General features: G+C 70.5%; 49 protein-coding genes, 1 tRNA gene and 1 pseudogene. 24 read left to right on the forward strand and 27 right to left on the reverse strand.

All coding sequences use genetic code 11. The annotated features are described in order from the left end of the window. Positions 1–157 precede the first annotated feature (157 nt). Positions 158–1,078 (forward strand): alpha/beta fold hydrolase, encoded by a 921-nt coding sequence (locus O2L52_RS20010; protein WP_270117743.1) that lies wholly within the window; start codon positions 158–160, stop codon positions 1,076–1,078. A 293-nt stretch (positions 1,079–1,371) separates the two neighbouring features. Beyond that, a complete protein-coding gene (locus tag O2L52_RS20015) occupies positions 1,372–2,511 on the forward strand; it encodes an amidohydrolase (RefSeq protein WP_270117744.1) in 1,140 nt (379 codons plus the stop codon). 36 nt (positions 2,512–2,547) lie between these two features. Here O2L52_RS20015 and O2L52_RS20020 read toward each other — a convergent pair whose 3' ends face one another. Further along, positions 2,548–2,907 carry a hypothetical protein gene (locus O2L52_RS20020; protein WP_270117745.1) on the reverse strand — a complete coding sequence of 120 codons (360 nt, stop codon included), beginning with the start codon at positions 2,905–2,907 and terminating at the stop codon, positions 2,548–2,550. A 446-nt stretch (positions 2,908–3,353) separates the two neighbouring features. Here O2L52_RS20020 and O2L52_RS20025 point away from each other — a divergent pair, with 446 nt between their 5' ends. Both O2L52_RS20025 and O2L52_RS20030 read left to right on the forward strand, forming a co-directional pair. Then, complete coding sequence (locus O2L52_RS20025; protein WP_270117746.1) at positions 3,354–3,584, forward strand: hypothetical protein; 231 nt, start codon at positions 3,354–3,356, stop codon at positions 3,582–3,584. A gap of 434 nt (positions 3,585–4,018) precedes the next feature. Continuing rightward, complete coding sequence (locus O2L52_RS20030; RefSeq protein ID WP_270117747.1) at positions 4,019–4,282, forward strand: GlsB/YeaQ/YmgE family stress response membrane protein; 264 nt, start codon at positions 4,019–4,021, stop codon at positions 4,280–4,282. Positions 4,283–4,408: 126 nt separating this feature from the next. On the opposite strand, the gene O2L52_RS20035 is transcribed toward O2L52_RS20030, so the two are convergent. Next, positions 4,409–4,484: transfer RNA gene (locus O2L52_RS20035), tRNA-Lys, on the reverse strand. A 475-nt stretch (positions 4,485–4,959) separates the two neighbouring features. Between O2L52_RS20035 and O2L52_RS20040 the strand changes: the two genes are divergently transcribed. Beyond that, the gene (locus tag O2L52_RS20040) at positions 4,960–5,703 is read left to right on the forward strand and encodes a YaaA family protein (protein WP_270117748.1); all 744 of its coding nucleotides are present in this window, start codon (positions 4,960–4,962) and stop codon (positions 5,701–5,703) included. A 243-nt stretch (positions 5,704–5,946) separates the two neighbouring features. Here O2L52_RS20040 and O2L52_RS20045 read toward each other — a convergent pair whose 3' ends face one another. Then, positions 5,947–6,444 carry an inorganic diphosphatase gene (locus O2L52_RS20045; RefSeq protein WP_270117749.1) on the reverse strand — a complete coding sequence of 166 codons (498 nt, stop codon included), beginning with the start codon at positions 6,442–6,444 and terminating at the stop codon, positions 5,947–5,949. 55 nt (positions 6,445–6,499) lie between these two features. Between O2L52_RS20045 and dacB the strand changes: the two genes are divergently transcribed. After that, positions 6,500–7,939: a D-alanyl-D-alanine carboxypeptidase/D-alanyl-D-alanine endopeptidase gene (dacB, locus tag O2L52_RS20050; RefSeq protein ID WP_270117751.1), complete on the forward strand. Its 1,440-nt coding sequence runs from the start codon at positions 6,500–6,502 to the stop codon at positions 7,937–7,939. Positions 7,940–8,240: 301 nt separating this feature from the next. Here dacB and O2L52_RS20055 read toward each other — a convergent pair whose 3' ends face one another. Beyond that, entirely contained in the window at positions 8,241–10,037 is a 1,797-nt protein-coding gene (locus tag O2L52_RS20055; RefSeq protein WP_270117752.1) for a carbohydrate-binding module family 20 domain-containing protein, read from the reverse strand. 329 nt (positions 10,038–10,366) lie between these two features. Here O2L52_RS20055 and O2L52_RS20060 point away from each other — a divergent pair, with 329 nt between their 5' ends. After that, positions 10,367–11,461, forward strand: coding sequence for a zinc-dependent metalloprotease (locus tag O2L52_RS20060; RefSeq protein ID WP_270117753.1), 1,095 nt, complete (start codon positions 10,367–10,369; stop codon positions 11,459–11,461). A gap of 5 nt (positions 11,462–11,466) precedes the next feature. Then, on the forward strand, positions 11,467–12,543 hold the full coding sequence (gene tilS, locus O2L52_RS20065; protein WP_270117754.1) for a tRNA lysidine(34) synthetase TilS: 1,077 nt from the start codon (positions 11,467–11,469) through the stop codon (positions 12,541–12,543). A 507-nt stretch (positions 12,544–13,050) separates the two neighbouring features. On the opposite strand, the gene hpt is transcribed toward tilS, so the two are convergent. Further along, positions 13,051–13,629 carry a hypoxanthine phosphoribosyltransferase gene (hpt, locus tag O2L52_RS20070; protein ID WP_270117756.1) on the reverse strand — a complete coding sequence of 193 codons (579 nt, stop codon included), beginning with the start codon at positions 13,627–13,629 and terminating at the stop codon, positions 13,051–13,053. 337 nt (positions 13,630–13,966) lie between these two features. Between hpt and ftsH the strand changes: the two genes are divergently transcribed. Further along, positions 13,967–15,961, forward strand: coding sequence for an ATP-dependent zinc metalloprotease FtsH (gene ftsH, locus O2L52_RS20075; protein ID WP_270117757.1), 1,995 nt, complete (start codon positions 13,967–13,969; stop codon positions 15,959–15,961). A gap of 121 nt (positions 15,962–16,082) precedes the next feature. Continuing rightward, a complete protein-coding gene (gene folE / locus O2L52_RS20080; RefSeq protein ID WP_270117758.1) occupies positions 16,083–16,721 on the forward strand; it encodes a GTP cyclohydrolase I FolE in 639 nt (212 codons plus the stop codon). A gap of 117 nt (positions 16,722–16,838) precedes the next feature. On the opposite strand, the gene O2L52_RS20085 is transcribed toward folE, so the two are convergent. Further along, positions 16,839–17,504, reverse strand: a complete 666-nt coding sequence (locus O2L52_RS20085) for a hypothetical protein (protein WP_270117759.1) — start codon at positions 17,502–17,504, stop codon at positions 16,839–16,841. Positions 17,505–17,664: 160 nt separating this feature from the next. Between O2L52_RS20085 and O2L52_RS20090 the strand changes: the two genes are divergently transcribed. Continuing rightward, on the forward strand, positions 17,665–18,237 hold the full coding sequence (locus O2L52_RS20090) for a hypothetical protein (protein ID WP_270117760.1): 573 nt from the start codon (positions 17,665–17,667) through the stop codon (positions 18,235–18,237). A 218-nt stretch (positions 18,238–18,455) separates the two neighbouring features. Here the strand turns inward: O2L52_RS20090 and O2L52_RS20095 are convergent, their stop codons facing one another. The 3 genes from O2L52_RS20095 to O2L52_RS20105 form a co-directional block, all read right to left on the reverse strand. Beyond that, complete coding sequence (locus O2L52_RS20095) at positions 18,456–19,619, reverse strand: DNA polymerase III subunit delta' (protein ID WP_270117761.1); 1,164 nt, start codon at positions 19,617–19,619, stop codon at positions 18,456–18,458. Continuing rightward, positions 19,616–21,868, reverse strand: coding sequence for a dTMP kinase (tmk, locus tag O2L52_RS20100; RefSeq protein WP_270117762.1), 2,253 nt, complete (start codon positions 21,866–21,868; stop codon positions 19,616–19,618). The genes O2L52_RS20095 and tmk overlap by 4 nt, the downstream gene beginning before the upstream one ends. 106 nt (positions 21,869–21,974) lie before the next feature. Further along, positions 21,975–22,598 (reverse strand): TetR/AcrR family transcriptional regulator, encoded by a 624-nt coding sequence (locus tag O2L52_RS20105; protein ID WP_270117763.1) that lies wholly within the window; start codon positions 22,596–22,598, stop codon positions 21,975–21,977. A 427-nt stretch (positions 22,599–23,025) separates the two neighbouring features. Between O2L52_RS20105 and mshA the strand changes: the two genes are divergently transcribed. Then, positions 23,026–24,261 (forward strand): D-inositol-3-phosphate glycosyltransferase, encoded by a 1,236-nt coding sequence (mshA, locus tag O2L52_RS20110; RefSeq protein ID WP_270117765.1) that lies wholly within the window; start codon positions 23,026–23,028, stop codon positions 24,259–24,261. Further along, a pseudogene (locus O2L52_RS20115) lies at positions 24,258–24,719 on the forward strand (type III secretion system chaperone family protein); the annotation flags it as partial. The gene mshA and the pseudogene O2L52_RS20115, both read left to right, overlap by 4 nt. 12 nt (positions 24,720–24,731) lie before the next feature. Here the strand turns inward: O2L52_RS20115 and O2L52_RS20120 are convergent. Both O2L52_RS20120 and O2L52_RS20125 read right to left on the reverse strand, forming a co-directional pair. Continuing rightward, positions 24,732–25,727 carry a hypothetical protein gene (locus O2L52_RS20120; RefSeq protein ID WP_270117766.1) on the reverse strand — a complete coding sequence of 332 codons (996 nt, stop codon included), beginning with the start codon at positions 25,725–25,727 and terminating at the stop codon, positions 24,732–24,734. After that, positions 25,720–26,076, reverse strand: coding sequence for a hypothetical protein (locus tag O2L52_RS20125; protein WP_270117768.1), 357 nt, complete (start codon positions 26,074–26,076; stop codon positions 25,720–25,722). The genes O2L52_RS20120 and O2L52_RS20125 overlap by 8 nt, the downstream gene beginning before the upstream one ends. Before the next feature lie 353 nt (positions 26,077–26,429). On the opposite strand from O2L52_RS20125, the gene O2L52_RS20130 reads away from it, so the two are divergent. The 4 genes from O2L52_RS20130 (at position 26,430) to mgrA (ending at position 30,333) form a co-directional block, all read left to right on the forward strand. Next, the gene (locus O2L52_RS20130; protein WP_270117769.1) at positions 26,430–27,182 is read left to right on the forward strand and encodes a phosphoglyceromutase; all 753 of its coding nucleotides are present in this window, start codon (positions 26,430–26,432) and stop codon (positions 27,180–27,182) included. A gap of 89 nt (positions 27,183–27,271) precedes the next feature. Further along, the gene (locus O2L52_RS20135) at positions 27,272–28,519 is read left to right on the forward strand and encodes a sensor histidine kinase (protein ID WP_270117770.1); all 1,248 of its coding nucleotides are present in this window, start codon (positions 27,272–27,274) and stop codon (positions 28,517–28,519) included. A gap of 12 nt (positions 28,520–28,531) precedes the next feature. Further along, complete coding sequence (locus tag O2L52_RS20140) at positions 28,532–29,218, forward strand: response regulator transcription factor (RefSeq protein ID WP_270117771.1); 687 nt, start codon at positions 28,532–28,534, stop codon at positions 29,216–29,218. 119 nt (positions 29,219–29,337) lie between these two features. Beyond that, the gene (mgrA, locus tag O2L52_RS20145) at positions 29,338–30,333 is read left to right on the forward strand and encodes an L-glyceraldehyde 3-phosphate reductase (RefSeq protein WP_270117772.1); all 996 of its coding nucleotides are present in this window, start codon (positions 29,338–29,340) and stop codon (positions 30,331–30,333) included. Positions 30,334–30,384: 51 nt separating this feature from the next. Here mgrA and O2L52_RS20150 read toward each other — a convergent pair whose 3' ends face one another. Beyond that, entirely contained in the window at positions 30,385–30,786 is a 402-nt protein-coding gene (locus tag O2L52_RS20150; protein WP_270117774.1) for an Hsp20/alpha crystallin family protein, read from the reverse strand. Positions 30,787–31,064: 278 nt separating this feature from the next. Here O2L52_RS20150 and O2L52_RS20155 point away from each other — a divergent pair, with 278 nt between their 5' ends. Together O2L52_RS20155 and O2L52_RS20160 are read left to right on the forward strand one after the other, a co-directional pair. Beyond that, positions 31,065–31,562 (forward strand): PH domain-containing protein, encoded by a 498-nt coding sequence (locus O2L52_RS20155; protein ID WP_270117776.1) that lies wholly within the window; start codon positions 31,065–31,067, stop codon positions 31,560–31,562. Further along, entirely contained in the window at positions 31,559–33,160 is a 1,602-nt protein-coding gene (locus O2L52_RS20160) for a PH domain-containing protein (RefSeq protein ID WP_270117777.1), read from the forward strand. Before O2L52_RS20155 ends, O2L52_RS20160 begins: the two co-directional genes overlap by 4 nt. On the opposite strand, the gene O2L52_RS20165 is transcribed toward O2L52_RS20160, so the two are convergent. Continuing rightward, the gene (locus tag O2L52_RS20165; protein WP_270117778.1) at positions 33,149–34,366 is read right to left on the reverse strand and encodes an NAD(P)/FAD-dependent oxidoreductase; all 1,218 of its coding nucleotides are present in this window, start codon (positions 34,364–34,366) and stop codon (positions 33,149–33,151) included. The genes O2L52_RS20160 and O2L52_RS20165 overlap by 12 nt on opposite strands. Positions 34,367–34,524: 158 nt before the next feature. Here O2L52_RS20165 and O2L52_RS20170 point away from each other — a divergent pair, with 158 nt between their 5' ends. After that, positions 34,525–35,331 (forward strand): nucleotidyltransferase domain-containing protein, encoded by an 807-nt coding sequence (locus O2L52_RS20170; protein ID WP_270117779.1) that lies wholly within the window; start codon positions 34,525–34,527, stop codon positions 35,329–35,331. A 31-nt stretch (positions 35,332–35,362) separates the two neighbouring features. Here the strand turns inward: O2L52_RS20170 and O2L52_RS20175 are convergent, their stop codons facing one another. From O2L52_RS20175 to O2L52_RS20200, 6 genes are all read right to left on the reverse strand, one after another. Then, on the reverse strand, positions 35,363–35,785 hold the full coding sequence (locus O2L52_RS20175; protein ID WP_270117781.1) for a phosphatase domain-containing protein: 423 nt from the start codon (positions 35,783–35,785) through the stop codon (positions 35,363–35,365). A 34-nt stretch (positions 35,786–35,819) separates the two neighbouring features. Beyond that, positions 35,820–36,473 carry a hypothetical protein gene (locus O2L52_RS20180; protein WP_270117782.1) on the reverse strand — a complete coding sequence of 218 codons (654 nt, stop codon included), beginning with the start codon at positions 36,471–36,473 and terminating at the stop codon, positions 35,820–35,822. Between the two features lie 76 nt (positions 36,474–36,549). Beyond that, a complete protein-coding gene (gene narI, locus O2L52_RS20185; RefSeq protein WP_270117784.1) occupies positions 36,550–37,293 on the reverse strand; it encodes a respiratory nitrate reductase subunit gamma in 744 nt (247 codons plus the stop codon). Further along, complete coding sequence (gene narJ / locus O2L52_RS20190) at positions 37,290–37,919, reverse strand: nitrate reductase molybdenum cofactor assembly chaperone (RefSeq protein WP_270117786.1); 630 nt, start codon at positions 37,917–37,919, stop codon at positions 37,290–37,292. The genes narI and narJ overlap by 4 nt, the downstream gene beginning before the upstream one ends. After that, the gene (narH, locus tag O2L52_RS20195) at positions 37,916–39,634 is read right to left on the reverse strand and encodes a nitrate reductase subunit beta (protein ID WP_270117788.1); all 1,719 of its coding nucleotides are present in this window, start codon (positions 39,632–39,634) and stop codon (positions 37,916–37,918) included. The genes narJ and narH overlap by 4 nt, the downstream gene beginning before the upstream one ends. Beyond that, the gene (locus O2L52_RS20200) at positions 39,634–43,326 is read right to left on the reverse strand and encodes a nitrate reductase subunit alpha (RefSeq protein ID WP_270117790.1); all 3,693 of its coding nucleotides are present in this window, start codon (positions 43,324–43,326) and stop codon (positions 39,634–39,636) included. The genes narH and O2L52_RS20200 overlap by 1 nt, the downstream gene beginning before the upstream one ends. Before the next feature lie 133 nt (positions 43,327–43,459). Here O2L52_RS20200 and O2L52_RS20205 point away from each other — a divergent pair, with 133 nt between their 5' ends. From O2L52_RS20205 to O2L52_RS20215, 3 genes are read left to right on the forward strand one after another with little or no spacing between them, the layout of a single operon-like run. Next, positions 43,460–44,779: a nitrate/nitrite transporter gene (locus tag O2L52_RS20205; protein ID WP_270117792.1), complete on the forward strand. Its 1,320-nt coding sequence runs from the start codon at positions 43,460–43,462 to the stop codon at positions 44,777–44,779. A 9-nt stretch (positions 44,780–44,788) separates the two neighbouring features. Further along, complete coding sequence (locus O2L52_RS20210) at positions 44,789–45,658, forward strand: ABC transporter ATP-binding protein (protein ID WP_270117793.1); 870 nt, start codon at positions 44,789–44,791, stop codon at positions 45,656–45,658. Beyond that, on the forward strand, positions 45,655–46,857 hold the full coding sequence (locus O2L52_RS20215) for an ABC transporter permease (protein ID WP_270117795.1): 1,203 nt from the start codon (positions 45,655–45,657) through the stop codon (positions 46,855–46,857). The genes O2L52_RS20210 and O2L52_RS20215 overlap by 4 nt, the downstream gene beginning before the upstream one ends. Before the next feature lie 74 nt (positions 46,858–46,931). On the opposite strand, the gene O2L52_RS20220 is transcribed toward O2L52_RS20215, so the two are convergent. From O2L52_RS20220 to O2L52_RS20230, 3 genes are all read right to left on the reverse strand, one after another. Beyond that, complete coding sequence (locus O2L52_RS20220; RefSeq protein WP_270117796.1) at positions 46,932–48,314, reverse strand: NCS2 family permease; 1,383 nt, start codon at positions 48,312–48,314, stop codon at positions 46,932–46,934. Positions 48,315–48,747: 433 nt separating this feature from the next. Continuing rightward, positions 48,748–49,785, reverse strand: coding sequence for an LPXTG cell wall anchor domain-containing protein (locus tag O2L52_RS20225; protein WP_270117798.1), 1,038 nt, complete (start codon positions 49,783–49,785; stop codon positions 48,748–48,750). 391 nt (positions 49,786–50,176) lie between these two features. Further along, entirely contained in the window at positions 50,177–50,890 is a 714-nt protein-coding gene (locus O2L52_RS20230) for an LPXTG cell wall anchor domain-containing protein (protein WP_270117799.1), read from the reverse strand. A 399-nt stretch (positions 50,891–51,289) separates the two neighbouring features. Between O2L52_RS20230 and O2L52_RS20235 the strand changes: the two genes are divergently transcribed. Continuing rightward, positions 51,290–53,542 (forward strand): glycosyl hydrolase family 95 catalytic domain-containing protein, encoded by a 2,253-nt coding sequence (locus O2L52_RS20235; protein ID WP_270117801.1) that lies wholly within the window; start codon positions 51,290–51,292, stop codon positions 53,540–53,542. 65 nt (positions 53,543–53,607) lie between these two features. Here the strand turns inward: O2L52_RS20235 and O2L52_RS20240 are convergent, their stop codons facing one another. The 5 genes from O2L52_RS20240 to O2L52_RS20260 all read right to left on the reverse strand — a co-directional run bounded on the left by O2L52_RS20240 (position 53,608) and on the right by O2L52_RS20260 (position 56,666). Further along, entirely contained in the window at positions 53,608–54,108 is a 501-nt protein-coding gene (locus tag O2L52_RS20240) for a hypothetical protein (RefSeq protein WP_270117803.1), read from the reverse strand. A 42-nt stretch (positions 54,109–54,150) separates the two neighbouring features. Then, positions 54,151–54,564: a hypothetical protein gene (locus O2L52_RS20245; protein WP_270117806.1), complete on the reverse strand. Its 414-nt coding sequence runs from the start codon at positions 54,562–54,564 to the stop codon at positions 54,151–54,153. A gap of 59 nt (positions 54,565–54,623) precedes the next feature. Next, positions 54,624–55,001, reverse strand: a complete 378-nt coding sequence (locus O2L52_RS20250; protein WP_270117807.1) for a hypothetical protein — start codon at positions 54,999–55,001, stop codon at positions 54,624–54,626. A gap of 74 nt (positions 55,002–55,075) precedes the next feature. Then, the gene (locus O2L52_RS20255) at positions 55,076–55,453 is read right to left on the reverse strand and encodes a hypothetical protein (protein ID WP_270117809.1); all 378 of its coding nucleotides are present in this window, start codon (positions 55,451–55,453) and stop codon (positions 55,076–55,078) included. 205 nt (positions 55,454–55,658) lie between these two features. Continuing rightward, entirely contained in the window at positions 55,659–56,666 is a 1,008-nt protein-coding gene (locus O2L52_RS20260; RefSeq protein ID WP_270117810.1) for a hypothetical protein, read from the reverse strand. Positions 56,667–56,753: the final 87 nt, after the last annotated feature.

The raw sequence follows: 56,753 nt of genomic DNA on the forward strand, positions 1-56,753 counted from the left end.
CCCGCACCCCGCACCCCGCACCCCGCACCCCGCACCCCGCACCCCGCACCGGATGCTGCCGCCGTCCCACGCGCCGCGCCACCTCACCTCACGTGACCGGACGCGTCCTCACCGCCTCCGGCTCGTCCGGCGGGCGGTGACCTCGTACGCTGAGCGCGTGACCCGCAAGACCTTCGCCGACAGCGCCGCCATCAAGCAAGGCCCCTGGACCCACCGGCACATCGACGCCAACGGCTCGCGCTTCCACGTCGTGGAAGCCGGCGAGGGCCCGCTCATCCTGCTGCTGCATGGCTTCCCCGAGTTCTGGTGGGCCTGGCGCCACCAGATCCCGGCCCTCGCCGACGCCGGCTTCCGCGTCGTGGCCGTCGACCTGCGCGGCTACGGCGCCTCCGACAAGCCGCCGCGCGGCTACGACGCCTACACGATGGCCGCTGACGTCGTCGGGCTCGTGCGCGCCCTCGGCGAGCGCGAGGCGACCGTCGTCGGACACGACCTCGGCGGCATCCTCGGCTTCGCCGCCGCCGCGTTCCACCCCCGCCAGTTCAGGTCCCTCGTCGTCATCGGCGCAGCCCATCCGCTGCGCCAGCGCGCCGCGCTCGCGGTCGACCCGAAGGGGCAGATGACGGCCTCCCGGCACCTGTTCGCCTTCCAGATGCCCCGCTACGAGCACAAGCTGACCGATTGGGACGCAAGGAAGGTCGCCGATCTCATGTACGCGTGGTCCGGCCCGGGCTGGCGGGGCAGCCGCGACTTCCAGGAGTATGTGCGGGCCTGCCGCGACGTCATCCAGATCCCTCAGGCGGCGTTCTGCGCCTTGGAGGCGTTCCGGTGGCCGTTCCGCACCGCCATCGGCCTGGCCGGGCGCCGGTTCGTGAAACTCCTCCAACGGCCGACGCCGGTGCCGACGCTCCAACTCCACGGCGCCCTCGACTCCTGCGTGCTGCCGCGCACCGCGCAGGGCTCCGGCCGGTACGTGCACGGGCGCTACGAGTGGAAGCTCCTCGACGGCATCGGCCACTTCCCGCAGCAGGAAGCCCCGGAGACGATCACGAAAGAGATCATCCGCTGGGCGAGCTGACCTCATACGCCGTATTCCGTACGTAGTACTTCGTACACCGCACGGAAGGACGCCACACATTGAACCGTACAAAGTACAACGTACGTTGCACTTTGTACGTTGTATACCTTAGGTCGCATCGCATCTCGTACGGTGTACACCGTACAACGTACGTTGCACTCCGTACACCGCACGACGAGTGGCATCGTCCACGAATCCGCCAGCGCACTAGCCGCGCGGCTAGTGCATCGGGCAGGATGTAGCGGGGCCGTCGCCCCACCGACCACCCGACGAGCCACCTGGAAGGCGGGCCAATGTCCGAGGCCAATTTCGCGCTGCGCGGCGCGACGATCGTCCCCATCACGTCAGCACCCATCGAGCATGGCGTCATCCTCGTCGAGAACGGCCGCATCAGCGCCGTCGGCGGCGCGGACCTCCCTGTGCCCGAAGGCGTTTCCGTCGAGGACGCGACGGGCAAGTGGATCGTGCCGGGCCTGATCGACGCGCACACGCACCTGGGCGTGCACGAGGTCGCCGAGGGCTGGGCGGGGAACGACACCAACGAGATGACCGACCCGAACACCGCGTACGTGCGGGCGCTGGACGGCATCAACCCCGCCGAGCCGGGCTTCGCCGAGGCGCTGGAGGGCGGCGTGCTGGCGGTGAACGTGAACCCGGGTTCGGGCAACGTGATCGGCGGGGAGACCGTGGCGATCAAGACCGTGGGCCGCTATGTGGACGAGATGGTGCTGCGTTCGCCGTCGGGCGTGAAGTCGGCGCTCGGCGAGAACCCGAAGCGGGTGTACGGCGAGCAGAAGAAGACGCCGTCGACGCGGCTCGGCACGGCGGGCGTGCTGCGGAAGGCGTTCGTGGAGGCCGAGAACTACCGCGGTGCGGACGGCCCCGACCGCGACCTCACGCTCGAGGTGCTCGTCAAGGTCCTCGACCGCGAGATCCCGTGGCGCCAGCACTGCCACCGCGCGGACGACATCGCGACCGCGTTGCGCGTGGCCGAGGAGTTCGGGTACGACCTGGTGCTCGACCACGGGACCGAGGCGCATCTGCTCGCTGACGTGATCGCCGAGCGGGGGATTCCGGTGATCTTCGGGCCGCTGCTGTGCTCGCGCTCGAAGGTGGAGACGGTGAACCGCTGGCCGGAGAACGCGGCGAAGCTCGCCGCGGCGGGCGTCGATCTCGCGATCACCACCGACCATCCGGTGGTCCCGATCGAGCACCTGATCATCCAGGTGATGCTGGCGGTCAAGGCCGGGCTCGACCGCGACACCGCGCTCCGGTCGGTGACGATCAACCCGGCGAAGATCATGGGCGTCGACGACCGCCTCGGCTCCCTTGAGGCGGGCAAGGACGCCGACTTCTGCATCTGGTCGGGCGACCCGCTCGACATCTACTCGAAGGTCGAACGGGCCTACATCGACGGCAAGCAGGTCGCGTAGGCCGCACGAGCCGGGCGGGCGCGCTGAGCCCTGACATCAAGGGCTGCAACGCTTCAAGACGCTGAGCCTGGGCCCGGGGCGGCGGCGCTGTGGAGGCTGGTCCGCCGCCCCGGACGACTCGGACGCGGCCCCGGGCCCGGCGGGGCGCCGAAGCGCGCCGGCCGGCCCGGGCCCGGGCGGTGTGGAGGCGGGCCGCCGGGCCTCGGCCCGGGTCGGGAGCGCGGCTTCAGAAGCCGCCCGCAGGTCGCGGGCGATGAGGCCGCGCCGGGCGGCGGTGAAACCGCCGGCGATCCGGCCGAGCAGCGTCGGGCGGTCGGGGACGACGGGCGCGTCGGGCAGTGCCGAGCGAGCCTCAGAGCCGACCATCTGCATTGCCAGGAGTGCGTAAGCGTCCATTGGGTGTTTCCTTCCGGGCGGTGATGCGAGAAGCGTGCCGCGCCGGTGCGGCGGTGAGGCCCGCCCCGCGTATGGGTGCGACCGGGATGGATTCCCGGCGCCGCGGTCGGTTCCGGGGCCTCGGCCACTACTCTGACCGGCCCTTGTCACCGGCTCATTACGCCCCAGGAAACCCTCGGACAAGTCCGGTGAACACCAAGGTGCCGATCATGCCCCAGGTCACACCCGTTGTGCGCCAGCAGCAATCGAACGTCGCCCGAACAAGAGGCGCCGGGAGGCCGCCCGCATCCAGACGCCGGCCCGCTCCCGCCCGGGCAACCCGGCCGCGAGCCGAAGCGATGCACCGCTGCCGCAATCGAGGCCGGCAGGCCGGCGCTGACGTGTCAGTGCGGCGGACCCGGGTACCCGTGGTGCAGCAGCGCACGACGATCGAAGGGAGCAAGCGCATGGCCAGTGAAGAAACCGGTCACGTGACAGGCACACCGGACAAGGACTACAACATCATCTGGTTCGTCGAGGCGTGCTTGAGCAACGCACTGCGGCTGGAGACGTACATCGCCGACGCCGAGCGGGCGAACGACACCGAACTGGTGGAGTTCTTCAAGCGCGCTCAAGGCGCGAGCCGCAAGGGCGCCGAGGAAGGCAAGGCCCTCCTGGCGCAGCGGCTCAACAGCTGACGCGAACCTTCAGCGTCCGCAGCTCCGAGCAGTCGGACTGCGGGCGCGCCGCTCTGCACCGCCCGGATCGAGGGCCGCCGCGCCCGTCCCTGCGAAACGCCGAAACGACCCGGCGGACACGCCGAGGCGGATACCGGGCCGCAGGCGTACATCATTCGCCGGACATCTGGGTACCCGGAGTCCAGACAGGAGGCGCCGCCGACGAAGCCGCAGGCACGTCGGACCGTCCACCGGAAAGGAGACCGGCATGCGCTGGCTCGTAAGAAACGTGGCCCTGGCAGCGACCATGGCGGTACTGCAGTACGCGGTGCGCGAGGTCATGCGCCGCCGCCACCGCTCGCACTCCGCTGCGGCGCACTAGGCCCGCAGCAGCACCAGAGCTCCATCGGCCGGGCCATCCCCTCGGCCGGATCTGCACGACACAGGAGGATCTCATGATCGGATTCATCGTCGCCGGGCTCATCATCGGCGCGCTCGCCCGCCTCATCAAGCCGGGGAAGCAGCGCCTCGGCCTCCTCGCGACCCTCATCCTGGGCCTGGTCGGCTCGGTCATCGGCGGCACCATCGCGAACCTGCTCGGCACGGGCGACATCTGGGAGCTGAACGTCCTCGGCTTCGTCATGGCAGTGATCGCCTCGATCCTGCTCATCGGCGTCGCCGAAGGCATCGCCCAGAGCAGGCACCATCCCGCGCACTGACGTTCAAGGAAATGAGGCCCGACCGCAGCCGGCGAAGCAAGGCAGGCTTCAGGATCGGGACGCATAAGGCCGGGCGGGTCCTTCGGGACTCGCCCGGTTCTCGTATGCCCGCTGAGCTGGGGCTTGTGGTGGGTCCAGTGGGACTCGAACCCACAACCTACGGATTAAAAGTCCGCAGCTCTGCCAATTGAGCTATAGACCCAACGGGGAGATTACCGCATCGGAACGCCGCCGGTGCGGGTGGCGGGGCCCGGATGGCCTGCGGCACTCGGATTGTCGGTGGCGGGTGCGATAGTCGTGTGCGGCGCGCTCGTCCACAGCCTGTGGACGGCGGGCAGGGACGATGCAGGGCTGGTGCGAGGTGTTTCAGGCCGGACTCCACCGCCGGGCCGGTGGCGGTGGAGCCTGCGGCGGGCGGTGTGGGCTTCGCACCGCCGCGGGTGGACGGCGCGGCGGCAGTCGCGGAGCACCGCCGCCGCGCCTATTCGATCCGCGTCACACGCAGTCCTCGGTGGGGTCGGACCCGCTCCCGCTTGATCGAACATATGTACTATAAACCATCGCGCGGAGCCCGCACACCCCCGGTCGGGTGAATTCCCAACGGATCTGAGGAACGCGCTCGTCGCCCGGCACGGCCCCGGCGGCATCAGGCGGACGAGCAGGTAGACTCGCCTGCTGTGCTCATACTGCTGCCGCCGTCAGAAGGAAAGGCCGGTCAAGGCGACGGTCCTCCCTTGGACCTCGGCCGACTCTCCTCTCCCGCGCTGAACCCCGTCCGCGAGCTTCTCGTCGACCGCCTGGTCGAGCTGTGCGCCGACGAGGAGGCCGCCGTGAAGGCGCTCAAGCTCCCCGCGAGCGCGCGCCATTACGTCCAGGCCGGCCGCACGCTCCGCACCGCCCCGACCCTCGCGGCCTGGGAGTTGTACAACGGCGTGCTCTACGACCGGCTCGGGCTCGGGGACCTCCCCGACGGCGAGCAGGTCTTCATCGCGTCCCCGCTCTGGGGACTCCTGCGGCCCTCGGATCGCGTGCCGCCGTACCGGATGCCGATGAGCACCCGCTTCCCCGGCCTCGACACGCTGGCGAAGCTGTGGCGCCCGGCCGTCACCGAGGTGCTCGGCGCCCGGAACGAACTCATCGTGGACCTGCGCTCGGGCACGTACGCCCAGGTGTGGGGTCCGAAGGACCGCGGCGTCGCCGTGCGCGTGTTCAAAGAGGACGCCGACGGCGGACGCACCGTCATCACCCACATGGCCAAGGCCACCCGGGGCGAGGTCGCCCGCGCGCTCCTCGCCGGCGGCGCCCGGCCCGAGTCCGCGGCGGACCTGGCCGACTTCCTCGCCGGCCAGGGCTGGAAGGTCGAGCTCAGCGAGCCGGCCACCCGCTCCAAGCCGTGGCAGCTCGACATCGTGAGCGCCTGAGCGGAGCTACCCTCGCGTGTAGTAGCGAAGACCCCCGGCAACAACCCTGCCCGGCGGGACCTGAAGGGGAGCTGAAGGCGGTCGGAAGCTACCCGCGCGTTTCGTTCCGAGCACCCCCGGCAACAACCCTGCCTCGCGGAACCTGAAGGCAGGCTGAAGCGGGTGGCGGGCAGGACGAGAGCAGACGAGAAGCCAAATAGGAAGGGCCCGGACGCATCGCGTCCGGGCCCTTCCTTCGTGTCGCTAGTGGTTCGAGTGGTAGCCGTTGGCCTTGGCGCGCTCGAACGAGCGGCGCACCTCTTCCTCGGCCTCCGCCCGTCCGGTCCAGGTCGCGCCCTCGACGCTCTTGCCGGGCTCCAAGTCCTTGTAGACCGTGAAGAAGTGCTGGATCTCCAGGCGGTCGAACTCGGGCACGTCGCCGATGTCCTTGAACCGGTCCTTGCGGGGGTCCTCGGCCGGGACGCACAGCACCTTGTCGTCGACACCCTTCTCGTCGCGCATCCGGAACATGCCGATGGCACGCGCGCGGATCACGCAACCGGGGAACGTCGGCTCCACCAGGACCAAAGCGTCCAGCGGGTCGCCGTCCTGGCCGAGCGTGTCGTCAATGAAGCCGTAGTCGGCCGGGTACACCGTCGCGGTGAACAGTGTCCGGTCCAGACGGATACGTCCGGTCTCGTGGTCGATCTCGTACTTGTTGGCGCTCCCTTTCGGGATCTCCACGGTCACGTCGAACTCCATCGGCCGACCTCCTCCAGGCTCAAATGCAGTGCTCTTAATGGCTTAGTCTCTGTGCATGTCCCTCAGCGACAACGCCGACCCCAAGGTCGCGAGTAGTACGCCACATGCCGCACCCGCCCCGCAGCAGGCCCGGGCGCGCCGTCGCCGGGCGCTCACGCGGGTCCTCGCAGCCCTCGCCATCGTGGTCACCGTAGCCGCAGCGGGGGGCCTGGTGTGGCAGATATCCGCCGTCACCAGCCCTCGGACCGGGACGCTCACCGCTCCCGAGGCCTACCCCCCGGCCTCACCCGCACCCGTCCTCGCAGGGTCGGACGCCGACGCACCCCTCCCCGACCTCGCCGCGGTCCTCCCCGGCCTGCTCGCCGACCCGCGGCTCAACGGGAACCTCTCGGCGTCCTTCGCCGACGCCCTGACCGGGGAAGTCCTCTTCGAGCAGGAGTCCACGACCCCGCTCGCGCCGGCCTCCTCCATGAAAGTGGTCACTGCCGTGGCCGCGTTCCAGCACCTCGGCGCCGAATACCGCATTCCCACGACCGTGGTCGAGGGACCGGCCGAGGACAGCGTCGTGCTCGTCGCCGGCGGCGACCCGACCCTGACCGTGGACGGCGAGGGCTACTACACCCCGTACGCCGACGGCGCGAGCCTCAAAGAGCTCGCCGACCTCGTCCTGGAGGCGCGCGGCGGCACCGCCCCGGCCACCGTCTACCTCGACACGAGCGTGTTCACCGACACCGTCGCCGCCTCAGGCGTGCTGCCGGGCGAACTGGCCACCTCGACCGGGCCGATGGCGCCGATCATGGTCGACGGCGGCCGCATGAACAAGACCGAGAAGTACGCCGAGCACTACCCCGACCCGGCCATGGTCGCCGCGCAGCAGTTCGCGGACCTCCTCGGCGCGGCCACCGTCGAAGTCGGCACCGCCGCCGAGGGCGCGGCCGAACTCGCCGTGGTCCACTCGGCGCCGATGTCCGCGCTCGTGGACTCGTTCATCCTGACCTCGGACAACCTGCTCTCCGACGCGGTCGCACTCCAGACGGCGCTGGTCGTCGAGGGCGAGATGACCTGGGCCGCGATGTCCGCCGCCCACACCTCGACGCTGGAGAGCCTCGGCGTGGACATGGCCGGCCTGGTGTTCCACGACGGGTCCGGGCTCTCGCCCGACGACCGCATGACCGCGCAGGCGTTCACGCAGATGCTGCTCGGCGCGGCCGGATCGCAGGCGTCCTCGGTGTTCGAGTCCCTGCCCGTCGCCGGGTACTCAGGGACCCTCGAGGACCGCTTCGGCACCGCCGAGGAAGGCGAGGGCGTGGTGCGGGGCAAGACCGGGACGCTCACCCAGCCCACCGGGGTCACCTCCCTCACCGGCACATTGACCACGGCGGACGGCAGGCAGCTGATCTTCTCCCTCATCAGCAACGGCCACACGACAGGCACCGATGCGGTGGAGACGGCGATGGACGAGGTCACCACGGCCGTGTCCCTGTGCGACTGTTAGCGGCGGGGCCTTCCTTCTCCGGGGGCCCCTCCCCCCGCCCCCACCCCACCCACCCCTGTTGTCGTGTCGGTCGTGGACTCCGCTGGGCTTCGGTGGCCTGCCTTGCCCGGCGGCTGCTGGTGCTCGTGTCCTGATGGGCCTCCTCTTCTGGGATTCGCGTGCTGTGGATTCGCGTTGGGGCAATGGTGGCGCGGGGAACCTGAAGCCACGCTGAAGACGGCTGAAGGCGGCTTCAGGAAACTCAGCCTGGAACGTGGAAGGGCCCCGGGCTTACGCCCGGGGCCCTTTGCGCCGCTTGGGATCAGGCGGTGTTCCAGGTCTGGGTGAGGTTGAGGCAGCCGGTGGCGGGCACCGTGGCCGTCCGGTTTCCGATGGACTCCCAGGTGTAGGCGCCGGAGGAGCGCACGATCACGTACTTGTACTGGAAAGTGGTGCCGGCCGGGACGCTGATCGTGCCCTTCCACACCGGGTAGGACGCGCCCGACAGGTGCGCCGAGCTGATCGCGGTCCAGTTGCCCAGCTGCGGGATCGAACCGACCACGTACACCTCGTCGCCCACGCTCGTGCCGCTCACCGTGGCGTTCACGGTGACGCAGTCCTTCGTGCCGCCGCCGTTGCCGCCGCCCGAGCCGTTGCCCACATAGATCGCCAGCGCGGTCTTCGCCGCGACCGTGGCGGTGAAGGCGCCGCTGGAGACGGTGACGGTGCCGCCGGAGATGACGTCCGTGTAGGAGCCGTCGGGCAGTGCGGTGGTGAAGGTGCGGGTGATGGGGGCGGTGCCGGCGTTGACGACGGCGTGGCCGGTGTCGCCGCGGCCGAAGGCGAGGGCGTCGCCCGAGCCCCAGGTGTTGGTGACGGCTTCGCCGGCGGTGGCGGCGCGGAAGCCGGCCATGCCGCTCAGGTACGGGGAGCGGTGGAGGCAGGTGAAGGCGCCGGGGCCGCAGACGGCGTCGGCGACGGTGCCGTCGGCGTTGAGGGGCGGGGCGGCGTGGTTGCCGGTGAATTCGTAGCCGGTGTAGGAGGCGGGGGTGCCGAAGGGGTGGGCGAGCATGAACGCTTCGGCGAGGAGGTAGTCCTGGCCGTACTTGTAGTTCATGGTCTGGGAGCCGCGTTCGGTGTCGTGGTTGGCGACGAAGACGCCTGCGGGGGCGGTGTAGCCCCAGCCGGTGCCGATGGTGGTGAGGTGGCGGGCTTCGGAGCCGCCGTTGATGTGGCTCTTGAGGTCGTAGGCGTAGCTGAATTCCTGGACGTCGCCGATGCCGGTGTATTCGGCTTCGGTGATGGGTTCGCCGGGGGCGCCGATGACTTCTTGGACGATGTAGGGGTCGCCGTCGACGAGGTTCATGATGGCGGCGAGGTCGGTGGCGGCGATGTGTTTGGCGGCGTCGATGCGGAAGCCGGCGACGCCGAGGTTCTGGAGGTCGTCGAGGTAGGCGGCGATGGTCTCGCGGACGTCGGTCTGGGAGGTGTCGAGGTCGTTGAGGCCGACGAGGTGGCAGTTCTGGACTTCGCCGCGGTCCTGGTAGTTGTCGATCTCGCAGTAGGCGCTGCCGGTGTTGTGGAAGTCGGAGGCGTCGTAGCCGGCGTCGGGGTAGTCGAACTGGCGGTAGGTGCTGCCGGCCCAGCCGGTGCGCTGTTCGGTGGCGGAGCCGGCGGCCATGTGGTTGATGACGACGTCGGCGATGACGCCGATGCCGTTGGCCTGGCAGGTGGCGATCATGTCCTGGTATTCGGCGCGGGTGCCGAGGCGGGATTCGATCTTGTAGCTGACGGGCTGGTAGTGGATGTACCAGGCGTTCTCTTCGCCGGGGGTGGTGTCGTCGCCGCGGATGTGCTCGTTGGGCGGGGAGGTCTGGACGTAGGTGTAGCCGGAGTCGGCGAGGGGGCCTTCGCATTCGGCGGCGATGGAGTTCCAGTTCCATTCGAACATGTTGAGGATGGAGTCGCCGCCGGTGAGGGCGGCGGCGGGTGCGGCGGCCAGGGGTGCGGGGTCGTCGTTGTCGGCTTGGGCGGTGGGGACGGCGGTGGCTGCGATGAGGGCCGCGAGGGCGGTGGCGCCGATGGCGGGCAGTGTGCGGCGGCGGAGGTGGTGAGGCATCGTTGCTCCCTTTGCAATTTCTGCCCGCAAATGCTGCAAGATGTTGCGGACTTGAGAAGAACGTAACATCAGCGGTCCGATAATTTCAAGATGTTCGATATTTGAATTCGTATGGTCACGCAGCGTGCCCTGCGGCGCGGGCGGACCGCCGCAAACCGATCCGGTGAACCTCGCCGCCCCCGCCGAGCCCGGCAGCGCGGCGAACACGCGGGCCCGGCCGGAAACCCCAGGTCCGGTACGCGCCGGTTCGCGCCCACTTGCGCGGGACAGTGGCGCCGTCGTTGCGCTATGGATAGGCTTGGCCGATGGCGCCGCCCGCAGGAAACCCGATGCTGCCGTCAGTCGACTGGCAGACCGCCGCGTCCTGCTCCCGGGCCTTCAGCCGCGGCGGTCCCCGCATGAGCCCCGAAGGCGCCCTCGACGTCGTCGCCGACCTCCACCGCCACGCCCGCACGGCGATCGACCTGGTCACCGACTACACCGGGCTCGTGCCGACTACGGCCGTGTCGGTCGACGTCGTCGACCGCATCCGCTGGAGCCGCATCAACATCGCCGGGTTCCGCCGCCTCCTCATCGAGCTCGGCGCCGAAGACCCGGCACCGGCCGCTCCCGTCTCCGCCGCCGCCAAGGTCACCGGCGTCCAGACCGGCGCGGTCCTCGCGTTCCTCTCCTCCCGCGTGCTCGGCCAGTTCGAGACCTTCTCCACCGACACCGGCCGCCTCCTCTTCGTCGCCCCCAACATCGTCGAGGTCGAACGCCGCCTGCGCCTGCCCTCCCGCGAGTTCCGCCTCTGGATCGCCGTCCACGAAGCCGCCCACCTCACCCAGTTCACGGCCGTCCCGTGGATGCGCGAGCACTTCCACCACCTCATCCACACGTTCTTCGACGCCGCCGAACCCGAGCGGTCCTCCGCCTCCGGCCTCGCCCGCGCCGTGCGCCGCGCCCTCGCCACCGCCCGCGAAGAGGAGCAGCACGGCGGCCCCGGCGAGGAGATCCCCGGCGCCGACGTCATGTCCGCGGTCACCAGCCCCGAACAGCGCGAGGCGATCTCGCAGATCCAGGCGCTCATGACCCTCCTGGAGGGCCACGCCGAATCCGTCATGGACGGCGTCGGCCGCACCGCCATCAACCATGTCGCGCTACTGCGCCGCCGCTTCGACCGCCGCCGCGCCAACCCCACCACGCTGCAGCGCTTCCTGCGCCAGCTCCTCGGCCTCGACGCGAAGATGCGCCAGTACGCCGCCGGCCGCCGCTTCGTCGACCAGGTCGTCGCCGAACACGGCGTCACCGGCTTCAACCGCGTCTGGGAACGCCCCGAGCACCTCCCCACCGAAGCCGAGATCGACCACCCGGAGCAGTGGACCGCCCGCGTCCTGCGAGGCCAGGGCTCCGCGCCGCAGCGGCTCGGCGCCGGACCCGGCTGACCCGCATGGCGAAGCTGCCGCCGCCGGTGGCGCGCCTGCGCGTCGCCGTCCGCGACGCCCTCGCCGACCTCCCCACCGGATCGCTCGCGCTCGCCGCCTGCTCCGGCGGCCCCGACTCGCTCGCGCTGGCCGACACGCTCGCGTTCTGCGCCCCGCGCATGGGCCTGCGCGCCGGCCTCGTCACCGTGGACCACGGCCTGCAGGCCGGCTCGCACGAACGCGCGGCCGAAGTCGTGGCATGGGCCAGGAGTGCGGGGCTCGAACCCGCGCTCTCGATCGCGGTCGAGGTCGGCGCGGCCGGCGGCCCTGAAGGAGCGGCGCGCACCGCCCGGTACGCGGCCCTCGACGACGCCGCACAGGAGCACGGCGCCGGCGCTGTCCTGTTGGGGCACACCAGGGACGACCAGGCCGAGACGGTCCTGCTCGCGCTCGCGCGCGGCGGCGGGCCGCGCGGGATCGCCGGGATGCGGGCGGTGCGCGGGATCTACCGGCGTCCCCTGCTCGGCATCGCGCGGACCGACACGCACGCCGCCTGCGCCGAGCGCGGACTCAAGCCCTGGACCGACCCGCACAACACCGACCCCCGGTTCCTGCGCTCAGCGCTGCGTCCGGCGATGGACGTGCTGGTCGCGACCCTCGGCGAGGACGTGGTCGCGAACCTCGCGCAGACCGCGGCACTGGTCGGGGCCGACACCGACTACCTCGACCGCCTGGCGGGCGAGGCGCTGGAGGCGTGCCGGGCCGACGACGGTGCGGCGCCTGACGCCCTGAACGGCGTCACCGCGGGCGGCGACGCGGATGCCGAGTCGATTGCGGACGGTGGCGGCTCGACCGGTGCACTGGACGCGAAGCGGGTGGCGGCACTGGCCGGGCCCGTGCGGCAGCGGGCGCTGCGCGCGTGGGTGCTGGAAGCCGGGGTCGAAGGGGCGGAGCTGAACCACCGGCATCTCGACGCGGTCGACGCGCTCGTCGTGTACTGGCACGGCCAGGGCCCGACCTTCCTCCCCGGGGGGATCGAAGTGCGGCGCAGCAGCGGGCGGCTCACGGCACGGCGGGGCGACCCCCCGTCCCGCGGGGTGTGAGCGACGCGAGGACGACCGCGGAGGCGATGCGGTCGGTCCCGCGGGTCCGGGCAACGCGCGGCCGGCGGCCCGGCCCGGTCCGGGATGGATCGCAGGCATCACTGAGTCCGGATCGGATCGCGGGCATCACTGAGCCTCGCGGTCGGTCCCGAGAGTCCGGGCAACGCGGCCGGCGGCCCGGTCCGGGACGGATCGCGGGCATCACTGAGCCTCAGGCGCCCGCGTTCTCGGCGCCCCCGGGTCAAATCCTGACCGACGGGTCCGACAATCCAGGGCCTCAGGCGAACTCGTTCCGCTTGTAGCGAAATAAATAAGGTGTGACGCACGAGGGAACGCCGCCCCGCGACGGTCGGGGCGCGCAAACCGGGCCCGATGCACACCGAGCACAACGGCTCCGCGCAACGACTCCGCACGGCGGCCGCGCGCGACGACCCCCACCGACGAGGACGGCCCGCGCGGTGGCGCGGGCCGTCGGGGACGGAGGGTCGGGGCGGGGCTCCCCGGACGTTACTTCTGGTAGACCGCCGGGTTGAGGACGCCGATGAACGGCAGCTCCCGGTAGCGCTCGGCGTAGTCGAGGCCGTAGCCGACCACGAACTCGTTCGGGATGTCGAAGCCCAGGTATTTCACAGGGATGTCCACCCGCTGCACGCCCGGCTTGCGGAGCATCGAGACCACCTTGACCGAGGCCGGGTGCAGGCCCTCCAGGTACTTCAGCAGCCAGTCCAGGGTGAGACCGGAATCGATGATGTCCTCCACGACCAGGATGTGCTTCCCGGCGACATCGGAGTCGATGTCCTTGAGGATGCGCACGGTCCCCGAGGAGGTCGTGGAGCTCCCGTACGAGGACAGCGCCATGAACTCCATCTTCACCGGCACGCTCAGCGCCCTCGCGAAGTCGGCCATGAACATGACCGCCCCCTTGAACACGCCCACGAGCAGCAGCTCGTCACCGTCCTCGAGCACGCCGTCGGCGTAGTCGGCCGAGACGCGCGCACCGAGCTCGGCGACCTTCGCTCGGATCTCGTCTTCGGTGATGATGGTCCGCTCGATCTCCTCGGCGTACCACGAATCAGGATCGAACACCGCGTCCCGCGCTGCAGCGGACGGGACGGAAGGTGGGCTGGCTAGCTCCGACGTCATGTAACAAGGGTGCCACCCGATCGCCGGCGGCGCTGGCTTGGGTGGGCGAACTCAACCCGCCCGTGGTACTAATTACGGTCTATCAGCGGACGGGGTAAGGGCGGTATCCGTCGCGTAGGGCCAGGGGTGCTGACGCTGCGGGTCGTCGAACCTCCCCACCGTGTACGTTCGAGTTGTCTTTCACCCTGCAGCCAAGGAAACCCTGCGGGACCGCGGCGGAAACACAGCCGCGGCAAGGACAGCATCGCTCTCGAAACGCGAATTACGCAGGAGGAAACGAGTGGTCGACGCCGGGAGACCCACACCTGAGCGGAAGCGGTTCTTCCGCAGGCCGCTCGTCTGGATCGTGCTCATCGCCCTCATCGCGGTCCTGATCGGCAGCTTCTGGTCCGGCGGCTCCGACTACGAGGACGCGAAGACCTCCGAAGTCCTCAAGGACATCAACGACGGCAACGTCGAATCGGCGATCCTGCTCGACAAAGAGCAGCAGGTCCAGATCACCAAGAACAACGGCGACCAGGTCCAGGCCTACGTCCCGACCGGGATGATGGAGCCGCTCGCCACCGAGCTCGAGACGGCCGGCGTCGAGTTCGACACCGAGGTCAACGAGACCTCCGTGTTCGTCTCGTTCCTGCTGAGCCTCCTCCCGATCGTGCTCATCGTCCTCCTGCTGCTGTTCTTCATGTCGCAGATGCAGGGCGGCGGCTCGCGGGTCCTCAACTTCGGCAAGTCCAAGGCCAAGATGGTGTCCAAGGACACCCCCAAGACCACGTTCGACGACGTGGCCGGCGCGGACGAGGCCGTCGAGGAGCTCCGCGAGATCAAGGACTTCCTCGAGGACCCGAAGAAGTACCAGGAGCTGGGCGCGAAGATCCCCAAGGGCGTCCTCCTGTTCGGCCCTCCCGGCACCGGCAAGACCCTCCTCGCGCGCGCCGTCGCCGGCGAGGCCGGGGTCCCGTTCTACTCGATCTCCGGCTCCGACTTCGTGGAGATGTTCGTCGGCGTCGGCGCCAGCCGCGTCCGCGACCTGTTCACCCAGGCCAAGGAGAACGCCCCCGCCATCGTGTTCGTCGACGAGATCGACGCCGTCGGCCGCCACCGCGGCGCCGGCATGGGCGGCGGCCACGACGAGCGCGAGCAGACCCTCAACCAGCTGCTCGTCGAGATGGACGGCTTCGACACGCGCGGCGGCGTCATCCTCATCGCCGCGACGAACCGCCCCGACATCCTCGACCCGGCCCTCCTGCGGCCCGGCCGCTTCGACCGCCAGATCCCCGTCGACGCCCCCGACAAGGAAGGGCGCCAAGCGATCCTGTCGGTCCACGCGAAGGGCAAGCCGTTCGTCCCGAACGTCGAGTTCGAGACCATCGCGCGCCGCACGCCGGGCTTCTCCGGCGCCGACCTCGAGAACGTCATCAACGAGGCCGCGCTCCTGACCGCCCGCCACAACCAGAAGGCGATCTCGGCCGACGCCCTCGAAGAGGCCATCGACCGCGTCATCGCCGGACCGGAACGCAAGGGCCGCGTCATGGGCGACGCCGAGAAGAAGATGACCGCCTACCACGAGGCCGGGCACGCGCTCGTCGCCCACGCGCTGCCGCACGCCGCGCCCGTCCACAAGCTCACGATCCTCCCGCGCGGCCGCTCGCTCGGCCACACGCTCGTGCTCCCCACCGAGGACAAGTACACGCAGACGCGCTCGGAGATGATCGACACGCTCGCGTACGCGCTCGGCGGCCGCGCCGCCGAGGAGCTCGTCTACCACGACCCGACCACCGGCGCCTCGAACGACATCGAGAAGGCCACCAAGGTCGCCCGGGCCATGGTCACCGAGTACGGCATGTCCGCCAAACTCGGCGCCATCAAGTACGGATCCGGCGGCTCCGAGCCGTTCCTCGGCCGCGAGTACGGGCACCAGAAGGACTACTCCGACGACGTCGCCTCCCAGGTCGACGCCGAGATCCGGGCGCTCATCGAGATCGCCCACGACGAGGCGTACGCGATCGTCACCGAGTACCGCGACGTGCTCGACCAGATGGTCACCGAGCTCCTGGAGAAGGAGACCCTCAACCAGGAGGACCTCGCCCGGATCGCGACCCGCGTGGTCAAGCGCCCGCCGATGGCCCCGTTCAACGGCACCGCCTCCCGCAAGCTCGGCGAACCGCCCGTCTCGACTCCGCCCGTCTCAACCTCGAACGGCTCCAAGCCCGCCGACGGACCCGAAGAGGGCATCGAGATCGGCCCCGCCACCGAGGGGCAGGCCCCGCAGCCGTAACCCGAGTGAACCATTTCACGGGCCTTCCTACCTGGTAGGAAGGCCCGTTTTCGCACTTGGGAAGGGTCACGTGGTGGCGAAGCACACTGGGCGTGTCAGGGGGAACCCGTAAGCTTGTGCGATGGCTGAACTCGACAACCTGGCCGCCCGACTCATCGACGGCCGCATCAACGGCAGCCCCGTCGAAGACGCGGTGGACCTGGGCCGGATCGAAGCCGCCGTCAGGGAGATCCTGACGGCCATCGGCGACGACCCCGACCGCCCCGGCCTCCAGGAGACCCCACGCCGCGTCGCCCGCGCCTACGCCGAACTCTTCGCCGGGCTGCGCGTCGACCCCGGCGAGGTCCTCAAGACCTCCTTCGACGAGAACCACAACGAACTGGTCCTCGTCCGCGACATCGACGTCCAGTCGTTCTGCGAGCACCACCTGCTGCCGTTCACCGGCGTCGCCCACGTCGGCTACATCCCCGGCCCCGCCGGGAAGATCGTCGGCCTCTCCAAACTCGCCCGCCTCGTCGAGGTCTACGCCCGCCGCCCCCAGGTGCAGGAGCGGTTCACCAGCCAGATCGCCGACCAGCTCTACTCGTCCCTCGAAGCGACCGGCGTCATCGTCGTCGTCGAATGCGAGCACACCTGCATGTCCATGCGCGGCATCAGGAAGCAGGGCTCCCGGACCATCACGTCCGCAGTGCGCGGCACCATGCAGTCCGACGCCCGCACTCGCGCCGAGGCGATGTCGCTCCTGCGCGGCACCAACTGACACAAGGCGCCGCCCGATCGGCGCCCGGGAACGCGAAGAGGCCGGATGCGCTGCATCCGGCCTTCGCTATGAGGGCGAGCGAGCCTAGGGGTGTCCAGGCATCGGAACGCTCGGTTGTTAGATGACCTGACCGGTCTGCGACTGGAAGGAGTCGCCCTCCGGCACGGCCTCGGTGTACGCGGTGTCGAGGAAGCCGTCCTCGTCCGTGTCGCTGAGCACGGTGTCGGCGGTGCCGTCCGCGTTCGAGTCGACCGAGATCTCGTCCACGAGGCCGTCGGCGTTGTAGTCGGTGGCCACGGTGTCGGCGTAGCCGTCGCCGTTCGAGTCGGTCGCGACCGAGTCGATGTAGCCGTCCGCGTTCGAGTCGGTCGAGACCTGGTCGGTGATGCCGTCGCCGTCGGTGTCCGACTCGTAGGTGTCGATGAGGCCGTCGCCGTCGGTGTCCGAAGCGAAGGACTCGATGGAGCCGTCGCCGTCGGCGTCCACCGACAGCTCGTCCGAGATGCCGTCGCCGTCGTAGTCCACGGCCATGGCCTCGGCGTCGCCGTCACCGTCGGAGTCGATCAGGGTCACGCCGTCGCTCGAGATGGTCTCGTCGGCGTAGCCGTCACCGTCGACGTCGAAGGTCTCGGTGACCGTGGAGACGGAGGTGTCGTCCTCGGCGTAGAGGTCTTCCTCGGCGGTGTAGTCGGTGGTGGCCTCGTCGGTGTAGGTCTCCTCCTCGGCGGTGTAGTCCTCGGCGGTGACGTCTTCTTCGACAGCGGCTTCGTCGTACTCGCTCATAGCTCTTCCATCCTTAGATCTTGAGGTGTTCCGTGCTTGTGAAGAGAACTCTACGATCCTCGCGAGGGCCGTGAATCCCCAGAGTGTGCCAACCCCCTATGCTTTCTTCCGGTCACCCTGGCACCCGCCTGTCACACCATGTCTGGAGCTCCCATTGGGCTTGTCCGGCAATGCCTTCGACGTTCCCGAACCGCCTCCGGCCCTGGTCCCGGTACCCGCGACGCGCGCGTTCGACCTCCACTCCTCGCGGGTGATCGCCGGCGCGGCGGGCTGCGGCTGGCAGTTCGACCTCCGCGCCGACGACCCGGTGACACGGGACGGCATGCTGGTGGTCCCCTTGATATCCGAGGCCGACTACTACCGCGCGGTCGACGGCGACGGCGACGCCTACGCGAGCCTCGTACCGGCCGCCGACGTGTACGTGCAGAAGCCCGAACCCGGCACCGGCGCACCGCGACCGGGCTACCTCATCGAGCGCCTCACCGACCCCGACTCGCCGCCGATCCGCCGCCCCTACCCGGCCTCGGACGTGCCCGGCCTCATCGGCCAGCGCGTCTGGTACTGGACCGACGGCGGGTTCAGGGACGACTTCCGCTGCGTCTCAGAGGCGTTCGAGCTCGACGGCGACTTCTGCGTGCGGGTCGTCGAGGAGCGCGCCTGGTACCGGTGGCAGCGCTCGGGGACGATCCCGAAGGCGCAGGACGCGTTCATCCAGCATCTGTGGACGCAGTGACGCTTCGGGGCCGACGAAAACGGCGCGAATGTGAACGCGGGCAAGGCTGGCGCCAGCCTTCAAAACGGACATCGTTGGGCCCCCAATAGCAAGGGTCGCATTCGGGTGCGACAGCCCTGGAATGTGAATGCCCGCAAGCGCGGGCGCCAGCCTGCAAAACGGACATCGTTGGGCCCCCGGTATAAACCCTCGCATGGGGGTACGACATTTTCGCGGGGCTAGCTCTGCCAGAGCCTCGTCATCATCGCCTCGACGGCGATGCGGGGGCGGACGTTCGCTTCGATCGCCTTGCGGCACTCCAGGATCGCGTCGATGCGGCGGAGCAGGGACTCGGCGCTGAGCTTGCCGGCGGCCGCCCTGGTCGTGTCGGCCATGTCGAGGTGGATCGGGTCGACGCGGGCGCCGAAGCCGGCCGCGAGCGCGTCACGGTAGAACGCCGCGAGGTCGACCAGGGCCCGGTCGAGGGAGTCGCGCTGCGCCCGCGTGTCGCGGGTCTTCTGGCGCTTCTCCAGCTCCTTCAGGGCCGCCGCCGAGCCGCGCGCGGCCTTCGACGCGCCCTTCCCGGTGCCGCCCTTGCCGAGCGCGGTCTCCAGCGCTTCCTTCTCGGCCACCGACTGCTCGGTGTACACGCCCGAGGCCTCGGCCTCGGCGGCCTCGATCAGCTCGACCGCGGCCGTGAAGCACGCCCCGAGGCCGGTGAGGCGGCGCGGGATCTGCAGTACGTCGTGGCGTTTCGCCCGCGCCTCGGCGTCCGTGGCGAGCCGCCGGGCCCGGCCCACGTGTCCTTGCGCGGCAGCGGCGTAGAGCTCCGCTTCGCGCCGGTCGAGGCCGTCGCGCTGGACCAGCAGGTCCGCGATCGCCCCGGCCGGCGGCTGCCGCAGTCCGAGGACGCGGCAGCGGGAGCGGATGGTCACGGAGATCTCGGCCGGGTTGGTCGAGGGCGCGCAGAGCAGGAACACGGTCCGCTCCGGCGGTTCTTCGACGGCTTTCAGCAGGGCGTTCGCCGCCGCCTCGGTGAGGCGGTCGGCGTCTTCGACGATGAGGACCTGCCAGCGGCCCTGTGTGGGCGCGCGGCTGGCTTCGAGGATGAGGCGGCGCACCTGGTCGACGCCGAGCGTCAGGCCTTCGGGGATGACGCGGGTGACGTCGGCGTGCGTGCCGCCGAGGACCGTGTGGCAGGTGTGGCAGTCGCCGCAGCCGCCTTGGGGGCATTGGAGGGCGGCGGCGAAGGCGACGGCCGCGGTGGAGCGGCCGGAGCCGGGCGGTCCGGTGAAGAGCCAGGCGTGGGTCATGCCGGTGCCGCGGGCGGCCTCGGCGAGGATCCGCTGGGCGTCGTCCTGCCCGACGAGCTCGCTGAACACGCCGGCGACATTCGCGCTCACGGGCGGCTGGCCTCTTCGGCGACGGTGTCCCAGCCGTAGTCCTTGGTGGATTGGGCGGTGGGTGCGGCGTCGGGCTTGCCGGTGCCGTTCCGGGTGGTGTCGTGGGGCGCGGTGTCGTTCTGGGTGGTGTCGTGCTGCGGGTTCTTGTTCCCTTTGGCGCCGTTGCGGGTGGCGTCGAGGCCGGGCCAGCCGGTCTCGGTGCGGGTGGTCCGGGTGCGGATGTCGAGGCGTTCGGCGACGGCGGCGCGCACGCGGGCGGCGATCTCGTCGGGGGTGCCGCCGGCTTCGATGACGAGGTACCGGCCGGAGTCGGCGGCGGCGAGCTGGAGGAACGTCTCGCGGACCTTCTCGTGGTATTCGAGCTGCTCCTGCTCGAGGCGGTCGCCGTCGCCGCCGGCCTTGGCGCGGTGGAGGCCGTCGGCGGGGTCGACGTCGAGGAGGACGGTGAGATCGGGCTTGAGGCCGCCGGTGGCCCAGGTGGAGACCCAGGCGATCTCGTCCTTGCCGAGAGCGCGGCCGGAGCCCTGGTAGGCGATGGAGGAGTCGATGTAGCGGTCGGAGACGACGACGGCGCCGCGTTCGAGGGCCGGGCGGATGACCTTGTCGACGTGCTGGGCGCGGTCGGCGGCGAACAGGAGCGCTTCGGCGCGCGGAGTGGGAGTGGAGGCGCCGCCGCTGTTTTCAGGGGCGCTGTCCAGGACGAGGGAGCGGATGCGCATGCCGATGTCGGTGGCGCCGGGCTCGCGGGTGAGGACGGCCTCGTAGCCGCGGAGCTTGAGCCACGCGGCGAGTTTGACGGACTGCGTGGACTTGCCGGCGCCTTCGCCGCCTTCGAAGACGACGAAGAAGCCGGTGCCGGCGACCGGTTCGGCGGCCGTGAGCGGGCGGCCGCGCAGGGAGGACCAGAGGTCGGCGAAGACGGGCACGCCGGGCTTGTCGTCCATGGACTTGAAGGCGGTGACGCCGAGCCAGACGACGAGGGCGGCGGCGATGAACAGGAGGATGCGGCTCATCGAGAGGGGCACGTCCGCGAAGCCGAGGTCGAGGCTGCGGGCGGCCTGCCAGCCGGCGAGGGGCGCGGCGATCGTCATGGAGAGCATGAGGATGACGCGCGCGGAGACGGCGATGAACGCGAACATGCGGCCGCGGATCTCGTCCTCGGTCTCGCGCTGCAGGAGCGTGATCCCGGCGAGGAACGCCATGCCGGCGCCGAGGCCGATGATGAGGGAGCCGATGACGGAGAAGACCATGTGCGGGGCGACCGCGTCGAGCGCGAGGCCCGTGCCGGCGAGGACGATGCTCATGCCGAACCAGCGCAGCCGCGAGAGTTCGCCGATGAGCTTGGGTCCGAAGGCGATGCCGCAGCCGAGGCCGAGGAAGAGGAACACCGCGAGGGTGTAGAACGCGGCTTCGCCCGCGCCGAGGGTGGTGGCGTAGACGGTGCCGACGCCGATGAGGATGCCGGCGCCGCTGAACGCGCCGAGCATGCCGACGATGAGCCCCCGCACGCGTTCGGAGGTGCGCAGGTAGGACCAGCCTTCGACGAAGTCGTGCCAGACGCTGGAGGTCTTCGCGGCGGCCTCGCCGATGCGGCCGGAGATCTCCGGGATGAAGAAGTAGACGGTGACGGCGAGGATCGCGAACATCGCGGCCGTGAGGTAGAGCGCGATGACCATCGGCTCGGCCCAGGTGCCGAGGTTCGACCAGACCGCGGAGCCGCGTTCGAGGATCGCGAGGACGGCGAAGGCGAGCGGCGGGGCGATGCCGTACGTGGTGGCGAGGCTGAGCTGGTTGGCGGCCTCGTACTTCTCCGGCGGGAGGAGGTTCGGGACGGCCGCTTCCTTCGCGGGCGACCAGATGAGGACCGCCCCCTCGATGCAGAGCTGGGCGATGGCGAGCCAGGCGACGGTGACGGCGGTGTTGTCGGTGATGAGGTAGACCGTCGGGACCGAGGCGATGAGGAGGAAGCGGGCGGTGTCGCAGGCAGCCATGGTCTTGCGCCGGTCGAACCGGTCGGCGAAGACGCCCGCGACCGGGCCGAGCACCAGGGACGGCAGGAGCCGCAGCACGATCGTGGCCGAGAACGCCGCGCCCTTGGCCGCCGGGTCGTCGAACAGGGACTGGGCGAATCCGGCGGTGGCGAAGATGGCCAGCCAGTCGCCGAAGGAGGCCAGTCCGAGGACGGTCCAGAGGCGTCTGAACGGCCGGATCCGCAGCACCGTCTGGATGTCGCCAAGGGTGTTCGCCATGCTGCTCCTCGAAAGTCAGAGACCGCACCGGGTCGACTACGAGACTAGTCGGCCCGGTGCGGTCCCATGCCCTGGCGCGGTGGTTTGAGTGGCCTGGGACCCCCGATTACGGGAGGCGGCGCCCGAGGTAGTCGCAGACGACGTCGGCGGCTTCGGCGATGGACGCGGAGCAGCCCTCCGGGTCGCGGCGGAAGGCCAGGCGGACCAGGGCCTGCCCGGTCTCGACGGCCACGGTGACGGTCTTGTTGAGCTCGTCGTCGCCGCCGATGCCGAAGCGCTGGGCGAGTCCGGCGAGGATCTGGTCGGCGATCACGTCGCCGCCGGTGGTGACGGCGTCGGCCCGGCCCGGGTCGATGGCGTCGGCCAGGTGGAGCACGCGGAAGCCGGGCGCGGTCCGGTACATCTGGACGTACTCGTCGATGGCGGCCTCGACCCCGCCGCGCCAGTCGGCGGGCGGTTCGGCGTCGAAGCGGGCGGCGAGGCGCTCGAAGTACAGGTCGATGTAGCGCTGGCTCAGGGCTTCGGCAAGCGAGCGCTTGTCCCCGAAGAACTGGTAGACGGAGCCGATGGCGACGTCGGCGCGCTGGGCGATGGCGGTGGTCGAGAGCCGGTCGTAGCCGACCTCTTCGATCAGGTCCGCGGCGGCGTCCAGCATCCGGCGCACGCGCGCGGCCGAACGCTCCTGGACCGGCAGGCGCCGCAGCGAATGCGTGGCACCGAACTTGGACACCGGTGACATCGTGGGCTGCCTTGCGGCCGGCACGGTAGCAGTGCTCATGGTGTTGTCTCCCCCCTGTGATGACAAGTATCCCCATCATGGACGACTTGCCCGGATTTGAGGCTCATTCCGGGTCGTGTCGCGAAGGAAATTCCAACTTCGGCCCTCGCGGTGCGATCAGGCGGTCTCGACCGTCATGTCGCGAAACGACTTGACGCGTTGCGGAGTTCATCACTCTCACGGTTGTGGCGGTTGTGCGTGAACACCCTGACACGGAAGGATTGCGAGGGTTTTGCGCGTTGCTTCAGGGGACGAGCAGCGGACATACAAGCCTCGCGGGCTTTCTTTCAAGCCCGCGGGAGAGGACGACCACATGCAGCAGCGGCGCACACCGGCCTTCAGGGCACGATGCCGAAAGCAGAACGTCCGTCGCGTAGCGATGGTCTCGGTGCACACCTCCCCGCTGGCGCAGCCCGGCACGGGCGACGCCGGCGGCATGAACGTGTACGTCCTCAACACCGCCCGCGAACTCGCCCGCTCCGGCGTCGAGGTCGAGGTGTTCACCCGCGCCACCAGCTCCGACGAGCCCCCCACGGTGGAGGCCGCGCCCGGCGTCCTCGTCCACCACCTCCCCGCCGGCCCCTTCGAGGGCCTCTCCAAGAACGACCTCCCCACGCAGCTGTGCGCGTTCACCGGCGGGCTCCTGCGCGCCGAGGCCCACAACCGGCCCGGCCACTACGACCTCATCCACGCCCACTACTGGCTCTCCGGCCAGGCCGCGTGGGTCGCCGCCGACCGGTGGGGCGTGCCGCTCGTACAGACCTTCCACACCCTCGCCAAAGTGAAGAACGCGCAGCTCGCCGAAGGCGACTCCCCCGAGCCCATCGGCCGCGTCGTCGGCGAGGAGCAGATCACCACCGAAGCCGACCTCCTCATCGCCAACACCGCCGCCGAAGCCGCGGAGCTGCAGCGCTACTACGGCGCCGACGAGCGCCGCGTCGAGGTCATCCACCCCGGCGTCGACCTCGGCGTCTTCCGCCCCGGCGACCGGTACGCCGCCCGCCAGGCCCTCGGCCTGCCCCAGGACGCGCTCGTCGTCGCGTTCGTCGGCCGCATCCAGCCCGCCAAAGCGCCGGACGTGCTCCTGCGCGGCCTCGCGCGCCTGCGCGAGACCGACCCGCTCCTGGCCGAGCGCATCGTCCCCGTCTTCGTCGGCGGGCCCTCCAACACCGACCTGTACTGGCTCCCCAAACTCGCCGGCGAACTCGGCCTCGGCGACCGCGTCCAATGGCGCACCCCCCGCTCGGGCGAAGCGCTCGCCCAGGTCTACCGGGCCGCCGACGCCGTCGCCGTCCCCAGCTACAACGAGTCGTTCGGCCTCGTCGCCCTCGAAGCCCAGGCCGCCGGCACCCCCGTCATCGCCGCGAAAGTCGGCGGCCTCACCACCGCCGTCGCCGACGGCGCCTCCGGCCTCCTCGTCGACACCCACCGCGCCGACGACTGGGCCGCCGCCCTCGGCCGCCTCATGGGCGACGGCGCACTCCGCGAACGCCTCGCCGCCGGCGCCCGCACCCACGCCGCGCTCTTCTCCTGGCAGACCACCGCCGAAGGCCTCAGCGGCGCCTACCGGCGCGCCCTCCTCGCCCGCTCCCAGGCGATTACCCTGAACCGGTGATCGAACAGCTCCACGCCGCACTCGAGGAGATCGGCGCCGACTACCGCGCCGACACCCCCCGCTCGGTCGTCGTCAGCCTCCCCGGGCAGCGCAAACTCACCATCACCTGCGGTCTCGTCCTCGAAGACCACGCCCTGCGCGTCGAAGCCTTCGTCGCCCGCAGGCCCGAGGAGCACCACGAGCAGGTCTGGGCGGAACTCCTGCGCCGCAACGGGAAGCTGTACGCCGTCGCGTTCGCCACCGACGAGGAGGAGGACATCCACCTCGTCGGCCGCCTCCCCTTCACCGCGGTCACCGCCGCCGAACTCGACCGCGTCCTCGGCCAGGTCCTCGAAGCCGCCGACACCGCGTTCAACGTCATCCTCGAACTCGGCTTCCGCACCTCCATCGAGGAGGAGTGGCGCTGGCGGCTCGCCCGCGGCGAGTCCACGAAGAACCTCGCCGCGTTCGAGCACCTCAGGCCGCGCGACTTACAGGCCCCCGGCGGCCAGGACCTCCTGCGCCCGCACCTGCATGTCCTGCGCGCGCTTGTGGAACGAGTAGAACGCCTCCTCGTGCGCGCTCACGTACGCGATCAGGTACTCCCAGAACACCGCGACCTGCACGTCCTCCAGCTTCGACGCGGCATGGCACGCCGCGTCGTCCCCGGCCGTCGCCACGACCTCCCCGGCCAGCGCCGCCTCGGCCTCCTCGAGGGACATCGACCCCTCGATCTGCCACGCCGCCTTGAGGTCCCCGGCCCGGGAGAACAGGGCGCTGCGCAGGTGGATCGGCTCCGCGTAGTCGTAGCCGCGGTCGTCCATGCAGTCCGACCAGGCGTGCAGCGCCTCCGCGACCCGCTCGTCCACCGCCCAGTCGGTGCCGCCGCGGGCGCCCGCGAGCCCGGCGTGGTTGAGGTAGTCCGGGTAGGCGCCGTCGGCGAGCGCGTCCTCCGCTTCGCGCATGCACCCGCCTCCGGCGCGCTCGGACTCGCCGACGTCGGGCAGCTGCACCGTCTCGGCCTCCATGCCCGGCGAGCCGTAGTACGCCGCGAAGTAGGCGTCCTGGTCGCCTTGCGGCAGTTCGGTGAACGGGTCGGGTTCGGTGCGCACGCCCTCGCCGTCCGCGCCCTCATACATGAGGGTGATGGCGGGGTCGTCGACGCGGATGCCGTAGATCTCCTCGGGCGGCAGGGCGGGGTCGGGCGCGGAGTAGACCCACTCGCCGAGGAGGCCGCGGATGTCGGTGGGCTCCTCGTATTCGGTCGCGGCGGGGTGCACGGTGAAGCCGAGGTTCTCGACGCAGAGCCGCGCGACCCGTTCGAGGGCCTGCTCGACCTGGTCGGCCGAGGCGATGTTGTCGGCGAGGACGGCCTCGGCGGTCGCGCGGTCTATCGGGTCGGGCGGTTCGGCGCAGCCGGCGAGGAGCAGTGCGGCGAGGAGGGCCGGGACGCCGAGGGCGGCCCGGCCGTGCGGGAGGTCAGGCATAGGTCCACTCGGTGTGGCAGCCTGAGCTGCAGCCCGAGTGCCAGGACTTGTCGACGCCGTTGCGGTAGAAGCGAACCGTCACCTGGTTGCCCACGGTCGCGGCCGTGGTGGACCGTTTCTTCCCGGTGCTGCCGGAGCCGCTGGAGTTCGAGTAGTAGACGTTGACCCAGGCGTAGTGCTCGCCGCAGGAGGTGAAGCGGGAGCGCCACCGCACGGTCTCGCCGTAGTCGTCGCCGTTGGTGGTCGACACGCCGGACCACCAGTCGTCGCAGCTCATCGTGTAGTTGACGCCGCCCGCGGTCGCCGGGGACGGCAGTGCGAGCGCGCCCGCGGCCAGGAGCACGGCCATGGATGCCGTCGCTCCTATCCGGCGCAGGGCGGGGATTAGAGTGGACCGAGGTCCCCTGTTCATGCGGATTCCTTCCAGGGCAGGGTGATTCACGGCGCGCGGTCATCTCGGTCGGCACCTGTGACCGCGCGCTGACCAGACGCTATCGGCACCCGCGACAGTCCACAAGGCCCGGACGGCGATATGGCACACCGTCCCACAACGTGGACCATCCGCCATGAAATGGCACAACCGAGCCGGCCGGCGTCACCCGAGGCCGCAGCCCCCGCGCCCGGCCCTGGGACGGCGACGCCCGCCACACCCGTCCGCTGACCGGGCGGCAGGACGGGGGCGGGCACGGCAGGATAGGGGGCATGACCGCTACTCTCGTGCTGCTTCGCCACGGCGAAAGCGAATGGAACGCCAAGAACCTGTTCACCGGCTGGGTCGACGTGAAGCTGTCGGCGTCGGGCGAGGACGAGGCCCGCCGCGGCGGGCGGCTGCTCGCCGAGGCCGACCTGCTCCCCGACGTCGTGCACACCTCCCTGCTGCGCCGCGCCATCAACACCTCCGAGCTGGCGCTGGCCGAGGCCGGCCGCTCCTGGATCCCCGTGAAGCGCTCCTGGCGCCTCAACGAGCGCCACTACGGCGCGCTGCAGGGCAAGGACAAGGCCGCGACGCTCGCCGAGTACGGCGAGGAGCAGTTCATGACCTGGCGCCGCTCGTACGACGTGCCGCCGCCCGCGATCGAGGCCGGCTCCGAGTTCGCACAGGACGGCGACGCCCGCTACGCCGACCTCGCCCCCGAGATCCTCCCGGCCACCGAGTGCCTCAAGGACGTCCTCGAGCGGATGCTCCCCTACTGGTACGACGGGATCGTCCCGGACCTGCGGGCCGGGAAGACCGTGCTGGTCGCGGCCCACGGCAACTCGCTGCGGGCGCTCGTGAAGCACCTCGACGGCATGACCGACGAGGCCGTCGTCAAGCTGAACATCCCCACCGGCATGCCGCTGCGCTACGAGCTGGACGAGGCCACGCTGGCCCCGATCACGGCCGGCGGCGAGTACCTCGACCCCGAGGCGGCGGCCGAGGCCGCGGCCGCGGTGGCCGCCCAAGGGAAGAAATAAGCCCTAATGTGCACTCTGCGTTAACGCAGGGTGACATCGGTTACGGCCCGGCGTTCGACGCCGGGCCGTTTCGGTCCTAGGCTGGGTCCGTGGCCCACAATGATTCGTCGCAGCCGCTCGCGTCCCTGCGCAGAAGCGCAGGTCGCGTCCTCACCGGTCTGGCCGCGGGAGCCGCTTTCGGCGCCGCCGCCACCGCGCTCATGCGCACCCGGCAGCGCGGCGCCCCCCGCCCCGAAGTCCGCACCGCCCCCGTCGCCGACTCCCGCCCCTGGGAGGCCGCGACCGACCTGCTGCGCACCGGCGTGTGCCTGGTCGACGACCACAACCGCGTCCTCTACACCAACCGGGCCGCCCGCGACCTGGGCCTGGTGGACGACCACGAGATCGTCTCGCTCACGTTGCGCGCGCTCCTGGCCCAGGCCCGCCGCTCCGGCCGCTACCGGGACGCCGAGATCGAGGTCCCCAAGCAGGTCATGGGCGAGCCGAGCGCGGTGAGCGTGCGCATCACGCCGCTGCCCGACGGCGTCTCCGTGGCCGAGTTCCAGGACATCTCCGAGCTGCACCGCGTCGAGCGGGTGCGCCGCGACTTCGTCGCCAACATCAGCCACGAGCTGAAGACCCCGGTCGGCGCCATGCAGATCCTCGCCGAGGCGTTGAAGGACGCCGCGGAGGACCCCGACGCGTCGGCGCGGTTCGCCGCGCGCATCCAGTCCGAGTCCAAGCGCATGAACCACCTGGTCTCCGACCTGCTGGAGCTCTCGCGCCTGCAGGGCGCGGAGAAGCTGCCCGACCCCGAGCCCGTGGAGGTCGACCGGATCGTCGCCGAGGCGTTCGACCAGACGCGCATATCGGCCGAGGAGAAGGGCATCGAGCTCGCCTACTCGGGCGTGCGCGGCGCGCAGGTGCTCGGTTCGGAGTCCCAGCTGGTGACCGCGGTGAAGAACCTCGTGGGCAACGCCATCTCCTATTCACCTGAGAACACCGCCGTCGAGGTCGCCACTTCGATAGCCTCTCCAACGGGGCACCTGGCGGGGGTCAAGATGGTGACCATCGCCGTGCGCGACCAGGGGATCGGCATTCCCGCCGAGGAGCTGGACCGGATCTTCGAACGCTTCTACCGCGTCGACGCGGCCCGCTCGCGTTCCACAGGCGGCACCGGCCTCGGCCTGGCGATCGTCAAGCATGTGGCGGTCAATCACGGGGGTAGGGTCGAAGTGTCCAGTATGCCCGAAGCTGGATCAGTGTTTACCTTGATGTTGCCTGCTCGTTCCCTTCCGTCCGACGCCACGGCACCGGACTCGGATGCAATCGGAACGACCCAGCAAGCCGGCCTGTAGAAAGGTTCACTCGTGACCCGCGTGCTCGTAGTTGAAGACGAGGAATCGTTCTCCGATGCCCTCTCCTACATGCTCCGCAAGGAGGGCTTCGAGGTGGCCGTCGCCGCGGACGGCGACGCCGCCATCAAGGAGTACGAGCGCGCCGGGGCCGACGTGGTCCTGCTCGACCTGATGCTGCCCGAGAAGTCGGGCACCGAGGTGTGCCGCGAGCTGCGGGCGAACTCGAACGTGCCGATCATCATGGTCACCGCCCGCGACTCCGAAGTGGACAAAGTGGTGGGCCTGGAACTGGGCGCGGACGACTACATCACCAAGCCCTACTCCTCCCGCGAGCTCGTGGCCCGCATCCGCGCGGTGCTGCGCCGCTCGGCGGAGCCCGACGACCCGATCGTCACCGTGCTCGAGGCCGGGCCGGTGCGCATGGACGTCGACCGCCACACGGTCACCGTGAACAGCAGCGACGTGCAGCTGCCGCTCAAGGAGTTCGAGCTGCTGGAGATGCTGCTGCGCAACGCCGGGCGCGTCCTCACCCGCGGGCAGCTCATCGACCGCGTCTGGGGCGCCAACTACGTGGGCGACACCAAGACCCTCGACGTGCACGTCAAGCGCCTGCGCTCCAAGATCGAGCCCGAGCCGGGCAAGCCCCGCCACCTCGTAACGGTCCGCGGCCTCGGCTACAAGTTCGACCCGCACGCGTAAGGCCCTCAGGCGGCTTCACCCGCCGTTCACCCTCCCGAATCCTATAGGATATATCCTATAGGCCTTGCGGAATGCGATTGCCGAGCCGGTGCAGCGGCTCCGCTGGATAGGCTGCACCAGTGACTTACCTTCCCGCGGACGACCGCTACGAGAAGACCATGCAGTACCGCCGCTCCGGGCGCAGCGGCCTCAAGCTCCCCGCGATCTCCCTCGGCCTATGGCAGAACTTCGGCCACACCCGGCCCCTGGAGACCCAGCGGGCGATCATCCGGCGCGCGTTCGACCTCGGCGTCACCCACTTCGACCTCGCCAACAACTACGGCCCGCCCGCCGGCAGCGCCGAGGAGAACTTCGGCCGCGTCCTCGCCGAGGACCTGCGCCCCTACCGCGACGAGCTCGTCATCTCCTCCAAGGCCGGCTACCACATGTGGAACGGCCCGTACGGCGACTGGGGCTCGCGCAAGTACCTCGTCTCCTCGCTCGACCAGTCCCTCTCCCGCATGGGACTGGACTATGTGGACGTCTTCTACCACCACCGGCCCGACCCCGAGACGCCCCTCGAGGAGACCATGGGCGCGCTCGACGCGATCGTGCGCTCCGGCAAGGCCCTCTACGTCGGCGTCTCCAACTACAACGCCGAGCAGGTGCGCCGGGCCGCCGCGATCCTCAAGGACCTCGGCACGCCATTGCTGATCGACCAGCCGTCCTACTCCATGTTCAACCGCTGGACCGAGCGTGACGGCCTCCTCGACGCCCTCGAAGAGGTCGGCGCGGGCTGCATCGTCTTCAGCCCCCTCGCCCAGGGCCTCCTCACCGACCGCTACCTCAAGGGCATCCCCGAGGACTCGCGCGTGCGCACCAGCGTCTTCCTCAACGAGGACGCACTCGAGGAGACCAAGATGGCGCGCGTGCGCGCCCTCAACGACATCGCCGCCGGACGCGGCCAGACCCTCGCGCAGACCGCCCTCGCCTGGGCCCTCCGCGACGAGCGCATGACCAGCGTCATCATCGGCGCGAGCAGCGTCAAGCAACTCGAGGACAACATCGGCTCCCTCGGCAACCTCGACTTCACGGACGAGGAACTCGCCGCGATCGACGAGCACGCGATCGGCTAGAACGTGCCTGGACGGCGTCAGGCCCGCAGGATCGATCCTGCGGGCCTCGCGCTACTTGACCTCGATCTTCCGCTGGCCCTTGGACGCGGCCTTCGGGACGGTCATGCACAGCACGCCGCTGGAGAGCTCGGCCGTGGTCCCGCTCGCGTCGACCGCGTGCGGCAGACGGAGCGCGAACTCGAACGGCCCGGTACGCCGCGTCGAACGCCGCGCGGACCCCTCGATGTGCTCGAACTTCTTGCACTCGCCGCTCACCGTGAGCTCCTGGCCCTCAAGACTGACGTTGACGTCCTCTTTCTCGACCCCGGGCAGGTCGATGTCGACGTGGTACTCCTCGTCGTTCTCGGTCACGTCGGCCGTCGGCGTCCAGGCCTCCGCACCCGTGTCCAGCGGCGAGTAGTACGGGCCCATCATGCGATTCATGTAAGCGGAGAAGTCGTCGATGAGACTCATCGCGTCGCTCCTCCGCGCCGGCATCTGTGTCATGGCGGACTCCTTCATCGCGGCGCCTGCCTCGGGCGGCAGACGCGCCCAGGATGGGATTCCCGGTACCGGAACCGGGAAACCCTGCCAGAGGCCGTCGCCTCGGCGGTGGAGCCGCGGACGCGAGCGGACGGCGCCGCACGGGCCCCGGCGAGCCTCCGGGGGAGGTACTCAGGTATGACACCGGCCGACGAATATCCGCCCCGAGTCGGAAGTCCGGTCCGTCACGGGAAACTACGATCCGGGACATGACCTCGTCAAGGACAACGTTGCGTCCGCCCCAGCACCAGTTCGACCCCCGGGTGAAGCCCTGGTGGCGGGTCCAACTCGCGATCGCCACCGCCGTGCCCGCCGTCCCGCTCCTCGTGCTCGGCCTCCTCATCGCCCCCGCCCGCCCCTGGCTCCTCGGCCCCGCCGCCGCCATCGCCGTGATCGGCCTCGTCTCCCTTGCGGCCCTGCCGGTCTGGTGGCACCGCGTCCACCGCTGGGAGGTCACCGACACCGCCGTCTACACCCTCACCGGCTACTTCTGGCGCACCTGGCGCATCGCCCCGATGTCCCGCATCCAGACCGTCGACACCACGCAGGGGCCGCTGCAGCGCACCTTCGGACTGTCCACTCTGGTCGTCACCACCGCGTCCTCCGCCGGGGCGATCAAACTCGAAGGGCTCGAACAGGACCAGGCCGCCGCACTCGCCGAGCGCCTCACCGAGCTCACCGACGCCACCCCCGGGGACGCGACATGAGCGACCGCCCCACCGAACCCGAAGGCACTGCCGCCGAAGACCTCGCTGTTCAAGACCATGCTGTCGAAGACCCCGCCGCCGCCGAGCCCGAGACCCCCTGGCGGCGCCTCCACCGCGACGGCCTCAAATCCACCGCCCTCTACATGGCCGGCGTCATGGTCGGCGCCGGCACGCCCGCCGCGATCGCCCTCGCCTCGGGCACCTCCTGGCCGATCGCCCTCGCGTGGGTCCTGCCCGGCGCCGCGCTGGTCATCGGCGCGGTCGTCGCGTTCGAGGCCGTGCGGCTGCGCACCACCCGGTACCGCGTCACCGCCACCCGCGTCGAGATGCACACCGGCCTGTTCTTCAAGCGCCGCCGCTCCCTTGCACGCGAACGCATCCGCTCCGTCGACCTCGCCGCCAACCCGCTCGAGCGGGTCTTCGGCCTCACCAAGGTCAAGGTCGGCACCGGCGAAACCGGCAGCGGATCGGGCTCCACCACCGAGCAGACGCTCACCCTCGACTCCGTGCACCGCACCGAAGCCGACCGGCTCCGGCAGGAGCTCCTGCGCCGCGGCGCCGTCGCCTCCGAAGTCGACACCGAAGGGCGCCTCGCCACCTGGGAACCCGGCTGGCTCAAGTACGCGCCGCTGTCGTTCCTCACCCCGATGCTCGCGGGCATCGCAGTCGGCGCGGTCTTCCAGGTCGCCGACTGGTTCGGCCGGGGCGGCCTGCCCGTGGAGATCACCGCCGACCTGGTCGAGGCGCACGGTCCGTGGACCGTCCTCGGCGTCGGCCTCGCCGCGCTCCTGCTCCTCGGCGCCATCGCCAGCCTCGTCCTCCAAGGCGAGGCCTGGTGGAACCACCGCCTCGACCGCGAACCCGGCGGCACCCTGCGGGTACGGCGCGGCCTCATGATCGCGCGCTCCCTCAGCCTCGAAGAGGAGCGCATCCGCGGCATCGAGATCGTCGAACCGCTCGGCGTGCGCACCGCGGGCGCCGGCCGCCTCGACGTGGTCGCCATCGGCCTCAAGACCGACCAGGAGGGCAGCGACCTCAGCACCCTGGTTCCCGCTGCGCCCCTTGACAAGACGCTCGCCGCCGCCGAAGCGGTGATCGGCCCTCTCGAAACGGGCCTCGCCCCGCACCCCCGGACCGCGCTGCACCGGCGGCTGCGCTGGGCGGGGGCGACGATCCTGATCGCCGCCGGCCTGGCGACCGGGGCCCACCTCCTGTGGTCGATGCCCGCGCTGCTCAGCGCCGCCGTCGTCCTGGCCGCCGTGTCGACCTCGGCGTTCGCCGTCTGGACGGCCTTCGACTCGTACGCGTCCCTCGGCCACGCCTCCGGCCCGCGCTACCTGGTCTCGCGGCGCGGCAGCACCCGCCGCGCCACCGTCCACCTCGACCGCTCCGGGATCATCGGCTGGCGAATCCAGCAGTCGGTGTTCCAGCGGCGCATGGGCCTCATGACCCTGGACGCGACCACCGCCGCGGGCAAGGGCCACTACGCGGTCATCGACGCCGACGAGCACGAGATCCTCGACTTCGCCGACGACACCGTGCCGGACCTGCTGCGGCCCTTCCTGATCAGGGAACCGGTCGGCGATTCAGCGGAATGACTGCAGGTCGGCCTGGGACGGCGGTTCCGGCGCGCGGATGAGCGCCTCGACCTCGGCCATGCGGTCCCACGTGTTCACGGCCATGCCCGCGAGCACCCGCCCGGACTTCGTCCAGAACGCCACGAACTCGAGCGACTCGATGGAGCCGGACACGACGACCTCGTCGTAGTCGTCCGGGCCCGCCACGAACCCGATGTACTCCATGCCGAGGTCGTACTGGTCGGTGAAGAAGTAGGGCAGCTTGTCGTACGGCGCCTCGTCCCCGAGCATCGCCTTCGCGGCGTGCGGGCCGGAGTCGAGCGCGGTCTGCCAGTGCTCCACCCGGACCGGCCGTCCGTAGTGGACGGACGGGATGCTGGCGACGTCGCCGGCGGCCCACACGTCGGGGCCGCTGGTCCGTAGCGTCCCGTCGACGGCGATCCCGCCCCCGAACTCCTTGGGGCGCATGTTGATGCCGGCCTCCACGGCCAAGCCGATGTTCGGCGTGGCCCCGACCGCGAGGAGCACGACGTCCGCAGCGACCGTGCGGCCGTCGTCGGTCTCGACGCCCACCGCGCGCCCGTCCTCGCCGAGGATCTTCGCGACCTGTGTGCGCCGCAGCAGCTCCACGCCGTGATCGGTGTGCAGCTTCGCGAACACGAGCCCCATCTCCGGGCCGAGGACCCGCTCGAGCGGCTGCGCCCCGAGCCCGAACACGGTGACCTCCCGGCCGAGCTGCCGCGCCGATGCGGCGACCTCCATGCCGATCCAGCCGTCGCCGACGATCGCGACGTGCTCGGCGTCCTTGATCGCCGCGTGCAGCAGATCGGACTGCTCGACGGTGCGCAGGAGGTGCACCCCCTGCAGGTCCGCGCCCGGGATCGGCAGCGGCCGGGGACTGGAGCCGGTGGCGAGGAGCAGCTTCTTGTAGTCGATGACGGACCCGTCGGCGAGGGTCAGGCGCCGGCCGGCCGGGTCGAGGCCGGTGGCGGGCTCGCCGGTGCGCAGCTCGGCGTTCTGGGCGTACCAGTCCTCATCGACGGTGAACACCGACGAGCGGTCGGCCTCGCCGCGCAGGTAGTCCTTGGACAGCGGCGGGCGCTCGTACGGTCGGTGGGCCTCCCCCGTGACGACCACGAGGTCGCCCTCGAACCCCTCGTCGCGCAGGGTCTGCGCGGCCTTCGAGGCGGCCAGGCCGCCCCCGACGATGACGTACGGGTTGCTCACGATCTTGCCTCCGGCACGATAGACGGCGGTTCGGCCCCATTCTCCCGCGTTCGAGCGCGGTCGGGCCCGTTCAGCGGATTCCCGCCGGCCCCGCCCGCAATCCCCCGATGCGGCGAATCTCGCTCGCGTCGCGCGCCCCTTCTTGGCAAGCTGACCGCATGAGCGAGAACCCCGACCACACCGAGCACGGCAACGCCGCGATCGCCCGCAGCGGCGAGATCCTGCGCACCGAGGTCGGCTCGGGCCTGCACGGCATCGCGATCGCCGGGACCGACGACCACGACGAGATGGGCGTCTTCATCGAACCGCCCGAATGCGCCGTCGGCCTGCGCGGCCCGATGAACCACTACGTGTGGCGGACCCAGCCCGAAGGGCACCGCTCCTCGCACGGCGACACCGACCTGGTCATGTACTCGCTGCGGAAGTTCCTCAAGCTCGCCATCGCAGGGAACCCCACGATCCTCTTGCCGCTCTTCGCCCCCGAGGCGTCGGTCTACACGGCCACGGACCTGGGCGCGGAATTGCGCGACCTCGCGCCCGCGTTCCTCTCGCAGCGCGCGGTCGAGCGCTTCGTCGGCTACCTCGACGGCCAGACCGACCGCCTGCTCAACCGGGGACAGGGCTCGATGCCGAACCGTCCCGAGCTGGTCGAGCAGTACGGCTACGACGTCAAGTACGCCTCGCACGCCCTCCGCCTCGGCCTGCAGGGCCTCGAGATCGCCGAGCACGCCCGCCTCACCCTGCCGATGCCCGACGCCGACCGCCAGCGGGTGCTGCACGTCAAGTCCGGCGGCGTCGCCGAACTCGACACGGTCCTCGCCGAGATCGCCTCGATCCGGGCCCGCATCGTCGCGCTCCTCGAATCGGGCGCGACGGCACTGCCCGCCGAACCCGACACCGACCGCATCTCCGCGTGGTCGATCGACGCCCACCGCCGCCACTGGCATTCCCACCACGGCTTCTAGTTCCGGGCCCCGCCATCGGCGGGGCCCGCATCTAGAAGTCGCCGTAGGCGACCTGCAGGCAGGTCAAGCCCAGCTCTTCGCGCCACATGCGCACGACCTGATCCCGGTCGTCGATCACGCAGAGCACCTCGCGATGGGCGAGGTGCCGCTCGTACAGCTCGCGCTTGACCGTCGAGTCGCGGCGGCTGTCGCCGGACTTGCGCATGTACAGCTCGACGTCCGCCAACCCGACATGCAGCTTGAGCCAGGTCAGCGTCTCGGTCCGGCACACCTCGTCCCGCCCCGACAGGAACACGATCTTGTGCCCGACCTGGGCCAGCGCCTGCACCACCGAGATCACGGCCGGGTTCGGAGCGTCCTCGCCGACCCGATGAAACGCATACGGCGACCGGGGCTTCGCACCGAGCCGAAGCGCGACGGTGCCGTCGATGTCGACGATCACGACCTGCGGCATGGGGTTCCTTCCAAAGGGGGTCTCGGGGGCGGCTTCACGAGAGGCCGAAGTGTTCGCTCACGCACCGAATCGACGCGTCCTCGTCAACGGCCGCATCAACTGTAAGCGCCCGCAACCCCAGCTCGCGAGTCTCTTTGCTGAGGCGCTCGACGAAGTGCCGCTCGCGAACCGCGAGGTTGCGCGCGGCGCGCTCGGGGTCGCTGGTCTGGTCGAGGAACCCCGGCCTGTTCGTCGCTTTCGCCCGCTTGACGACCGCGTACGCGCGGAACTCAGGGCTCGGCAGCAGCCACACGGCCCGACTCCGGTCGGCGAGGAGCGGTGCGACGAGCGAAGGCAGCAGCCTGAACCCCTCGACCACGATCCCCTGCTCGCGCGGCATCGCCAGCAGGTCCTCGACGATGAGGTGAAACCCCTCGCCCCGGAACCAGTGGAACGTCTCGAACATGACCTCGGGCGACCGGTCGAGCCAGCGCTCGTCCATGGTCATCGACATGAACTCGTGGAGGTACGGCGCCTCTTCGGCCGAAGTCCGCCGCGCGTGATCGGGCATCGCCTCGTCCGTTTCATAGAGCCGCAGCCCGTACCGATCCGCCATCGCCGCAGCGACAGTCGACTTCCCGGCCCCGCTGCCGCCCCCGATCCAGTACACGTGCCGCAGCCGTTCCCGCAACGTCGCGTCATCCGCCATATCGATTCCGCCCCAACACGTCGGCATCATTTCCGCTTCCATGCTCTCAAGGGCCGGAACCGCGTTGGCGTGTTGATCAGCTCCAGCCGCGGGGGGCCGGGCGGGAGGCCGGGGTGGGTTCCTGGTCTCGGGTTCGGTAGACGACGTAGGGGCGGAAGAGGTACCAGACGGGTGCGCTGAAGGCGTGGACGAGGCGGGTGAAGGGGAAGAGTGCGAAGAGGGTGAGGCCGATGAGGACGTGGACCTTGAAGGCGGTGGAGGCGGCGGCCATGGCGGCGACGTCGGGTTGGAGGATCCAGATGCTGCGGAACCAGGGCGAGACGGTCTCGCGGTAGTCGACCTCGTGGCCGCCGGTGAGGCCGGCGACGGCCGAGAGGAGGGTCGTGGTGAGGCCGGCGAGGATCGCGGCGACGAGGACGAGGTACATGACCTTGTCGTTCACGGTGGTGGCGCTGAAGACCGGGCCGTTGGTGCGGCGGCGCCAGATGAGGAGGGCGATGCCGCCGAGGGTGGTCACGCCCGCGATGGCGCCCAGGGACAGGGCGGTCACGTGGTACCTCTCGTCGGTGATGCCGACGGCTTCGGTCCAGGTCTCGGGGATCAGGAGGCCGACGACGTGGCCGATGATCACCACGAGGAGTCCGAAGTGGAACACGGGGCTGGCGATGCGGAGCAGCCGCGACTCGTAGAGCTGGGATGAGCGGGTGGTCCAGCCGAAGCGGTCGTAGCGGTAGCGCCAGACGGTGCCGCCGATCAGGATCGCGAGCACGACGTACGGGAGCGCGCCCCACAGCAGGTGGTCGAGGGCCGTCGGGCTCATCGCTCGGCTCCCATCGCCACCGGCATGCCGAGCGGCACTTTGCCGTCGAAGGGGTCGAGGCCTACGTCCTCGGCCGGGGGGCCGGCGGCGGCCAGTCTCGCGGCTTCGCGGCGGGCTTCGTCGGCGGGCGGGAGGGTTGCGGCCACGGCGTCGAGGACAGCGGCGTGGGGGCCGGCGCATTCGTGGAGGGCGGCGCGGAGCAGCTCGATCGCGGGCTGGAAGGCCGTGAGGAGCCGCATGCCTTGGACGGCATCGCCTCTGGCCGCGAATTCAAGGACCACCGCCAGGTGGTCGGGGAGTTCGCCGGGCTCGAGGCGCCATCCGTAGGCCGCATAGATCTCCTTGATCCGGGCCAGCGCGTGGCCGCGTCGTCGTGTGTCGCCGTCGGTGTAGTAGGTGAGGTGGAGTGCCCTGCGGCGCTTCAGGTCGAAGGTGCGGACGTAGGCCGCGCCGAGTTCGAGGGCGGGGGTGCCGTGCGCGTAGGCGCAGAATGCGGTGAGGGCTTCGCGGGCGTCGCCCGGCGGGGTCTCGGCGACGGCGGCGCGCACGAGCGGGAGGCGTTCGTAGAAGTCGCGGTCCGGGTAGCAGAGGAGCACGGCCGCGGCCTGGTGGATGACGGCGTTCATTGCGACTCCTCGCGGTCGTGGAGGTACTCGCCGTCCTGGGTGTGCCGGCGCGCCTGCCGGTCCCTGTCCGGGAACAATCCCGGCGGGCGGCCGTTGCCGTCCCAGTTCAGGAGGTTGAAGCGGCGGGACGCACCGGCCGGGTCGTCGCTGGTCTGGCGGTCGCGCAGGGCGTGGAACGTCTCGACGCTGGCGGGCGCGGGCGTGCCGGAGGCCTCGCCGAACGGGCCGGAGCCGCCCATGCCGGGGCCGCCGTCGAAGTCGAGTGAGCAGCCGATCTCGTCGATGACGCCGCGGTCGGCCTCGTCGACGCCGTAGGCGGTGGGGATGACGTACCGGTCGTCGTACTTGGCGAGGGCGAGGAGGCGGTATATCTGCTCGATCTCCTTGCCCGTCAAGCCGACTGCTTCCGCGATCGACTCGTCGGGGGGTTCGCCGAGGTTGATGCGGCGCATATATGCGCGCATCGCGGCGAGCCGGTTGAGCACGGCCCTCACCGGTTCGGGGTCGCCCGCGGTGAACAGCTCGGCGAGGTACTCGACGGGGATGCGCAAGGTGTCGACGGCGGCGAAGAGGTTGTCGGCGTCCTCGCCGTCGTGGCCGGTCTCGCTCAGGGCGTCGACCACGGGCGACAGCGGCGGGATGTACCAGACCATCGGCATGGTCCGGTACTCCGGGTGCAGCGGCAGCGCGAGCCGGAACCGCTTGGCGAGCAGGTGGATCGGGGAGCGGCGGGCTGATTCGAGCCAGCGTTCGGGGATGCCGTCGCGGCGGGCCGCGGCCTGGACGTCGGGGTCGTCGGGGTCGAGGAAGACGTCGAGCTGGGCTTCGTAGAGGTCCTGCTCGTCCTTCACCGCGGCCGCTTTGCCCACGCGTTCGACGTCGTAGAGGACGACGCCGAGGTAGCGGAGCCGCCCGACGCACGTCTCGGAGCAGACCGTGGGCATCCCGACCTCGATGCGCGGGTAGCAGAGCGTGCACTTCTCGGCCTTGCCGGTCTTGTGGTTGAAGTACACCTTCTTGTAGGGGCAGCCGGTGACGCACATGCGCCAGCCGCGACACTTGTCCTGGTCGACGAGGACGATGCCGTCCTCGGCGCGCTTGTACATCGCGCCCGAGGGGCAGGAGGCGACGCAGCTGGGGTTGAGGCAGTGCTCGCAGATGCGCGGCAGGTAGAACATGAAGCTCTGCTCGTACTCGAACTTCACCTTGTCGCCGATCTTCTGCACGATCGGGTCCTGCGAGCCGAGCTCCTCGCCGCCGGCGAGGTCGTCGTCCCAGTTGGCGCTCCACTTGATCTGCATGGGATCGCCGGAGATGAGGGAGCGGGGCCGCGCACCGGGGATGTCGTCGCCGAGCGGGGCCGAGACGAGGTGCTCGTAGTCGTACGTCCAGGGCTCGTAGTAGTCCTGTATGGACGGCATCTTGGGGTTGGCGAAGATCGTCGCGAGCTTCTTGAGGCGCCCGCCCGCGCGGGGCTTCAACCTGCCTGCGGCCGTGCGCTTCCAGCCGCCCTGCCAGCGCTCCTGGTCCTCGTGGCGGCGCGGGTAGCCCTGGCCGGGGCGGGTCTCGACGTTGTTGAACCACACGTACTCGACGCCGGGCCGGTTGGTCCAGGCCTGCTTGCAGGTGACGGAGCAGGTGTGGCAGCCGATGCACTTGTCGAGGTTCATGACCATGGCTACCTGCGCCATGACCTTGCCGATGCGCTGGTCCATCAGTACTCGACCTCCGTGGTGCGCTTGCGGACGACGGTGACCTCGTCGCGCTGGTTGCCGGTGGGGCCGATGTAGTTGAACGCGTAGGAGAACTGGGCGTACCCGCCGATGAGGTGGGTGGGTTTCACGAGGAGGCGGGTGAGCGAGTTGTGGATGCCGCCGCGCTTGCCGGTGGTCTCGGTCTTCGGCACGTCGACCATGCGCTCCTGCGCGTGGTACATGTAGACGGTCCCCTGCGGCATGCGGTGGGAGACGACGAGGCGGGCGGCGACGACGCCGTTGCGGTTGACCGCTTCGACCCAGTCGTTGTCCTTGGCGCCGATCGCTTCGGCGTCCTGGGGGCTCATCCAGATGTTGGGGCCGCCGCGCGAGAGCGTGAGCATGAGCAGGTTGTCCTGGTACTCGGAGTGGATGGACCACTTGGAGTGCGGGGTGAGGTAGCGGACGGCGACGGCCTTCTCCCCCGTCGGCCCGATCTCCGGTTCGCCGAACAGGGCGGCCATGTTCAAGGGCGGCCGGTAGACGGGCAGGGCCTCGCCGAACTCGTGCATCCAGTCGTGGTCGAGATAGAAGTGCATCCGGCCGGTGAGGGTGTGCCAGGGCTTGTCGTGCTCGACGTTGATGGTGAACGGCGAGTAGCGGCGGTCGTGCGCTTCTTTGCCCGACCATTCAGGGCTGGCGCCCACGGGCGTGGGGCCGTGCTGGGTGTCGGAGAAGACGACGCGGCGTTCGGCCGAGCCGTGGACGAGTTCGCCGAAGTCGGTGCCCACGCGGGCGGCGAGGCGCTCGAAGCCTTGGGCGGCAAGGCGTCCGTTGCTGGTGCCGGAGAGGGCGAGGATCATCTCGCAGGCTTTGACGTCGGTGTCGATGAGCGGACGGCCGCTGGCGGGCGCTTCGGCGGAGGTGCCGTTGCGCTGGGCGAGCCAGCCGATCTCGACGTCGGGGGTGAACGAGATGCCTTTGACGGGCAGGCCTTTGGTCTCGGCGAGCGGGCCGAGGGCGGTCATCTTGGCGGCGACGGCGGGGTAGTCGCGTTCGACGGCGATGATCGCGGGCATGGTCTTGCCCGGGACCGGCGGCGCGCCTTCGGCTTTCCAGTCGGGCGCGGTGCCGCCGGGCTGGGCGAGTTCCCCCGGGGTGTCGTGCTGGTGGGGTGCGGCGACGAGGTCGGTGGCGGTGCCGAGGTGGGCTTCGGCGAGTTCGGAGAAGCGGCGCGCGAGGGCCTGGAACGCCTCGAAGTCGGTGCGGGCCTGCCAGGGCGGGTCGATCGCGGGCGAGAACGCGTGCACGAACGGGTGCATGTCCGTTGTGGACAGATCGTGCTTCTCGTACCAGGTGGCGGCCGGGAGCACGATGTCCGAGAGCAGGGTCGTGCTGGTCATCCGGAAGTCGAGCGAGAGCAGCAGGTCGAGTTTCCCTCGGGGCGCACGGCCGTGCCACACGACGTCGGCCGGGCGGTCCTCTGGGCCCGCCTCTTCGGCCTGCACGGAGTGCTGGGTGCCGAGCAGGTGCTTGAGGAAGTACTCGTCGCCTTTCGCGCTGGAGCCGAACAGGTTCGCGCGCCAGACGGTGAGCACGCGCGGCCAGTTCTCGGGCGCGTCCGGGTCCTCGCAGGCGAAGCGCAGGTCGCCCGAGGCGAGTTCGCGGGCGATGTAATCGGCCGGTGCGAGCCCGGCTTCGCGGGCCTCCTGGGCGATGAGCAGCGGGTTCCGGTTGAACGTGGGGTACGACGGCATCCAGCCCATGCGGGCCGAGGCCGCCACGAGGTCGGCCGTGTGGGTGCCCGCCAGCCGCCCGGGGCCGGTGGCCGAGGTCAGCGCGTCGGCCTTGTAGGTGTCGTACCGCCACTGGTCGGTGTGCAGGTACCAGTACGGGGTGGCGGCCATGAACCGCGCGGGCCGCGTCCAGTCCATCGCCGATGCGTAAGCAGCCCAACCGGTCTGGGTGCGGCACTTCTCCTGGCCGACGTAGTGCGCCCAGCCGCCGCCGTTCTTCCCCTGGCAGCCGGTGAGCAGCAGGAGCGTGAGGAACGCCCGGTACATGGTGTCGCCGTGGAACCACTGGTTGGTGCCCGCACCGAGCACGATCATCGCCCGGCCGCCCGAATCCCTTGCGGTGGCGGCGAACTCGCGGGCGATGCGGATCGTCCGGTCCGCCTTCACGGCAGTGATCGACTCGGACCAGGCGGGCGTGCACGGCTCGTCGGCGTCGTCGTACCCGCTCGGCCACCGGCCCGGCAGGCCCGGCCTGGCCACGCCGTACTGGGCGAGGAGGAGGTCGAACACCGTGGTCACGAGGCGGCCCTCGACCCGGCGGACCGGGACGCCGCGCAGCATGCGCCCGCCTTCAGGGTCAGCGGAGGCTTCATCGAAGCGCGGCAACGCGATCACCCTGGTCTCGCCGCCCTCCTCGTAGCAGCTGAGCAGCGGCTCGGCACCCTCGAGGTCGAGGTTCCAGTTGCCCGGCCGCTCCTCGTCCCAGCGGTGGCCGAGCGTCCCGTGCGGCGCACGGGGCTGGTCGAAGCGCGCGTCGATGAACACCGGCTTCCACTCCGCGTACGGCTCCTCGCCCGGCAGCGCGTCCTGGCGCAGGAACTTGCCCGGCACCAGTTCGCCGCCGCCCTCGACGAGCTCGACGAGGAACGGCAGGTCGGTGTACTTGCGCACGTAGGCGTCGAAGGCCTCCGTGCGCTCGTCCACGAAGTGCTCCTTGAGGATCACGTGCCCCATCGCCATGGCCAGCGCGCCGTCGGTGCCCGGGTGCGGGGCGAGCCATTCGTCGGCGAACTTCGCGGCGTCGTTGTAGTCGGGCGCGACGGTGACGACCTTCTGGCCCCGGTAGCGGGCCTCGGCCATCCAGTGCGCGTCCGGCGTGCGCGTGACGGGCACGTTCGAGCCCCACAGCACGAGGTACGCGGCGTCCCACCAGTCCCCCGACTCGGGCACGTCCGTCTGGTCGCCGAAGACCTGCGGGGACGCCACGGGCAGGTCCGCGTACCAGTCGTAGAACGAGAGCATCGAGCCGCCGAGGAGGTTCACGAACCGCGCGCCCACGCCGTGGGAGACCTGCGACATCGCGGGGATCGGGCTGAACCCGGCGATGCGGTCGGGACCGTACGCGCCGATGGTGTGCACATGCGCGGCGGCGGCGATCTCTACCGCCTCGTCCCAGCCGATGCGCACCAGCCCGCCCTTGCCGCGCGCCGACTGGTAGCGGCGGCGCTTCTCCGGGTCCGTGGTGATCTCGGCCCAGGCGGCGACCGGATCGCCGAGGCGCGCTTTGGCCTCGCGGTACATCTCAATGAGGACGCCGCGCCCGTACGGGTAGCGCACGCGCGTGGGCGAGTAGGTGTACCAGGAGAAGGCCGCGCCCCGCGGGCAGCCGCGCGGCTCGTACTCGGGGCGGTCGGGGCCGACCGAGGGGTAGTCGGTCGCCTGGGTCTCCCAGGTGATGATGCCGTCCTTGACGTACACGTTCCACGAGCACGAGCCGGTGCAGTTGACGCCGTGCGTGGAGCGCACGACCTTGTCGTGGCTCCAGCGGTCGCGGTAGAACACGTCCCCTTCGCGCCCGCCCTCCTTGAACACCGCCCGCTTGTCCTCTGTGGATTCGGAGCGGGTGAGGAAGAGGCCCGCGGCGAGGAGCAGGTCGGCGGCGCTGCGCTCGGGAGTCGCCGCTCGGTGCTGTGCCATGGCTGCTCGCTCCATCCGGTTCGGGGGTGCGGTCCGCGCCCAGATTAGGCGCTTTCACGCCTCCGAAGAGGACGAATCGGCATACTGTCCCCGGGGCCGCCGCTCAGGCCCCGCACGGGGGAAGGGAGCAGCGATGACCACTGCCGCCGCGGGCGCACCGCAGGCCGCCGTGCAGCGCGGGGCCGGGTCGAACCTGGCGCTCGCGACCGCCGCGTTCGCACTCACGTTCTGGGCGTGGAACCTCATCGGCCCGCTCTCGAAGACCTACGCCGACCGGCTCGACCTCGATCCGACGCAGGTCTCGGTCCTCGTCGCGTTCCCGGTGCTCGTGGGCGCGGTCGGGCGCATCCCGGCGGGCATCCTCACCGACAAGCTCGGCGGCCGGGTCATGCTCACCGCCTCCTGCTTCATCGCAATCGTGCCGGTGCTCCTCGTCGGCCTGTCCGGCGACTCCTACCCGGCCCTCCTGGTCTCGGGCTTCCTCCTCGGCGTCGCGGGCACCTCGTTCGCGGTCGGCATCCCGTTCGTCAACGGCTGGTACCCGCCCGCGAAGCGCGGCTTCGCGACCGGGATCTTCGGCGCGGGCATGGGCGGCACCGCGCTCTCGGCGTTCTTCACCCCGCGCCTGGTCGCGTGGCTGGGGCTCCTGGCGACCCACCTGGTCATGTGCGCCGCGCTCGCGGTGATGGGCTTCGTCGTCTGGGCGTTCGCGCGCAACGCCCCGCAGTGGCGGGCCTCCACCGAACCGGCCCTGCCGCGCCTCAAAGCCGTCATGAAGCTCAAGGTCACCTGGCAGATGTCGCTGCTGTACGCCATCGCGTTCGGCGGCTTCGTCGCGTTCTCGACCTACCTGCCGACGATGCTCGTCGCCGAGTACGGCCTCGCGCAGACCGACGCGGGCCTGCGCACGGCCGGGTTCAGCCTCGCCGCCGTCATCGCCCGCCCCGCGGGCGGCATCCTCTCCGACAAGGTCGGGCCCCTCAAGGTCTGCCTCACCTCCTTCTTCGGGGCCGCCGCCATGGCCGTGGTCCTCGCCCTCGAACCGCCGCTGGAGGTCCCGGCCGGGACCTCGTTCGTCCTCATGGCCCTGTTCCTGGGCCTGGGCACCGGCGGCGTGTTCGCGCTCGTCGCCGAACTCGTCGACCCGGCCCGGGTCGGCGGCGTCACCGGGATCGTCGGCGCCGCGGGCGGCCTCGGCGGGTACTTCCCGCCGCTCATCATGGGCGCCAACTACCAGGCCAACGGCGACTACACGATCGGCCTGCTGCTGCTCGCGGCCACGGCGCTCCTGGTCGGGCTGTTCACCGTGAAGGCGTTCCGGAACGTGCCGAGACCGGGCGGACCCGCAGCACCGGAGCCCGCCGACCCGGTATCCCGATTACTCCTCGCGAATGAACGCGGCCGGGCCGGTATCCGCCTCAAGACGGAGGAACCGGCCCGATGCGCGACCTAGGGTGAATCCATGCTCGAAATCAAGGACCTCCACAAGCGGTTCGGCGACACCGTTGCCCTCGACGGCGTGTCGCTCACCGCAGCCCCCGGGGAGGTGGTCGGATTCGTCGGCGCGAACGGCGCCGGAAAGACCACCACCATGCGCATCGCCATGGGCGTGCTCGCCGCCGACTCCGGCCGCATCGTCTACAACGGCGCCCCGCTCGACGTCGAGGCGCGCCGCCGCTTCGGCTACATGCCCTCCGAGCGCGGCCTGTACCCGAAGATGAAGACCGCCGAGCAGATCGCCTACTTCGGCGAGCTGCACGGCATGAGCCGCGCCGAGGCCAAGCGCTCCGCCGCCGCGCTCCTGGAGCAGCTCAACCTCACCGAGCGCTCCGGCGACTTCGTGCAGGACCTCTCCCTCGGCAACCAGCAGCGCGTCCAGCTCGCGGTCTCGCTCGTCCACGACCCCGAGGCGCTCATCCTCGACGAGCCGTTCTCCGGCCTCGACCCCCTCGCCGTCGACGTCATGGGCACCGCCCTCAAGGACCGCGCCGCGGCCGGCGCGCCCGTGATCTTCTCCAGCCACCAGCTCGACCTCATCGAGCGCCTCTGCGACTCCGTGGTCATCATCGGCAACGGCACGATCATCGCCGCCGGCTCCGTCGAGGAGCTGAAGGCCAAGGAGGTCAAGCAGCTGCGCGTGAGCGTCCAGACCGCCCAGGACCTCAGCGCCTCGCTGCCCGGCACCGTCACCCGCGACGGCGACGACTACCTCGTGGAGGACGCCGACGACCAGGAGGTGCTGCGCATCGCCGCCGCCGCCGGGCGCGTCACCCACTTCGCCTACGACCAGCCCACCATCGCCGAGATCTTCCGAGAGGCCGTGACCCGATGAGCGCCCAGACTCCCGAAACTCGGGCCCCCGAGACCTCGCGGATGCGGGGCCTCATGCTCGTGGCCGGACGCGAGATCCGCGTCCGCGGCCTCTCCAAGGCCAACCTCGTCAGCCTCATCGTCACCGTCGTCATCGTCGGCGTGCTCGCCGCACTGCCCACGATCCTCGGCGGCGGCGACGACGAAGCCGAGAAGATCGGCCTCGCCGGCACCAACGCCTCCGCGATGGAGGGCCAGCTCAACGCCATGGGCGGCTTCGACATCACCATGTACGACTCGGCGGACGAAGCGGAGCGGGCCGTCGAGGACGGCACCGTCGACACCGCAGTCGCCGACGGCACGCTCTACAGCGAGGAGAACCCGGACCAGAGCCTCCAGGCCCAGCTCGACGCCGCCTGGCAGGCCGCCACGGTCCAGACCAACCTCGCCGACGCCGGGCTCAGCGACGCCGAGATCGCCACCGCGCTCACGCCGCGGCCCCTGGAGACCGTCACCCTCGCCGAAGGCGAGAGCGACCCGGTGACCAGCTACTTCACCGGCCTCGTCATCTCCATCATCATGTTCATGATGCTCATGACCCCCGTGCAGTACATCGCCATGGGCGTCGTCGAGGAGAAGTCCAGCCGCATCGTCGAAATCCTCCTCACCAGCCTCAAGCCCTGGCAGCTCCTGGGCGGCAAGGTCATCGGCCTCGGCGTGATCTCCCTGGTCAACCTCGTCGCCATGGTCGCGGTCGGCCTCGGCGTCTCCGCCGCCACCGGCGTGCTCGCCGACCTGCCCCCGGGCACCGCCTCCGCGGCGGTCTCCACCATCGGCTGGTGGCTCATCGCGCTCGTCCTCTTCGGGACGCTCGCGGGCGGCGTCGGCTCGCTCGTCTCCCGCCAGGAGGAGTCCGGGTCGGTCCTGACCCCGCTCATCATGTCGCTGACCCTGAGCTACATCGGCGCGATCTTCACCCTGAACGCGCCCACGAGCACGTTCGCGCAGGTCCTCTCGATCGTGCCGCCGTTCTCCGCGATCACCATGCCCACCCGCATGGCCATCACCACGGTCCCGGCCTGGGAGATCGCTCTCTCCATCGCGCTCCTCGTGCTCGCTGCGGCCGGAGCGCTCGCGCTCGGCGCGCAGCTGTACAAGCGCAGCGTCCTGTACACCGGCTCGCGCCTCAAACTGACCGAGGCGCTGCGCCGCGCGGCGTAAGCGCACGGCAAAAGGGGCCCGGGATTCGATCCCGGGCCCCTTTTCGCTTGCGCCGCTTACTCGGTGAGGCCGCGCTACTCGGTCAAGAAGAAGAAGTAGCCGATCGAGGCGAGCATGAGGACCCACGCGATCGGGTGCACCTCGCGCCAGCGGCCCCTGGCGGTCATCATGATCGGGAAGAACACCAGGCCCAGCGCGATCCCGTTCGAGATCGAGTAGGTCAGCGGCATCGCGATGACGATGAGGAACGCCGGGATCGCGTACTCCAGCTTGTTCCATTCGATCTGGCCGAGCGCCTTCGCCATGAGCACGCCCACGACGATGAGGGCCGGCGCGGTGACCGCCGGGTTGTTCGCGAACAGGCCGAACACCGGGAACGCCACGAGCGACACGACGAACCAGAAGCCCGTCGTCACCGCCGTGAGACCGGTGCGGCCGCCGACCGAGACGCCCGCGGTCGACTCGATGTACGCCGTGGTGGTCGAGGTGCCGAGCACCGCGCCCGCCGAGGTCGCGATCGAGTCGGTGGCGAGGGCGCGGCCCGCGCGCGGGAGCTTGCCGTCCTCCTTGACGAGGCCGGCCTGGCCGGCCACGGCGAAGAGCGTGCCGGCGGTGTCGAAGAAGTCCACGAACAGCATGGTCAGGATGACCGCGATCATGTGGGCGGTGAACGCGTCCTCGAAGCCGGTGAAGGCCGCGCCGAACGAGTCGAGGTTCGGGGTGAAGCCCTCGGCGAGCTCCAGGTCGATGACGCCGGTGAGGACGCCGGCGACCAGCGTGGCGAGCATCCCGTAGAAGACGCCGCCCTTCCAGCCCAGCACCATGAACACGGCGGTGACGAGGAGGCCGAAGACGGTGAGCAGGACCGTGCTGGAGCCTTCGCCCTGGAACGGGCCGAGCGACACCAGGGTCGCGGGGTCGGCGACGACGATGCCGCCGCCCTTGAGGCCGATGAACGCGATGAACAGGCCGATGCCGGCGCCGACGGCGAGCTTCAGCTGCGTCGGGATCGCGTTCACGATCGCCTCGCGCGCACCGGTGACGGCGAGGATGAAGAACAGCACGCCCGACACGAGCGTGCCCGTGAGCGCGGTCTGCCATGGGATCCCGAGGGTGAGGACCACGGTGAACGCGAAGAACGCGTTCAGGCCCATGCCCGGCGCGGTGGCGATCGGGTAGCGGGCCCACAGGCCCATGACGAGGCAGCCGAGCGCGGAGGCCAGCGCGGTCGCGGTGAAGACCGCGCCCGGGTTGGGGGCGTCGACCCCGGCTTCGGTGAGCGCGATGCTGAGGATGCCGGGGTTGACGGCGAGGATGTACGCCATCGCGAGGAAGGTCGTGGTCCCGGCGAGGACTTCGCGCTTCCAGTTCGTCTTGTTCTCGGTCATGCCGAAGAACTTGTCGACGCGGCCGGGCTGCGGCGCGTCCTTCTTCTCTTCAGTGGCTTCGGTGGCCATGTGGCGGGCACTCCTGTGCGGGCGTGGTGCGATGCCGGGCAGCTGGCACCTCGGGAAACAGGGTAACGGGGCAGGTGTGAACCTGCGGGTAATGTACCGGGTCCACCACGGAGAAGACAGGGATCGGGTCCTGCGAATGTGAGTTTTACGCACCCGATATGAGCTGGAAAACAAGCGACGCCCCGGAGCCAAGGGGGGGACGGCTCCGGGGCGTCGACTTAGGGTCGGGCCCCCGGTGGCAGGATTCCGGGGGCCCGACAAGGACCGCACCGTCAAGCAGCGGGCGGTAGTCGCGGTGTCTCCTTCCCGACGAATCGGGCGTCCTGTCTTGAGACAACTGCTAAACGCGGTGGCGACACGGCCGGTTGCATAACGTTTTGGTAACGGGCCGGATTTCGGTGCGGAGCCCCGCGGGCGCCGCACCGAACCCAGGTCAGGCGCCTTCGGCGTGCTCGGCCCGGCGGCGCTGCACCACGAGCAGGGCGATGCCCGCCGCGAGGAGCGCACCTGCGCCGAGGGCGTAGGTCAGGGACGAGCCGGTGCTGGGCAGCGAGTTGCCGGCCGGGGTGGTCGAGGCCTGGCCGGGCGTCGAGCTCGAGGGCGCCTGCGAGGACGGGGCCTCTGAGGACGGCGCGGCGGAGCTGGACTCGACGGGGCTCGACGGTTCCTCGGTGGGACTGGAGGGCTCCTCCGTGGGCGACGAGGGCTCTTCCGTGGGGCTGGAAGGCTCCTCGGTCGGGCTGGAGGGCTCCTCAGTCGGAGACGAAGGCTCCTCGGTCGGCGAGGACGGCTCTTCCGTGGGGCTCGACGGTTCCTCCGTGGGCGAGGAAGGTTCTTCGGTCGGGCTCGACGGTTCCTCCGTAGGGCTGGAGGGCTCCTCCGTGGGCGATGAAGGCTCCTCAGTCGGGCTCGACGGCTCTTCCGTCGGGGACGAGGGCTCCTCAGTCGGCGAGGACGGCTCCTCAGTCGGGGTCTCCTCGCCCGGCGGCTGCTCGGTCGCGGGGCAGGCGTGAGTCAGGTTGAACTCGGGCTCCTTGCCCTTCTTGTTGTCCTCCTTGAGGTTCACCCGCGCTTCGGCGTCGATGAGGGTGAGCCCGGCGGGGGTGACGATGTACGCCTTGTTGTCGCCCGAGCCCGAGACGATGCCGCCGTCGTCCTCGGTGTCGTAGCGGATGACGTTGCCGTCCTCGTCCTGGAAGACCGCTTCGATGTACTCGAAGTTGCCCTCGGCCTTGACCGAGGAGGGCAGGACGAAGACCCAGCCGTCGAGCCAGGCGGCGGTGCCGCCGGGGATCTGGTCGCAGCTGTGGGTCTTGAAGCCCTCGGCGGTGGTGGGCACGTTGCCGTCGTTGATGTCGATGAGGGTGCTCGCGCCCGCGAGCGCGGGGACGGCGAAGGCGAGCGCGACGGCTCCCGCCAGGCCTGCGGCGGCGGTTGCGCCCAGGACCTTGTGGCGGCGTGTGAGTTTCATGGGATTGCTCTCCGTGATGGGTGGCCGGAGGAATCGAACGTGCCGGTTTCGATAACGCCTGTCGTTCTTCTGCACCCGGTCTAGACGGGACGACTCTGGGAGCCGCTGGACCTGGCGATGGGCAGAGTATTCACGTTCGCACCAGGGCCCGCGTTGCGTCGCATTCGGATGATCGTGACATCGGCCGAACGGCTGACCTGCGCAGACGGGGCAAACCGGGGCGGGCATGGCGACGCCCCCGCGACAGCTCACGCGGGGGCGTCGTCAAGGGCTGTGTCGGTTCGGGCTGTGGGGGCCCGGACCGTCGTGACCCGTTGGCGGCCTTACCGGTCGCGCGCCTGCCGTCGGTCCTCGAACGGTCGGAGCGCGGCCGGTGGGGCCGCCGGTCGGACTACCAGTCCTGGGCTTCGCGACGGCGGCGCATGAACATGAACAGCGCGGCGCCGCCCGCGGCGAGCGCCGCGGCCGAGACGAGGGCGATCGTCAGCGGGGCGCCGGTGGTCGGCAGGTTGGCGCCGCCCGGAGTGGTCGACTCCTCGCCGGGGGTGCCGCTCGCGCCGGGGCTCGAGCTCTCCTCACCCGGGGACGAGGGCTCCTCGCCGGGAGAGGACGACTCCTCGCCGGGGGTCGTCTCCTCCTCGCCCGGCTCGCCGGGGCAGGCGTGCGTGAGGTTGAAGAACGCGTCGTCGTCGGGGCCCTCGACCTCGGCTTCGGCGCCGGTCAGGGTCCAGCCGGCGGGCGTGATGATGTACGCCTTGTTGTCGCCCGAGCCGTCGACGATCCCGCCGTCGGTGTCGGTGCTGAGGACCCACTCGTCCCCGTCCCCGTCCTCGAAGGTCGCGGTCACCGAGATGAAGTTGCCTTCGACTCCGGCCGAAGCGGGGAGCACGAAGACCCAGCCGTCCTCGGTCGCCGCGCGGTCTGCGGGGAGGTTTGCGCAGGAGTATTCGAAGTCGCCAGCGGTCGTGGGCACGTTGCCGTCGTTGATGAAGATCGTCTCGACCGCGGCCTGCGCGGCCGAGGCGATGGCGAGCGAGCCGACGAGGCCCGCCGCCGCGGTGAGGCCGAAACGACCGGCCTGCTTGAAGGATTGCTTGAGTTCCACTCGGGGATGCTCCGTTTTCCGTCTGCCAGAGGAAACGAATGTGCCGGATTCGCGATGGGCACTGCCTCCACGCGCATGGGGCGGGTGGGGTTGCAGCGCGATCCGATAACAGAGGAACCGCCGGTCGGGGCCGGGACGCGGCTGGCCACGTCCCACACGACCACCGCAACGGTGCGCAAGCGCCGGCGCCCCCGCAGCGCTCGCGCGAGGGCACTGCCGGACTCGGCGCCGCGGAGACATGGGCTCTATGAAGATCTGGCCTTCACGTGCCGCGCGACGCCAACGCGGCGAAGGCATCCCGCCACGCGGCCAACCCGGGCAGGTGTGCGTCAGGTCGACCGGAGGGCCGCGCGACCGCCTTCGGACAGCCCCAACCCTATATCCTATAGGATCGAGGGCATGGCTGCAGCACTGAAGCTCACGTACGACTCCGCTCCCGGCGCCTGGCACGAGGGCCTTCCCATCGGGGAGGGCCGCATCGGCGCGATGCTGTGGGGCCCCCGCATCGAACTCAACGAGGACGGCTTCTGGGCGGGCGACGGCTCCTGGACCGTCCCCGAAGGCGCCGCGGGCCTTGCGGCCCAAGCCGCCGAAGCGGTGCGGCGCGGCGACTACTTCGCCGCCGACCAGCTCGCGTCCGGCATGACCGGCAGGGAGCCCGACGCCTACCAGCCCGCCGGCGCCTTCGTCGTGACCCACTCCGACGACACCGAAGGCGAGCGGCGCGAACTCGACCTGCGCGACGGCGTCGCGACGGTGACGCGCGGCCGCGTCGCCCACCAGGCCTTCGCCTCCGCCGCCTACCAGGTCATCGCCCTGCGGTGGACCGCCGAGGAGGCGTTCGACCTCGAACTGCGCTTCGAGTGGCCCCACGAAGGCGGCACCGCCGCCTCGAACCCGACCGCGTTCGACTTCACCGGCCACGCGCCGGTCAGCGTCCTCGGCGGCAAGCCCGACTACTCCACGACCGAAGGCGTGCGCCGCCTCGGTCTCAACGCCCAGGTGCGCAGCGACGGCGACGCCACCGAAACCGAAGGCGGCCACCGCATCAGCGGCGCCCGCAGCATCGAGGTCTACGTCGCCCTGCAGTCCGACTTCGACGAGCAGGCCGCGCTCGGCACCGCCCGCGGCGAGGCCCTCCGGGCCGCCGAGACCGGCTGGTCCGCCGTCCTCGACGCCCACGTCGCCGCGCACCGCGAGCTCATGGACCGCGTCGGCCTCGACCTCAGTCCACAGGCCCCTGTGGAAAACGCGACGACCGCCGAGCGGCTGCACCGCCGCGCCGCGGGCGGCGACGACGAAGACCTCGCCGTGCTCGCCTTCCAGTTCGGCCGCTACCTCCTGATCGGCTCCTCGCGGCCCGGCACCCAGGCCGCGACCCTGCAGGGCATCTGGAACCACCACGTCACCCCGCCGTGGAACTGCGACTACACCACGAACATCAACGTGGAGATGAACTACTGGCCCGCCGAGACCTGCGGCCTCCCCGAGTTCCACGAGCCCCTGTTCGGGCTCGTCGGCGACCTCGCCCGCACCGGCGCCGAGACCGCCCGCGTCCTCTACGACGCCGACGGCTGGTGCTGCCACCACAACACCGACTACTGGCGCACCACCGTCCCGGTGCAGGGCCGCGCATGCTGGCAGAACTGGCCCATGGGCGGCGTCTGGCTCTCGATGCACCTCGCCGAGCGCTGGCGCTTCTCCCGCGACGAGGAGTTCCTTGCCGAGCACCTGCCGATCGCCCTGGGCGCGGCCCGCTTCGCGCTCGACCGCCTCTCCGAGGGCAAGGAGGGCACCCTCGTCACCAGCCCGGCCACCAGCCCCGAGAACGAGTTCGTGACCCCCCAGGGGAACTCGGCGGTCGACGAGTCCACCGGGATGGACGCGACGCTCGTGCGCGAGCTCTTCGCGTTCATCCTCGAAGCCGCCGACGTGGTCACCGAGACGCTCCACGGCGACGATCTCAAACTCGTCGAGGGCATCAAGGCGGCCGTGCCGCGACTGGCCGGACCGAAGATCGGCGCCGACGGGCGCCTCCTCGAATGGGCCGAAGAGCGCGAAGAGGCCGAGCCGAACCACCGGCACGTCTCGCACCTGTACGGCGTCTTCCCCGGCGACTCCTTCGCGGACTCCCCCGAACTGCTCGACGCCGCAAGGAAGAGCCTCGAAGCGCGCGGCGACGCGGGCACCGGATGGTCCCTGGCGTGGAAGACCGCGCTGTGGGCGCGCCTGCGCGACGGCGACCGCGCGCATCGCCTCCTCGGCGAGTTCCTCACGCCCGTGGGCTTCCGCGGCGACGGCGCCGAGTACGCGGACGGCGGGGTCTACGCCTCGCTGCTGTGCGCGCACCCGCCGTTCCAGATCGACGGGAACTTCGGCACGACCGCAGCCGTCGCCGAGATGCTCGTCCAGTCGCACCGCACCGAGGGCGGGGCCCCGGTGATCGAACTGCTGCCCGCGCTCCCGAGCGCCTGGCCCGAAGGCGAGGTCCGCGGCCTGCGGGCCCGCGGCGGCGTCACCGTGGAGCGGCTCGCCTGGAGCGGCGGCGAGGTGACCGAGGTGACGCTGGCGGCCGCGTGCGACACCAAGGTGCTGGTCCGCGGCGAGCCGGTCCGCCTGCGCCGCGGCCAGAGCTGGACCGTGAAGTACTAAGGGACGCAAGGGAGCGGCCGGAGCCATGAGGCTCCGGCCGCTTGGGTATGAAAGCGGACCGCCGATCAGCAGTCGAACGTCTCCATCGTCTGTCCGACGGCGAGGCCGCAGACCGACCAGTGGAACGCACCTGTGGCGTCCGCGTTGACCAGTGCGATCCCGCTGGGACCCACCGGTTCGCTCGGGCCCTGGATCGAGTTGTCGCACTCGACGGCCTCGGCCGAGGCCGCCATCGCGTTGCCGCAGACCTGCCACTTGGCGAAGTTCCGCAGATCTGCGTTGACCAGGGTCGGCATGCCTCCGAAGTCCCCGGAGGCCTCCGGCAGCGAATACCCGTAGTCTTCCGCGTCGTGCGCGGTGTCGGCGCCGAGCAGCGTCGCGCAGGCCGTGTCCACGAGCGGACCGGTCTCGTCGGTCTCGCACAGAACGGGCAGCATCGAATCGTGTTCGGTCTCCACCGTGGCGATCGTCAGCCAGTCGGGAGTCGAGGCCGAAGCGACTTCTCCCGAGAGGGCCGCCGCGGCGGCAGCGGCGGCCGAGACCGCGGCCATGGTGGTGTTGCCCATTGTTCTCTACCTTTTCCCGACCTGGCCCGAGTGTGACGCGGCCTAGTAGTCGCCCTGGTCGTGGCCCTTGTCGTAGTCGTGCTCGTCCTCGGAGATGTGGTCGGCGTTGTCGCAGACCTGGCCGAAGGACTGGGTGAGCACGTTCTGGCCGCAGATCTGCCAGTGCAGGGCGCTCGACAGGTCGGCGTTGACGCCGGACACGTCGCCGGCCCAGACGCCGGACTGCGGGCCGTCCTCGCCGATGTGGTCGCGGTTGTCGCAGACCTGGCCGTAGGACTGGGCCAGGATGTTCTGGCCGCAGATCTGCCAGTGGGCCAGCGACGACGCGTCGAGGTTGACGAGGCTGACGTCACCCGCGGCGACGCCGGAGTTCTGGGCCATCGCGGGCGAGGCGGCGGCACCGAGGACGGCGACACCAGCCGCCGCGAAGGCGGCGGTTGCGGTGAGCTTGCGCATTGCGTGAGTTCCTTTCGAGTGCGGAAGGGCGGACCCGTCGGACCCGCCCCGGGATCGACCTACTGCGCCGTGTTGGGCATGTGGTCGTAGTTGAGGCACTGCTGGCCGAGCGACGGCGAGACGCCGATGTTCTGGCCGCAGATCTGCCAGTGGGCGGCGTCCGAGATGTCCAGGTTGGCCAGGGACGTGTCGCCGGCCCAGACGCCGGACTGCGGGCCCTCGCCGATGTGGTCGCGGTTGTCGCAGACCTGGCCGAACGACTGGGCCAGGATGTTCTGGCCGCAGATCTGCCAGTGGGCGGCGCTGGACGCGTCGATGTTCAGCAGGCTGGTGTCGCCGGCGGTGACGCCGGAGTTCTCGGCCATGCCCGGCGTGGCGACGGCGCCGATGGCGGCGACACCCGCAGCGGCGGCGAGGACGTAGGTGGACTTGCGCATTGGACTTCCCCCGTATCGTTGGATTTCGAAATCGCCGGGGCGGGCTCGCGCCCGCCCCGGCAGAGCTGGTGCTGCTACTGGGCCTCGTCCGACAGGTGGTCGTAGTTGAGGCACTGCTGGTCGAGCGACGGCGAGACGGCGATGTTCTGGCCGCAGATCTGCCAGTGCAGCGCGCTCGAGACGTCGCCGTTGATGAGCGAGGTGTCGCCGGCGTCCACGCCGGACTGCGGGCCGTCGCCGATGTGGTCGCGGTTGTCGCAGACCTGGCCGAACGACTGGGTCAGGACGTTCTGGCCGCAGATCTGCCAGTGGGCCAGGCTCGAGGCGTCCAGGTTCACCAGGGAGACGTCCCCGGCGGTGACCCCGGAGTTGTTGCCACCGGCCATGGCGGGAGCGGCGGAGAGAGCGGCGGCGCCGGCGGCGACGGCGGCAACAGTGAGAACCTTGCGCATGAGTTGCGTTTTCCTTCTGGGTTGTGCGCCGGGAATTCCCGGGCGACTTCGGATTCGGCTTTCCGCCCTGTTCGGAGCGGTGGTGCAACTGACTTCCGCGCGTCGGCGCACCGGAGGGCGTGGGATGTGAGACCCCATGCACTGCAACCGGAGGGAGATTTTGAAGGCGGCCTTCAAGTTCCCCGCGCACCGACGCGCGGAGGCCCTAGTCTGGGGCGACGGACAGCTCGGCGGCGCGGTCCAGCGGCCGCCCCAATTCCCCGATCACCGTGCGGGAGAGTGACACCTCTTCCCCCGCGGTTGACGGGAAGGCGCAGACAGCGGTGTGACCGCTGTCGACGCTGACACCTGCGGTCGAGCCTTTGGCTCCACCGGGGATGACCTTCAGGTCAGGCAGTCCGGGGCCGTCGTACAGCCACGGCCTGGCCGAGGTGCGCGGCACGCCGCGCACGTCCTCGACAGTGGATCGTTCCGTCCCCCGCTCGTATTCGGCGGAGCACTCGGCGGCGGCGGCCGGCCGGCCGCTGTTCGCTCCGTGGAGCGACGCCGCCACCTCGTTGGAGGCCATCGCCGAAAGCATGGTGAAGCTCGGTTGTCCTGCGGCACCGACGGGGACGCTCCCGGGCGTCGTCCCGTCGCCGAGGCGCAGGCCATCGGTCACCAGTCGCGCCAGTGCATCGACCGGATCGGTCGAGGGCGCGACAGTCTCGTAGACACCGGGCACCGCGGAGGCCGGGCCGTCCGCAATGGAGGCCGTTCCCTTCACCAGGTTTCCTACCAGCGGTACCACTACTTCGGCGGTGCGATCTCCGACGGACTCGTCATCCAAGTCGAGTAGGCCAGGCACGGCATCGCCCTGCAACGCAGTGCGCACGGCCCCGTCCGTCTCGTCCACCAGGGAGACCACAGGCTCGTCAAGGCCCGACACCAGCCCCGAGACCTCCCCCTGCCCCGCCGTTGTCCGATGTCCCAGCTGGTTCTGCGGGATCAGTCGCGCGGCCAGGCGCGACATGTCGGACACCTCTGCGGAGAGGGGGTCGGTCATCGCGGCAAGGCCCTGCGATGCTGCGGAATCGTCTGATGCCCAAGCGGATGCGGCCAACGCGAAGGCCCCCAAGAGCAGGGACCCGAATGCGGTGAGCGCGGCGCCGAGGAGGAATCGGAGCACGCTGAAGCGGCGAGTGACCTCGCTGCCTCCGGCGATGCGTCCCATCGTCTCCCCCGTCGTCCTGTACCTGAGCGCGAGCGGTCTCGCCGCTCGCAACTGTTAGAACGAAACGGGACTGAGAGGGGATACGGG

The sequence above is a fragment of the Glycomyces algeriensis genome (assembly GCF_027622855.1).
GTDB lineage: Bacteria > Actinomycetota > Actinomycetes > Mycobacteriales > Micromonosporaceae > Glycomyces > Glycomyces algeriensis.

Bases quoted from the DNA above. Each gene is read 5' to 3' on its own strand.
- O2L52_RS20015 (WP_270117744.1), top strand. From the start codon at position 1,372: ATGTCCGAGGCCAATTTCGCGCTGCGCGGCGCGACGATCGTCCCCATC.
- O2L52_RS20020 (WP_270117745.1), bottom strand. From the start codon at position 2,907: ATGGACGCTTACGCACTCCTGGCAATGCAGATGGTCGGCTCTGAGGCT.
- O2L52_RS20025 (WP_270117746.1), top strand. From the start codon at position 3,354: ATGGCCAGTGAAGAAACCGGTCACGTGACAGGCACACCGGACAAGGAC.
- O2L52_RS20030 (WP_270117747.1), top strand. From the start codon at position 4,019: ATGATCGGATTCATCGTCGCCGGGCTCATCATCGGCGCGCTCGCCCGC.
- O2L52_RS20045 (WP_270117749.1), bottom strand. From the start codon at position 6,444: ATGGAGTTCGACGTGACCGTGGAGATCCCGAAAGGGAGCGCCAACAAG.
- dacB (WP_270117751.1), top strand. From the start codon at position 6,500: ATGTCCCTCAGCGACAACGCCGACCCCAAGGTCGCGAGTAGTACGCCA.
- O2L52_RS20055 (WP_270117752.1), bottom strand. From the start codon at position 10,037: ATGCCTCACCACCTCCGCCGCCGCACACTGCCCGCCATCGGCGCCACC.
- O2L52_RS20060 (WP_270117753.1), top strand. From the start codon at position 10,367: ATGCTGCCGTCAGTCGACTGGCAGACCGCCGCGTCCTGCTCCCGGGCC.
- tilS (WP_270117754.1), top strand. From the start codon at position 11,467: ATGGCGAAGCTGCCGCCGCCGGTGGCGCGCCTGCGCGTCGCCGTCCGC.
- folE (WP_270117758.1), top strand. From the start codon at position 16,083: ATGGCTGAACTCGACAACCTGGCCGCCCGACTCATCGACGGCCGCATC.
- O2L52_RS20085 (WP_270117759.1), bottom strand. From the start codon at position 17,504: ATGAGCGAGTACGACGAAGCCGCTGTCGAAGAAGACGTCACCGCCGAG.
- tmk (WP_270117762.1), bottom strand. From the start codon at position 21,868: ATGGCGAACACCCTTGGCGACATCCAGACGGTGCTGCGGATCCGGCCG.
- mshA (WP_270117765.1), top strand. From the start codon at position 23,026: ATGGTCTCGGTGCACACCTCCCCGCTGGCGCAGCCCGGCACGGGCGAC.
- O2L52_RS20120 (WP_270117766.1), bottom strand. From the start codon at position 25,727: ATGCCTGACCTCCCGCACGGCCGGGCCGCCCTCGGCGTCCCGGCCCTC.
- O2L52_RS20125 (WP_270117768.1), bottom strand. From the start codon at position 26,076: ATGGCCGTGCTCCTGGCCGCGGGCGCGCTCGCACTGCCGTCCCCGGCG.
- O2L52_RS20130 (WP_270117769.1), top strand. From the start codon at position 26,430: ATGACCGCTACTCTCGTGCTGCTTCGCCACGGCGAAAGCGAATGGAAC.
- O2L52_RS20150 (WP_270117774.1), bottom strand. From the start codon at position 30,786: ATGAGTCTCATCGACGACTTCTCCGCTTACATGAATCGCATGATGGGC.
- O2L52_RS20155 (WP_270117776.1), top strand. From the start codon at position 31,065: ATGACCTCGTCAAGGACAACGTTGCGTCCGCCCCAGCACCAGTTCGAC.
- O2L52_RS20160 (WP_270117777.1), top strand. From the start codon at position 31,559: ATGAGCGACCGCCCCACCGAACCCGAAGGCACTGCCGCCGAAGACCTC.
- O2L52_RS20170 (WP_270117779.1), top strand. From the start codon at position 34,525: ATGAGCGAGAACCCCGACCACACCGAGCACGGCAACGCCGCGATCGCC.
- O2L52_RS20175 (WP_270117781.1), bottom strand. From the start codon at position 35,785: ATGCCGCAGGTCGTGATCGTCGACATCGACGGCACCGTCGCGCTTCGG.
- O2L52_RS20180 (WP_270117782.1), bottom strand. From the start codon at position 36,473: ATGGCGGATGACGCGACGTTGCGGGAACGGCTGCGGCACGTGTACTGG.
- narI (WP_270117784.1), bottom strand. From the start codon at position 37,293: ATGAGCCCGACGGCCCTCGACCACCTGCTGTGGGGCGCGCTCCCGTAC.
- narJ (WP_270117786.1), bottom strand. From the start codon at position 37,919: ATGAACGCCGTCATCCACCAGGCCGCGGCCGTGCTCCTCTGCTACCCG.
- narH (WP_270117788.1), bottom strand. From the start codon at position 39,634: ATGGACCAGCGCATCGGCAAGGTCATGGCGCAGGTAGCCATGGTCATG.
- O2L52_RS20200 (WP_270117790.1), bottom strand. From the start codon at position 43,326: ATGGCACAGCACCGAGCGGCGACTCCCGAGCGCAGCGCCGCCGACCTG.
- O2L52_RS20205 (WP_270117792.1), top strand. From the start codon at position 43,460: ATGACCACTGCCGCCGCGGGCGCACCGCAGGCCGCCGTGCAGCGCGGG.
- O2L52_RS20210 (WP_270117793.1), top strand. From the start codon at position 44,789: ATGCTCGAAATCAAGGACCTCCACAAGCGGTTCGGCGACACCGTTGCC.
- O2L52_RS20215 (WP_270117795.1), top strand. From the start codon at position 45,655: ATGAGCGCCCAGACTCCCGAAACTCGGGCCCCCGAGACCTCGCGGATG.
- O2L52_RS20220 (WP_270117796.1), bottom strand. From the start codon at position 48,314: ATGGCCACCGAAGCCACTGAAGAGAAGAAGGACGCGCCGCAGCCCGGC.
- O2L52_RS20225 (WP_270117798.1), bottom strand. From the start codon at position 49,785: ATGAAACTCACACGCCGCCACAAGGTCCTGGGCGCAACCGCCGCCGCA.
- O2L52_RS20235 (WP_270117801.1), top strand. From the start codon at position 51,290: ATGGCTGCAGCACTGAAGCTCACGTACGACTCCGCTCCCGGCGCCTGG.
- O2L52_RS20240 (WP_270117803.1), bottom strand. From the start codon at position 54,108: ATGGGCAACACCACCATGGCCGCGGTCTCGGCCGCCGCTGCCGCCGCG.
- O2L52_RS20245 (WP_270117806.1), bottom strand. From the start codon at position 54,564: ATGCGCAAGCTCACCGCAACCGCCGCCTTCGCGGCGGCTGGTGTCGCC.
- O2L52_RS20250 (WP_270117807.1), bottom strand. From the start codon at position 55,001: ATGCGCAAGTCCACCTACGTCCTCGCCGCCGCTGCGGGTGTCGCCGCC.
- O2L52_RS20255 (WP_270117809.1), bottom strand. From the start codon at position 55,453: ATGCGCAAGGTTCTCACTGTTGCCGCCGTCGCCGCCGGCGCCGCCGCT.
- O2L52_RS20260 (WP_270117810.1), bottom strand. From the start codon at position 56,666: ATGGGACGCATCGCCGGAGGCAGCGAGGTCACTCGCCGCTTCAGCGTG.